This window comes from Pseudomonas sp. 02C 26 (assembly GCF_002843585.1).
GTDB classification, from domain to species: domain Bacteria; phylum Pseudomonadota; class Gammaproteobacteria; order Pseudomonadales; family Pseudomonadaceae; genus Aquipseudomonas; species Aquipseudomonas shirazensis.
Genome location: NZ_CP025262.1, coordinates 1,248,179 through 1,304,661 on the forward strand (window position 1 = coordinate 1,248,179; position 56,483 = coordinate 1,304,661).

Below are 56,483 nucleotides of genomic sequence, written 5' to 3' on the forward strand. Positions count from 1 at the left end.
GTGCTCGGGGCCGACGAAGAGCATGGCGACCTGACCATTGGCGACCCCGGCGAAGCCGAGAATGCGCTGACGCACGTCCTTGCAGCAGATCAGCATGACCGCATCGAGGTACTTGGCCAGGATGTGATCGCGCAGCAGCAGGATGTAGGCATCCGGGAGAAAGTCGTGGGTGGCGCGGACCGAAGCTTCCCAGACGCGGATCAGTTCCGGGTAGTCGCTGGCGCGAGGGGTTTGCAGGGTGAACAGGGCTGGCATCGCGGCAGTCTCTGGTGCTGATTGCAGAACCATAGATGCTTAGTGCAGGCTTTGCTGGTTGGGGCCGCAATACGGCCCCAAGCAATCGTCAGACCGGCTCGGCCCACATGTCGTATTCGTCGGCATCCACGATCCGGCAACGGACCTTGTCGCCCGGCTTGAAGCCATGGTCGCCATCGATGAACACGCTACCGTCGATCTCTGGGGCATCGAAGAAGCTGCGGCCAACCGAGCCTTGTTCTTCGACTTCGTCGATCAGCACTTCGATCTCACGACCGATGCGCAGTTGCAGACGGGCGGCGCTGATGGCTTGCTGATGGGCCATGAAACGGTCCCAGCGGTCCTGTTTGATGTCGTCCGGCACTTCATCCAGGCCCAGATCGTTGGCCGGCGCGCCTTCGACCGGCGAGTACTGGAAGCAGCCGACGCGGTCGAGCTGGGCTTCGGTCAGCCAGTCGAGCAGGTACTGGAAGTCTTCTTCGGTCTCGCCCGGGAAGCCGACAATGAACGTTGAGCGGATCACCAGCTCAGGGCACTGCTCGCGCCAGTTCTTGATCCGCGCCAGGGTGCGGTCTTCGAACGCCGGGCGCTTCATCGACTTGAGCACTTTAGGGCTGGCGTGCTGGAACGGGATGTCCAGGTACGGCAGGAGCTTGCCAGCGGCCATCAGCGGAATCACGTCGTCGACGTTCGGGTATGGATACACGTAGTGCAGACGCACCCAGACGCCCAGGCTGCTCAGCGCTTCGCACAGCTCGAGCATGCGGGTCTTGACCGGGCGGCCGTTCCAGAAATCGGTCTTGTACTTGACGTCGACGCCGTAGGCGCTGGTGTCCTGGGAGATCACCAGCAGCTCCTTGACCCCGGCCTTGACCAGGCGCTCGGCCTCGCTCAGCACGTCACCTACCGGGCGGCTGACCAGCTTGCCGCGCATCGACGGGATGATGCAGAAGCTGCAGCTGTGGTTACAGCCTTCGGAGATCTTCAGGTAAGCGTAATGACGCGGGGTCAGCTTGACGCCTTGCGGTGGCACCAGGTCGATCAGCGGATTGTGGTCCTGGCGCGGTGGCACCACTTCATGCACGGCGTTGACCACCTGCTCGTACTGCTGCGGACCGGTGACCGACAGCACGCTTGGGTGCACGTCACGAATGTTGCCCTCGGCGACGCCCATGCAGCCGGTGACGATGACCTTGCCATTGGCTTTGATCGCTTCGCCGATCACTTCCAGCGACTCGGCCTTGGCGCTGTCGATGAAGCCGCAGGTGTTGACCACCACGACGTCGGCGTCCTCGTAGGTCGGCACGACTTCATAGCCTTCCATGCGCAGCTGGGTGAGGATGCGTTCAGAGTCGACCAGAGCCTTGGGGCAGCCGAGCGAAACGAATCCTACCTTGGGCACGGTAGAAGCAGGGGTGGTGGACATAGCTAACCTCGGTATTGAATGCGGCTGCAGCGCCGGTGGCGCCGCAATCGTGACGGGCGCTAGCGGCGCCTCTGATCAAAAAGTGCGCAATTCTAGCGAGCACAAGGTCGCTTGACCAGCAGAAATACGACGAACGCTGCGCTATGCTTCGCGCCATTGCAGCGAGGTCCATGTTGGGCCTGGCTGCGGGTTCGAATTCTATTGGTCCGATGTGGCCGTCTGCGGGAGTGGTCGATGGTTCAGGCAAGCAGTCACGCCCAAGCGGGGCAAGGGGTCGCGCGCCCGATTGGCCTGCTGGTGGCAGCTGTTGGGGTGGTCTATGGCGATATCGGCACCAGCCCGCTTTATACGCTCAAGGAAGTGTTTTCCGGCGGCTACGGGGTGCCGGTCAACCATGATGGGGTGCTCGGCATCCTGTCGTTGATCCTCTGGTCGCTGATCTGGGTGGTGTCATTCAAGTATGTGACGTTCATTCTGCGTGCCGACAACCAGGGCGAGGGCGGCATCATGGCCCTCACCGCGTTGGCCACGCGGGCTTCAGCGCCTTATCCGAAACTGCGCATCGTCATGATCGGCTGCGGCCTGGTCGGTGCCTCGTTGTTCTATGGCGACAGCCTGATTACCCCGGCGGTATCGGTGTTGTCGGCGGTCGAGGGCATGGGGCTGGCGTTCGACGGGATTGACCACTGGGTGGTACCGATTGCCGTGGTGGTGCTGGTGGCGCTGTTTCTGGTGCAAAAGCACGGTACGGCCAAGATCGGCATCCTGTTCGGGCCGGTGATGGTGCTCTGGTTCGCGGTGCTGGCGCTGCTCGGCCTGCATGGCATCGTGCAGAGCCCGGAGGTGATCAAGGCGCTGAACCCGGCCTGGGCGGTCAACTTCTTCGTGGTGCATCCGGGCATGGGTGTGGCCATTCTCGGCGCGGTGGTGCTGGCGTTGACTGGCGCCGAGGCGCTGTATGCCGACATGGGCCACTTTGGCCGCAAACCGATTGCCCGCGCCTGGTTCATCCTGGTGCTGCCGGCCCTGGTGCTGAACTACTTCGGGCAGGGCGCATTGCTGCTGCAGGACCCGGAAGCGGCGCGCAATCCGTTCTACCTGCTGGCTCCGAGCTGGGCGCTGTTGCCGTTGGTCGGCTTGTCAACCCTGGCCACGGTGATCGCTTCCCAAGCCGTGATTTCTGGAGCCTTCTCGTTGACGCGCCAGGCGATTCAGCTCGGTTACATCCCGCGCATGCAGATCCAGCACACCTCCAGCGACGAGCAGGGGCAGATCTACATTGGTGCGGTGAACTGGGCGTTGATGATCGGCGTTGTGCTGCTGGTGATCGGCTTTGAATCATCCGGCGCGTTGGCTGCGGCCTACGGCGTAGCGGTGACCGGTACCATGCTGATGACCACACTGCTGGTGGCGACGGTGATGCTGCTGTTGTGGAAATGGCCGCCACTTCTGGCAGTGCCGATCCTGATCGGCTTCCTGTTGGTCGATGGGCTGTTCTTTGCCGCCAACCTGCCCAAGGTAGTGCAGGGCGGCGCCTTCCCGGTATTGGCAGCGATTGCCTTGCTGTTGTTGATGACGACCTGGAAGCGCGGCAAGCAGATCCTCGTGGAGCGCATTGACGAAGCCGCGCTGCCGCTGCCGATCTTCATCAGCAGCATCCGCGTGCAGCCGCCGCATCGGGTCGAGGGCACTGCGGTGTTTTTGACCGCGCGGCCAGACGCCGTGCCTCATGCGCTGTTGCACAACATGCTGCATAACCAGGTTCTGCATCGTCAGGTGGTGTTGTTGACGGTAGTCAGCGAAGACCGGCCGCGGGTGCCGGAGCAAGAGCGCTTCGAGGTCGAAGCCTATGGCGATGGGTTCTTCCGGGTGCTCCTGCACTTTGGCTTCATGGACGAGCCGGACGTGCCGCAGGCACTACGCTTGTGCCATCTGGACGAGCTCGACTTTAGCCCGATGCGCACGACTTACTTCCTGAGTCGCGAGACGGTTATCGCCTCACGTCTGGAAGGCATGGCGCGCTGGCGCGGGGCGTTGTTCGCATTCTTGCTGAAGAACGCCAACGGCAACCTGCGCTTCTTCAACCTGCCGTTGAACCGGGTGATCGAACTGGGCACTCAGGTCGAGATCTGAAGTAACCGGGGCCGCAATGCGGCCCCGATTACTACTCAGTTCTGTTCAGATACGTTGGTTTTGCCCTGGCGCGTCTCGATCTCGCCGATCAGGCGCTTGGCCAGTGCCGGGTAGTTCTCATCGAAGTGGTGGCCACCCGGCAGTTTCAGGCGCTCGCCAACTGCAGTGTGCTCGGTGCAGCCGCTCTCGTCGGCCTCTTCGACACCATAGATGCATACAACCTTGGCCGCAGGCATACGGGCCATTTCCGGGCCGGTCGGTGCTTCCTGGCCTTCCTTGCCAAGCCAGCCTTCGACTTCGATCTCGAAACTGCCGCTGCGGGCAAACGCCAGCAGGATCACCGCATCCACGCGCTGCTGATCTTCTTCTGGCAGGCGGTTGTAGATCGCCGGCAGTACGTCGGCGCCGAACGAATAGCCGGTCAGGACAAAGCGCTTGGTGCCCCACTTTTGCCGGTAGTGCTGCATCAGTTCGGACAAGTCGATGGCGCTCTGTTCCGGGGTCTTGTGCTGCCAGTAATAGCGCAGCGTATCGATGCCGACCACCGGATAGCCGAGTTTGGCCATTTCGCCTGCTACATCGCGGTCAAGGTCGCGCCAGCCACCATCTCCGGAAAGGAACAGGGTCACGGTATCGGTGGTTTGCCCGGCAGGCACTTCCACCACCGGGATGCTCAGAGCGTTGCCGTCGTGGCCGACCAGAACCTGGGTCAGCTGACCCTTGAGCACCTGCGGCAGATGGATGTCGTAGTCGCTGATGCTGGTTTCGGCGTTGTTTTGATCACGGACGAAGGCGGCGCTGGCGTCATCCGGGTTGTCGTTCCAGGCGACATTCCAGTGGCCATGGGCAGCGCTTTTCGGTAGTGCCGGGCAGCCGGGTTGCTCAAGCTTGAAGTCGACCGAGATGGCGCGGGCCTTGTCATCGGTCTGGCTGGACAGCCAGCGCCAGGCTTGCGCTGCGCCAGGGCCGATGCCGGCAACCACGGTCGGTGCACCGCCCAGATGGCTGATGGCCTGATCCAGCGCCTGTTGCTGCTTGGCGCAATCGACAGGTGGCAGGGTCACCTGCACCAGCTGCGCTTCGCCGGCCTGGCTCAGGTCGAGCAGTTGCTTGTCGCTGAGCGCCTGATCTTCAGGCACGCCAATCGCCACGCGGGTTTTGGCGGTGACTGCAGGTGTGGCTAGAACCAGGCTGCTGCCATCGGTCAGGGTCAGGTGCTCGACCTGAGCCTCCGGCGCCGGCCGGGTCCACAACCAGAACCACACGGCGGCACCCGCCAGGGCAAGCAACAAAGCGATCAATAGGTAGTGCCAATAGCGTCGAATCATCAGCGTTTCACCAATCCAGTCAGGCCGCCAGCGATCAGGGCGGCAGTGTCAGCCAATGCCACCAGCGGGTCCAGCCCGGCTGGCACGGCCATGTAACGAGGTTCCCAGTCTGGCTGGAACTTGTCCTTGAAGCGGCGCAGACCCTGGAAGTTGTACAGCTGCTCGCCGCGCTGGAACACCAGCGAACCCAGGCGCTGGGTCAGCGGTGCGCCACGTCGCGGCTGCAGGCCGGAGAGCGGGACCATGCCCAGGCTGAAGCGCCCGTAGCCATGGTTTTTGTAGTGCAGGATCAAGCCGATCATCATGAACTCCATGGTCAGCTTCGGCGCTTCAGGGTGCGCGCGCATCAAGTCGAGGCTGGCCAGCTCCAGGCTGTGTGTCTCGAGCAGGTTGGCGAACGCCACCGGGTGACCTTGGAAGCGGATCAGGGCGATGCGGAAGTGCTGTAGGTATTCCGGGCTGAAACGGCCCAGCGAAAAGCCTTTCTCGCGCACGTTCTTGCCGCTGAGCCAGGCGTCCGAGATTTCCTTGAGCTCGTCCAGGGGTGCTTGGCCAGGTTCGTGTACTTCCAGGCTCAGGCCGTCGCGGCCACCGCGGTTCCAGGTGTAGCGCAGGTCTTTCATCTCCTTGCCTTTGGCTTCCAGATCGAAGCGGCGCAGATCAACCCGCGCTTCTTCGCCAAGCTTGAGCGCGGTCAGGCCGATGTCCATGTAGAAAGGCAGGTTCTCGGCGCGTACCTGGTAGAACACCGGGCGGGCATGGTGCACGTCGCACAGGTCACGGAACTGCCAGATCATCTCGGCGCGCTCCTGAGCAGGGCCAATCGGGTCGTACAGTGCGACCAGGCTACGGCCACGACGGGCATACATGATGAAGGCGTTGTCGTTGGGGTGGAACAGCAGCGCCTTGTCGCCGGTCAGGGCCAGGCCGCCGTCTGGTTGATCGGACGCCAGCAGGATCTGCCGGGCCCGTTCCAGCTCATCGGCGGTCGGCAGATGGATCACCGGCCGCGCCGTGCGCAACAACCAGGTCAGGGCGACGAACACCAGCAGCACCGCGCTGCCCATGGCTGCGCGCAGGCCGCGTGGGGCGTCGGCATCGAGGGTGAACTGCCACCACAGCTGATGGCTATAGGGCACGTCCTGATAGGCGAACAGCAGCAGCCAGACCGATGCGCCGATAACGCAAGCACTGGCGACCAGATACACCGGCGAAAACGGCAGCTCGAGCAGGCGGCTCGGCCGGTAGAACGAGCGTCGGAACACCGCCAGCAGGACTGCGGTGAACGTCAGCACGCAGGCTTCTTCCCAGTCGAAGCCTTTCAGCAGCGACAGCAGCGCGCCCACCAACAGCAACACCGTGGTCAGCAACCAGGCAGCGGACAGACGTCGGCGCAGGCCCTGGGCCAGCAGCAGGCAAAGCACGCCGATCAGGCTGGCGCCGAAGTGCGAGGCGTCGATCAGCCGGTGCGGTACCAGAAAGCCCATGTGTTCGAGGCGCGTGTCGATCTCCGGTGTGGCGCCGGAAAACAGCAGCACCACGCCGGACAGAAACACCAGAATCGCCAGCACTGGTGCAGCCAGCCCGGAAGCGGCCTTCAGTGCCTGCTGGGCGAACAGCAAGCGGCGGGCTTCGTTGGCCAGCAGCAGAACGCAGGCCAGCAGCAGCGGCAACACCACGTAGATCAAACGGTACAGCAACAACGCTGCTGCCAGTGGCGCCGCGCCAAGCTGATCGGCAAAAGCGGCCAGCAGGATCGCTTCAAACACACCAACTCCACCCGGCACATGGCTGAGCACGCCCGCTGCCAGTGCCAGCAGGTACACCAGCACAAACGCGCCAAACGGCGGCGCCTCAGGCAGCAGCAGATACAAAACTGTGGCGGCAGCCGCAACATCAAGTGCGGTGATCAGCAGTTGCAGGCCGGTCAGGCGCGCGCCGGGCAGGCGCAGCGTGCGCCGACCGAGCTTGACCAGCAGGCTGTCAGCCAGCGGCTGCTCGGCCAACCGGCGCCGATAGAGGCCGGCGACCAGCAGTGCACTCAGCATCAGTACCGCAATGGCGATGGCCGCCAATACACCGGCCGGCATGCGTAAGGCGATTGCTGCCGCAGGCAAGTTGCTCAGCGTTGCCAGTGCTGCCAAAGGGGGCAGGGCGCAGCCCAGCGACAGGCTGGCGAATACCGTCATCCGCGCCACTTCACCGGCACCCAGACCATGGCGGGCATACAGCCGATAACGCACCGAGCCACCCGACAGTATCGACAGGCCAATTGCATTGCCAATGGCGAACGCACTGAAACCGCCCAGCACCAGGGTTGCGGCTGGCAGCTTAACGGCGGCGTAGCGGCTGGCAGACCATTCATAACCAAGCAGGATCACGAAGCCGACCACGGTCGCTAGCAGTGCACCGAGCATGGCCTGCTTCGGCACGCTGAGAATGGCGTCGTGCAGCGCATAGATATCCAGCTCACTGAGCAGGTGACGGCAGGCAATCAAGGCCATGCCGAACAACAGCAGGGTCAGTACCAGAACGATCGGTTGCCGATACCGGCTCAGTCGCTCGAGCCAGGGCAGGCGTTGGGCAGCCACCGGCAGCGCCGCGGTGAGTGGCGTCTGGGGATCAGGGGTATGGGCGGTCATGAGTTACCTCGGGCCGACAGCGCGAGGTGAGAGAAAGGTGCGGCCAAGTGGAAGTCCCTTAGGAAAACGTATCCAGATATTACTCCTGCCGGAGGCGCTTGCAGCGGTCCGACGGGGTTAAAGATAGTTCATCCATTAGGGCTGGCCAGGGTGTGGCAAAAGGCGAGGGCAGGCTGATCGGGGATTTTCAGAACCCCAGAAACAACAAACCCCGTACTGTTTAAAACAGTGCGGGGTTTGTTCTGACGATTTGGTTGCGGGAGCCGGATTTGAACCGACGACCTTCGGGTTATGAGCCCGACGAGCTACCAGACTGCTCCATCCCGCGTCAGTGGGGCGCATTCTACGCATTACTGGCACGAGGTCAAGCCTTCCACGCTGATGCAGCGTAAATAACTTCAAAGCACAACGTGCAGACGAAAAAAATGGCCGCTGTTTTCACAGTGGCCATTTTCTCTGTTTGGTTGCGGGAGCCGGATTTGAACCGACGACCTTCGGGTTATGAGCCCGACGAGCTACCAGACTGCTCCATCCCGCGTCTGTGGGGTGGACTATACCCTGATTCGCGCTGATGTCAAGCTTACCCTTTGATTTAGAACAAATTATTCTAGGACAGCTTTATTTGAAGCAAAGAAAAAGGCCACTGTTTGCACAGTGGCCTCTTCTATATTTGGTTGCGGGAGCCGGATTTGAACCGACGACCTTCGGGTTATGAGCCCGACGAGCTACCAGACTGCTCCATCCCGCGTCTGTGGAGTGGATTCTACGCCCTGGCGCTGCGCAGTCAAGCTATTTCTCAGGGAAATCCTTTTCTGTTCAATCTGTTAGCGTGTCAATTAAGCGCCGGGCTCAGCAACGGCGGGCATTCCAGGCCAATTGTCGAATAGCAGAGTGCGCACGGTGCCAGCGCGTGGCGGTTACGGTAGTATCTGTATGAATTTACAGTACTGACGGTCATCCATGTCTTTGCGCAAGATCATCCATGTCGACTGCGACTGCTTCTACGCTGCGATCGAAATGCGTGACGACCCGAGCCTGGCTGGCCGGCCGATGGCGGTGGGTGGCTCGGCGGAGCGGCGCGGGGTGATTGCCACCTGCAACTATGAAGCGCGCGCCTATGGGGTACGCTCGGCAATGTCCTCGCGCCACGCGCTTAAACTCTGCCCTGACCTGTTGATCGTCAAGCCGCGTTTTGAGGCCTACCGCGAAGCCTCACGCGAGATCCAGGCGATCTTTCGTGACTACACCGAGCTGATCGAGCCGCTGTCGCTGGATGAAGCCTATCTGGATGTCAGCGACAGCTCCTGGTACGGCGGCAGCGCCACGCGGATTGCTGAGGATATCCGCCAGCGCGTCGCCAAGTCCTTGCACATCACGGTTTCAGCAGGGGTTGCGCCAAACAAGTTCCTGGCCAAGATTGCCAGCGACTGGCGCAAGCCCAACGGACTGTTCGTGATTACCCCCGGCCAGGTGGAGGCGTTTGTTGCCGCGCTGCCGGTGGCTCGCCTGCATGGTGTGGGCAAGGTCACTGCCGACAAACTGACCCGGCTGGGTATCGAGACCTGCATGGACATGCGCGAATGGTCAAAGCTGGCGCTGGTGCGCGAGTTCGGCAGTTTTGGTGAGCGTTTGTGGGGCTTGGCCCGTGGTGTGGATGAGCGCGCTGTGCAGAATGACAGCCGGCGTCAGTCGGTCAGTGTCGAAAACACCTACGATACCGATCTGCCTGATCTGAACAGCTGCCTGGCCAAATTGCCTGAGTTGCTCGATAGCCTTAATGAGCGGGTCGCGCGGATGGACAGCAGCTATAAAGCCGACAAGCCATTCGTCAAGGTCAAGTTCCATGACTTCACGCAGACGACCATCGAGCAGGCGGGTGCCGGGCGCGATCTGGAGAGTTACCGACAGTTGCTGAGCCAGGCGTTTGCCCGAGGTGGCAAGCCGGTGCGGTTGCTTGGAGTTGGGGTGCGCTTGCGCGATCTGCGCGGGGCGCATGAGCAGCTGGAGTTGTTTGCGCAATCTTGAGGGTGCGTCAGCAAGGCCGCCAGGCGGCCCTGTGACGAAGGCGATTATTGTCCGCCTGGATCTGCTACCAGTCGCCCGGTCTGTTTGGTCAGTGCCTGCAAGAATTCCTGCTGCAATTCTGGATCATTGCGGGTCAGTTCAATCAGGCTCTGCTCAAGCTCACTGGCTTCTTCTTCCAGGCCAAGCTCGGACAGCCGCTTGACCCGGTGAACCCACTGGCTGACATCGTCGTCTTCAAGGTCATCGAAGATCAGGTGCCGTGCTTCGACCAGTTTGTTGCGCAGCGTGCCGCTGACCAGCAGGCTGGCGTCGCCGCGAATGCCGTTGTCCTCGTCGACCACCTGCAGGTGCAGGGTGCCTACGCGGCCGAGATTCTGCTCGGAAAACGGCGCATCCAGCAGGTTCAGCCGCAGCACACCGTTACGGTCGGTGGTCAGCTCATGGTTGAGCTTGCCAGCCTTGACCTCGACCAGGCGCTCGCTCCAGGGCAGGTTGGTGGATTCTTCGCGCTTGGCTTTCTCCACCTCGCTGATGCCCGCCAGATTCTGCTGGGCACGGCCGTTGGATTGCACGTTCATGAATGGATTGAGCCCGGCAACGCCATAGCTCAGCCAGTCATGAGTGACGCTCTGCGGCAGGTTGCCCAAGGCGAACACATTGACCACATTGGCACCGACTCCGGCCACCACTGCGACCGCGCCCAGCGGGATCTCGTAGATCTCCCGCCAGGGCTGGTAAGGGGTATAGCGGTCGTAGCGGCGGGTCACTTCGAACTCGGTGACTTCGAAGCGCTGCTGCTCGTGAACGCGCACGCGCCGTTGCGGAAGCTCCATTACCTTGGGCTCGCCAACGTCAATCTGCAGACTGTGCTCGAGCAACTTGCGCTCGACGCGTTCTTCATGCTCGCTGCGCTGGGACATCTGATTGGCGCAGCCGCTGACGAACAGGGCGCCGCAGAGTGCGGCGCCCCCCAGGGTAAAGGTACTTCGCTTGTACATGTTCACTCGCGCATTGAGCTATCAGCGACGGATGCGGGCTTGCAGGAAGGTCAGCACTTCATTGACCGGCAGCGCCTGTGCGTCCTGCTCGGTGCGGTGCTTGTATTCCAGATTGCCATCGGCCAGGCCGCGGTCACTGACCACGATCCGGTGCGGGATGCCGATCAGTTCCATATCGGCAAACTTGTTGCCTGGGCTGGTCTTCTTGTCACGGTCATCGAGCAGCACTTCGAAGCCTGCAGCGGTCAGTTCGGCGTACAGCTTGTCGGTCGCCTCACGCACCACCTCGGTTTCGTAGCGCAGCGGTACCAGAGCGATCTGGAACGGCGCCAGGGCATCGTTCCAGATGATCCCTTTGTCGTCGTAGCTCTGCTCGATGGCAGCAGCAACCACGCGCGAAACGCCGATGCCGTAGCAACCCATCGACAGTACTACTGGCTTGCCGTTCTCGCCGAGTACCTGGCACTTGAGCGCCTCGCTGTACTTGGTGCCGAGCTGGAAGATATGCCCGACTTCGATGCCGCGCTTGATCACCAGGGTGCCCTGGCCATCTGGGCTTGGGTCACCGGCAACCACGTTGCGCAGGTCGGCTACTTCAGGCACTGGCAGGTCACGCTCCCAGTTGACGCCGAAGTAGTGCTTGTCGTCGATGTTGGCGCCGATGCCGAAGTCGCTCATCAGGGCCACCGAGCGGTCGATGATGATTTCCAGCGGCAGGTTCAGCGGGCCCAGCGAGCCTGCACCGGCGCCAATGGCGTCACGCAGCTCGGCGTCGCTGGCCATGACCAGCGGTTCGGCAACCTGCGGGAGCTTGGCGGCCTTGATTTCGTTGAGTTCGTGATCGCCGCGCACGATCAGGGCAATCAGCTTGCCTTCTTCAGCGCCGCGCACGATCAGGGTCTTGACCGTCTTCTCGATTGGCAGGCCATGGTTTTCGACCAGTTGGGCGATGGTCTTGGCGTGCGGAGTATCGACCAGGCGCAGCTCTTCGGTTGGCGCCGGGCGCACGCTTTCGCGTGGGATGGCTTCGGCTTTTTCGATGTTGGCGGCGTAGTCGGAGCTGTCGCTGAAGATCACGTCGTCTTCACCGGTAGCGGCCAGGACGTGGAATTCGTGCGAGTAGTTGCCACCGATCGAGCCGGTATCAGCCTGCACTGGGCGGAAGTTCAAGCCCAGGCGGGTAAAGATGTTGCTGTACGCCTGATGCATGCGGTCGTAGGTTTCCTGCAGGGAAGCCTGGTCGGCATGGAACGAGTAGGCGTCCTTCATGATGAACTCGCGGCCGCGCATCAAACCGAAGCGTGGGCGGATCTCATCGCGGAATTTGGTCTGGATCTGGTACAGGTTGAGCGGCAGCTGTTTATAGCTGGACAGCTCGTTGCGGACCATGTCGGTGATCACTTCTTCGTGAGTCGGGCCAACACAGAAGTCGCGGTTGTGCCGGTCTTTCAGGCGCAGCAGCTCTGGGCCGTACTGTTCCCAGCGGCCAGATTCCTGCCACAGCTCGGCTGGCTGGATGCTCGGCATCAGCACTTCAAGCGCGCCGGCGGCGTTCATTTCTTCGCGGACCACGGCTTCGACCTTGCGCATTACCCGCAGGCCCATCGGCAGCCAGGTGTACAGGCCGGAGGCCAGCTTGCGGATCATGCCGGCGCGCAGCATGAGCTGATGGCTGATGACCACTGCATCGGCAGGGGTTTCTTTTTGGGTGGCGAGCAAATATTGACTGGTGCGCATGGGGGGCCGTGTCGATTGCCTAAGACGTTGAAATGACCCCGCATTCTACGGGGGCGAAACGAAAGCGTACAGGATGCCGCAGCGCAGGACAGTTGTCAGCCAAGAAAAAGCCCGGCGTGGTCGCCGGGCTTTTCAAGTGCGGGGCACTGCAAGCCAGGCTTACAGGATGCTCAGCGGGTACTCGACGATCAGACGCAGTTCGTCCAGAGAGTTGGAGTAAACGGCGTCGGACGAGCGATAAGTTGCCTGACGAACACGGAAGCTCAGGTCCTTGGCGGGGCCCTCCTGAAGCACGTATTTGACGTCGATGTCACGTTCCCACTCGGTTCCGTTGTTGGTGCCTTCCACTTTCGCATCCGTACCGCGTACGTAGCGAGTCATGAAGGTCAGGCCAGGAATACCGAACTCGGCAAAGTTCAGGTCATAACGTGCTTGCCAAGACTTCTCGCCTTCAGCATTGAAGTCGGAGCGGGCAATGGAGTTTGCCAGGAAAATGGTGCCATTACCGTCGACGCCATACTGATAGCCGCCGTCGCCGGTCATCTTCTGATACGCGACGGTGAAAGTGTGCGCGCCAATGCTATAGGCGCCGGACAAGCTGAAGGCGCGGCTGTCGATCTTGTCGCCATCATAGGCTCGAGCTTCGCCGCTGCCACTGCTCTTGGTGTCATACACGTTGAAGTCGAACACCAGGCCTTGAGTGTCAGAGATCGGCAGAGCCCAGTTGACGTTGGCGTAGTATTTGCGCCAGTAGTCTTCAACCTTGGAGTAGTAAAGGCTGGTGCTGAGGCTGTCGGTGAAGGCATACGTGCCGCCGGCAACGTCGGCTTTCTTCAGGCGGAAGTTGTCACGGTTGGTCTGTTCCTGACCGGTCAGGCTGGTGAAGCGACCCGCATTCAGGGTGAGACCTTTGATTTCGCTACTGGTGATCAATGTGCCTTGGGCCATCTCAGGCAGCAAGCGGCTGTCGTCGGTGGCGAATACAGGCAGCGATACGAATTGGTCGCCAGCCTTGAGTACGGTGTCGGAAATGCGGAACTTGACCGCCGCGCCACCCTTGGAGTAGTCGTCCTGGGAACGGCCATCTGAACCGGTAGGGAACAGGCCCGTGCCGGAGAAGCCACGACCGCTGTCCAGCTTGAGGCCGAGCATGCCGATGGCGTCGACACCTACACCGACGGTGCCTTGGGTGAAGCCCGATTCAAAGGTACCGATGAAGCCTTGGCCCCATTCACGCTGATCATGACGCAGGCCGGCTGCGCGGTTGGCGGCCGACTCCTGGTTACGATAGTCACGGCTGAAGTACAGGTTGCGCAACTTGACTGACAGCTGGCTGTCTTCAATAAAGCCTTTGGAATCATCCTGCGAAGAGGCGATGGCCATTTGCGAGGTGCCTGCCGCAACGGCCAGGGCGATCATGCTCCACTTCATCACGCGCATCGTGATTTGCTCCTTTGGTTTTTAGGAAGAGTACCGCTGCGCCCGGGGTTTTAATTATATGGGGCAGCTCTTTCTTGTTGTGTCGGCGCGAAGGTATATCACGCTGACTCTTTATTTGGCGATATGCATAAAGCAACTTTTCACAAACTTTATGGCGTGTCGCTTATAACTAATTCAATGTCGCAAATTACGCGCCGAACAGCGGACATATATCCCAGCGTTCTGCTCCCTCATCCGTTAACACAGGACGGTACCCCTTGATAGTGCTTCGGCGCCGTGGTCTGTCGGCAGCTCCTGCTCACTGCAGGTGTCGTGCCGACTTGGCGTTGAGGGAATGCAACAAGCGTGCTCATTTTCACATTGAGTTGATGAATTTTTCACATCTGCCTGATCGCTTGGTGGCAAACCTCCGAAAATAAAGGGTTCGGTCTGTCTGATGGTGTGCCAATATTCAACGGTCGATGCAACTGTAAGGTTGCTAACTAAACCAATGTGTTACCGCCGATTGTTCATCTTGAGTAGTTTTACTGGGAACCGCCGTCAGCACCGCGACGGACGGCTCTATTTTGGTGCGAAAAGTAGCGCTTTGTTACCGCGGCGGTGCAGGGCAGCTGTGCAAGCCAGCTAAAGTGTAGCTGGAGCGCCCGATTTCATGCCTGTTGCGGCCAGGCAGGGTATCCTCCGCGCACCATGCCTGCGTTGCGTAGGCGATCTGATTGAAGGAGATTTGCCGTGTTCGTCCTGGATCCGCGTTTGCAGCAGGATTGCCTGGTGCTGGGAGATTTCCCGCTGTGTCGGCTGCTGTTGAGCAAAGACGCCAATTATCCGTGGTTCATTCTGGTGCCGCGGCAAGCCGACGTCAGTGAGCTGTTTGACCTCACGGCAGCCGACCAGCAGCAGCTGTGGCAAGAAACCACCTGCCTGGCAAATTCGCTCAAACAGGAATTTGCTGCCGACAAGATGAACGTGGCGACCTTGGGCAACGTGGTCAGCCAACTGCACATGCACGTGATCGTGCGCCACCGCAACGATGCTGCCTGGCCTGCGCCAGTGTGGGGCAAGGTGGCGGCTGCCGAGTACAGCGAGGAGCAACTCGCACAGCTTCGCCAGCGCCTGCGCTCGGCGTTGAACAACAATGACTTCAAGGAGGCGTGAGCTGATGTCGCTGGAATCGCAAATCATTGACCTGGAAACCCGTCAGGCCTTTCAGGATGACGCGCTGCAGGAGCTCAATGATGTGGTGGTCGAGCAGGGGCGGGTGATCAATCGTCTGCAACTGCAGATGGCCGAGCTGATCAAGCGTTACGAGGAGATGGTCGGGCAGTACGGCAGCGAAGGTGAAGAAGCGCCGCCGCCTCATTACTGAGGATGGGTACCTTGCGGGTGCATAGCGCCCGCAAGGCCTTTGCTGTCAGCGGCGCGAGACCGCGATCACGTCTTCGGCCTGCAGGCCCTTGTCGCGGTGCATGACCGAGAACTCCACGCGTTGGCCTTCGACCAGTACGCGGTGGCCGTCGCCACGGATGGCGCGAAAGTGCACGAAGATATCGTCGCCGGAGTCGCGCGAGATAAAGCCGAAGCCTTTCGAGGTGTTGAACCACTTGACGGTGCCGGTATCGCGCTTGCTGCCTTCCTGGGCAGCGCCGCCAGCATTGCGCGAGCGGCCGCTGCTGCGGCTGAAGCCGGCAACCAGGTGTGCCAGAACTGCCAGAGCAGCGCACAGCAGTGCAGGCAGGTTGCCCAGCTCCGGCCGGACCAGCACGGTTACTGTTTGCAGGACAACCGCCAGCACCAGCAAAGCGCTGGCCAGGTATTGCAGTTGCAGGCGCGCGCCGCGGTAATAAAGCGGCACGACCGGCGCCAGCAGTAGGTTGAGCAGGCCGAGCAAGGCCAGGTACACGGCCTCCGGTTGCTGCAGGAAGGGAATTGCCTCGGTGCGAAGGCTTGGTATGAGCGACAGCAGCAAGGCTGCTACGCCCGTCACCAGATGGACGATCTTGAACATTTGGGTTGGCTCACGTTTATAAGGTCAATCACAGGAAGAGCGGGCAGCACGGTGCGCATGAGAGAGAAAGCGCGGTCACGCAGCTGGCCTGCCTATGCATCCGGCATTAACAATCCGCACGAATGGCACCCTGCCTATTTAACAGCAAAGGCCCGGTGAGCTCAAACCGGGCGGATGATGGGAGTGATCGATTGCCCTGCGTCACATGCAGGCGCAGGCAAGTCTTGTTACAGTGCCCCTTCATCCGCTTGACTACCCAAGCCATATGAAAAAGGGGAGCTTCATGGCAATCGATATCGGTATCAGTGAAGAAGATCGCAAGTCCATCGTCGATGGGCTGTCCCGTTTGTTGTCGGATACCTATGTGTTGTATCTGAAAACCCATAACTTTCATTGGAACGTTACCGGTCCGGCGTTCCGTACCCTGCACCTGATGTTCGAAGAGCAGTACAACGAGCTGGCCCTGGCGGTTGACTCGATCGCCGAGCGGATCCGCGCGCTGGGCTTCCCGGCGCCTGGTTCCTACGCGTTCTATGCCCGCCACTCATCGATCCAGGAAGAGGAGGGTGTGCCGCCTGCTGATGAGATGATCCGCCAGTTGGTCGATGGGCAGGAGGCGGTCACGCGTACCGCACGCAGTATTTTTCCGGTGGTCGACAAGGTCAGTGACGAGCCAACGGCGGATCTGCTGACCCAGCGTATGCAGGTGCACGAGAAGACCGCGTGGATGCTGCGCTCGTTGCTCGAAGGCAAATAAACTGTCCAAGCCGCCCTGCGCCGTGAAGCGCAGGGGGGTGGTGAACTGCACGCGCAGGCGGAAAATTTTGCCGCTGCTCATGCCCCGCCTCGCGGCGCTTCATTACACGCCATGATTCATGTCTCCAGCACATGAATGGATCCCCTTGGCAATGGAGTGGCAGCAGTGGACATCAGGGTGCGGAGCAGCAAACGCAATGTGTGTCAGGGACATTGGCCAGGCAAGGCCTGTGTCGATCCCTTCGCAGCGGACTTCGATATGCTGCAGGTGCAGCCAGTGTCGCGGTCGGTCAGGCTTAATGGCTTTGCCACCTGCCTGCGCCTGGAGGATGTGTATTGGCAGATATTGCAGCGTATTGCCGAGGTCAATCAGTGCTCGGTCAGTGCGGTATTGTCCTACATTGACCGCGAAGTTCACCTGCGCCACGGCGGGGTGCGCAACTTCAGCGGGCTGGTCCGGGTGATCTGCGTTGCCTGGCTACGCGATCCGCCAAGCGCGCGTTGAGTGCCGGGCGGGCTGCACTGACCTCTCTAACCATATATAATGCCGGTTTTTGCTGCCCCGGCAGCCAGCGTTATGGTTTGCGAGAGATCCCCGTGCCCCTTTACGACTATCAATGTGCAGCCTGCAACCATCAGCTTGAGGCGTTGCAGAAGATCAGCGCCGCGCCGTTGACTGATTGTCCGGCCTGCCAGGCGCCGGAATTGAAGAAGCAATTGTCCGTTCCAGGTTTTCGCCTCAGTGGCACTGGCTGGTACGAAACCGACTTCAAGACCGGGGCAAAAAAGAATCTGGCAGGCGGCGACAAGGCCGACTGAGTTGAATTGCAATGTCCGGGTCTTGCAGTATTAGCCCTCTGGGCGGCCAAGGCCTCCATCGAATACACGAATCACGAGAAGCGAACCACCATCATGATGCGCAGCCAATATTGCGGCCAACTGAACGAGAGCCTGGACGGCCAGGAAGTCACCCTTTGCGGCTGGGTCCATCGTCGCCGCGACCACGGCGGGGTGATTTTCCTCGATATCCGTGACCGCGAAGGCATGGCCCAGGTCGTGTTCGACCCGGATCGCGCCGAAACCTTCGCCGCCGCCGACCGCGTGCGCAGTGAATACGTCGTGCAGGTCACCGGTAAAGTGCGCAAGCGTCCCGAAGGTGCAGTCAACGCCAACATGGCGTCGGGCGGCATCGAAGTGCTGGGTTACGAGCTGACCGTACTCAACGAAGCCGAAACCCCGCCGTTCCCGTTGAACGAATACTCCGACGTCGGCGAAGAAACCCGCCTGCGTTATCGCTTCATCGACCTGCGTCGTCCGGAAATGGCCGAGAAGCTGCGTCTGCGTTCGCGCATCACCACCAGCATCCGCCGCTTCCTCGACGAAAACGGCTTCCTCGACGTCGAAACACCGATCCTGACCCGTGCCACCCCAGAAGGTGCACGTGACTATCTGGTGCCAAGCCGTACCCACGCCGGCAGCTTCTTCGCCCTGCCGCAATCGCCGCAGCTGTTCAAGCAGTTGCTGATGGTGGCCGGCTTCGACCGTTACTACCAGATCGCCAAGTGCTTCCGCGACGAAGACCTGCGTGCCGACCGCCAGCCGGAATTCACCCAGATCGACATCGAGACCAGCTTCCTCGACGAGTCCGAGATCATGGGCCTCACCGAGAGCATGATCCGCAAGCTGTTCAAGGAAGTGCTGGATCTGGAATTCGGTGAATTCCCGCACATGACCTTCGAAGAGGCCATGCGCCGCTACGGTTCCGACAAGCCAGACCTGCGTAACCCGCTGGAACTGGTTGACGTTGCCGACCAGCTGAAAGATGTCGACTTCAAGGTCTTCGCCGGCCCGGCCAACGATCCGAAGTGCCGCGTCACCGCCCTGCGCCTGCCAGGCGGCGCAAGCATGCCGCGTAGCAAGATCGACGAGTACACCAAGTTCGTTGGCATCTATGGTGCCAAGGGCCTGGCTTACATCAAGGTCAACGAGCGCGCCAAGGGCGTCGAAGGCCTGCAGTCGCCGATCGTCAAGAACATCCCTGAGGCCAACCTCAACGTGATCCTCGATCGCGTCGGTGCGGTTGATGGCGACATCGTGTTCTTCGGTGCCGACAAGTTCAAGGTGGTCAGCGAAGCCCTGGGTGCGCTGCGGATCAAGGTCGGCAACGACTTCAATCTGCTCACCTGCGAATGGGCACCGATGTGGGTTGTCGACTTCCCGATGTTCGACGAGAACGAAGACGGCAGTTTCAGCGCCTTGCACCACCCGTTCACTGCACCCAAGTGCACCCCGGAAGAGCTCGAGGCCAATCCGGCCACGGCACTGTCGCGTGCCTATGACATGGTGCTCAACGGCACCGAGCTGGGTGGCGGTTCGATCCGTATTCACCGCAAAGAGATGCAACAGGCGGTGTTCCGCCTGCTCGGTATCGAAGCGGCGGAACAGGAAGAGAAGTTTGGCTTCCTGCTCGACGCGCTGAAGTTCGGTGCACCGCCGCACGGCGGCCTGGCCTTTGGTCTGGACCGTTTGGTAATGCTGATGACCGGCGCCCAGTCGATTCGTGAAGTGATCGCCTTCCCGAAAACCCAGAGCGCTGCCTGCGTCATGACCCAGGCACCGGGCCTGGTCGATGCCAAGGCACTGCGTGAGCTGCACATCCGTCTGCGTGAGCAGACCAAGGTCGAGTAACGCCGACCCGGGCGCGCCCGTGAGGTCGCGTCCTCGAATTTATCGCGTTCCGCCCTTCGGGGCGGAACCTGTTTGTGGATCAAGGATTCGGAGTCGATATGGCTGGTCATTCCAAGTGGGCGAACATCAAGCACCGCAAAGAGCGCCAGGATGCCAAGAGAGGCAAGGTCTTCACCAAGTGGATCCGCGAGCTGACGGTCGCGGCCAAGCAGGGCGGCGCCGATCCAGCGTCGAACCCGCGCTTGCGACTGGCGCTGGACAAGGCACTTGGTGCCAACATGAGCCGCGACATCATTGATCGGGCAGTTGCCCGCGGCGCCGGTACCAACGAAAGCGACAACGTCGAAGAGCTCAGCTATGAGGGTTACGGCCCCGGCGGCGTGGCGATCATGGTCGAAACCATGACCGACAACCGCAACCGTACCGCAGCGGCTGTGCGCCATGCCTTCACCAAATGCGGCGGCAACCTTGGCACCGACGGTTCAGTTGCTTATCTGTTCGAGCGCAAGGGCCAGATCAGCTTTGCCCCTGGCGTTGACGAAGACGCCTTGATGGAGGCGGCCATGGAGGCCGACGCCGATGACGTGGTCAGCAATGACGACGGCTCGTTCGAAGTGTTCACCTCATTCAACAGCTTTTATGCCGTGCGCAACGCGCTGGAAGAAGCTGGGTTCAAGGCCGCCGACGCCGAAATCGTGATGCAGCCGACCACCAGTGCCGAGCTTGATCGCGATGGCGCTGAAAAAGTCCTCAAGCTGATCGACATGCTCGAAGACCTGGACGACGTGCAGAACGTCTATTCCAATGCGCAGATCTCCGATGAGGTCCTTGAGCAGCTAGGCTGATGCCGGCGCTTCAAGCCATCAGGGCCTGACTGCTCCAAGCGTGTTTTCATTTTCAACTTGCAGGCCCTATGACTCTGATTCTTGGTATCGACCCCGGTTCGCGCATCACCGGTTTTGGCGTGGTCCGCCAGACCGCCCGGGGCTGCGAATATGTGGCGTCGGGATGTATTCGTACGGGCGCCGGCGAGTTGTCCGAGCGCCTGCAGATCATCTTTCGTGGCGTCAGCGAGATCATTCGCCAGCACGGCCCGGTTACCATGGGCATCGAACGGGTGTTCATGGCGCGCAATCCGGATTCGGCGCTCAAGCTCGGCCAGGCCCGTGGTGCAGCCATCGTGGCCGGTGCCGAAGCTGGCCTGGAGATCGCCGAATACAGCGCCACCCAGGTCAAACAGGCGGTGGCTGGCACCGGCGCGGCCAACAAAGACCAGGTGATGCTGATGGTCATGCACCTGCTCAAGCTGACGCAAAAGCCGCAGATCGACGCCTCTGACGCCTTGGCTATCGCCCTCTGTCATGCGCATACCCGCTCCAGCCTGATCCCCCACGGCTTGACCACTGCGCGCAAGCGCGGCGGACGCTTGCGTCTGTAACCGCTTCATGCGCTGATACACATTTTGGCCGGGTGAAACGTTCACTCGACGCATTTGCTGATAGGGTTGACCGGTCTGTGGCCGGCGCTCGAAAGGAAGGATCGAAACGTGATTGGACGTTTGCGCGGCACCCTGGCGGAAAAACAACCGCCGCACCTGATTATCGACGTCAACGGCCTGGGCTATGAGCTCGAAGTGCCGATGACCACCCTGTATCGCCTGCCCAAGGTTGGCGAGCCGGTTACCCTGCATACCCACCTGGTGGTGCGTGAAGACGCCCACCTGCTCTACGGCTTTGGCGAAAAGCGCGAGCGCGAGCTGTTCCGTGAGCTGATCCGTCTCAACGGCGTCGGCCCCAAGCTGGCGCTGGCGCTGATGTCCGGGCTCGAAATCGACGAGTTGGTGCGCTGCGTGCAGGCGCAGGATGCCTCGGTGCTGGTGCGCGTACCCGGGGTTGGCAAGAAGACTGCCGAGCGCCTGCTGGTCGAGCTCAAGGATCGTTTCAAAGCTTGGGAGACGTCCTCGTCGATGTTCACCCTGGTATCCGACGGCCCGGCGCCGGTCGGTGGTGCGTCCACCGCCGAAGCCGACGCGGTCAGTGCGCTGGTGTCGCTGGGCTACAAGCCTCAGGAAGCCAGCAAGGCTATCTCGCTGATCAAGGACAAGGCTGGCCTGAGCAGCGAAGACCTGATCCGCCGCAGCCTGCAAGGGATGATTAGCAAGTGATCGAAGCCGACCGCCTGATCGCCGCTTCCGGACGCGACCGCGAAGAAGTCCAGGACCGCGCGATTCGCCCGCTGAGCCTTGATGAGTACATCGGCCAGCCGGTGGTGCGCGACCAGATGGGCCTGTTCATCCAGGCTGCCCGTGGCCGCAACGAGTCGCTCGACCATACCCTGATCTTTGGCCCGCCGGGCCTGGGCAAGACCACCTTGGCCAACATCATCGCCCATGAGATGGGCGTTTCGGTGAAGAGCACGTCAGGGCCAATTCTGGAGCGGCCCGGTGATCTGGCGGCAATGCTGACCAATCTCGAGCCGCACGATGTGCTGTTCATCGACGAAATTCATCGGCTCTCGCCGATTGTCGAAGAAGTGCTGTACCCGGCAATGGAAGACTTCCAGCTCGACATCATGATCGGTGAGGGCCCAGCCGCGCGTTCGATCAAGCTCGATCTGCCGCCGTTCACCCTGGTCGGCGCGACCACCCGAGCGGGCATGCTGACCAACCCCTTGCGTGACCGCTTCGGCATCGTCCAGCGCCTGGAGTTCTACAGCGACAAGGACCTGGCCACCATCGTTACCCGCTCGGCGGGCATTCTGGGCCTGGTCATCGATGATTTGGGCGCTTTCGAGATTGCCCGGCGTGCACGCGGTACGCCGCGGATCGCCAACCGCCTGCTGCGCCGGGTGCGCGACTACGCCCAGGTACGCGGCAAGGGCGAGATCACCAAGGCGGTGGCGGACCTGGCGCTGAATCTGCTGGATGTCGACGAGCGCGGCTTCGATCACTCCGACCGGCGTTTGCTGCTGACCATGATCGAGAAGTTCGATGGCGGTCCGGTCGGGGTGGACAACCTTGCCGCTGCCATCAGCGAGGAGCGCCATACCATCGAGGACGTGCTCGAGCCGTACCTGATCCAGCAGGGCTACATCATGCGTACGCCGCGTGGCCGCGTGGTGACGCGGCACGCCTACCTGCACTTTGGCTTGAACCTGCCTGGGCGTTTGGCCGACCCGGCGGATTTTTCCGATGTTGTCGATGAATGACAGATCAAAAGGCGGTTTCCGTGGTCCTACCGCTGGCATGCCCATGGCGCGCTGGCACTAAGGCATTACCGAATGCAAAAACACTTGCCGGGCGGATTGGCAAGCCGAGGAGTAAGCACTAGAGTATGCGCGCGCAAAATGGGCTTGAATCGTTCGCACACCGCTGTCGCGTCTATTACGAAGATACCGACGCAGGCGGCGTGGTGTATTACGTCAACTACCTGAAATTCATGGAGCGTGCGCGCACCGAGCGGTTGCGTCACCTGGGTTTCTCCCAGCATCAACTGGCCGGGGAGAATCTGCTGTTCGTGGTTCACTCCACCGAGGCGCGCTACCACGCGCCGGCGCGCCTGGATGACGAGTTGCGGGTAACCGCAGAAGTCGTCGAGGTGAACCGCGCCAGCCTGCGCTTCGTGCAGCAGGTGTGGCGAGAACAAGATGCAAAGCTGCTCTGTGAGGGGCAGTTTCTGGTGGCCGCTGTGCGCGCCGACACTTTCAAACCCCGAGCCATCCCCCCAGCGCTGCGCGACGCCTTCCTGGCGGGCGGCCCGGGTACTCAATCGAATGCAGGAGAATAAGCGTGGAAGCTAACGTCGTCGACCATACCTCCATGTGGAGTCTGGTCAGCAATGCCAGCATCGTGGTGCAGCTGGTAATGCTGATTCTGGTGGCCGCCTCGGTCACTTCATGGATCATGATCTTTCAGCGCAGCAGCATGCTGCGCGCCGGTCGTCGTGCGCTGGATGCCTTCGAGGAGCGCTTCTGGTCGGGCATTGATTTGTCCAAGCTGTACCGTCAGGCAGGCAGCAACCCGGACCCGGATTCGGGTGTCGAGCAGGTGTTCCGTGCCGGCTTCAAGGAATTCTCGCGTCTGCGTCAGCAGGCGGGTGTAGACCCTGACGCGGTCATGGAAGGCGTTGGTCGGGCCATGCGCGTAGCCATCTCGCGTGAAGAAGAAAAGCTCGAGCAGAGCCTGCCGTTCCTCGCCACCGTCGGTTCGACCAGCCCATACATCGGCCTGTTCGGTACCGTATGGGGCATCATGAACTCGTTCCGTGGTTTGGCTTCTGCCCAGCAGGCAACCCTGGCTACCGTTGCGCCGGGCATCGCCGAGGCATTGATTGCCACTGCGATCGGCCTGTTTGCTGCGATCCCAGCGGTTATCGCCTACAACCGTTTTGCCGCACGCAGCGAAACGTTGATCAGCCGTTACTACACCTTCGCCGACGAGTTCCAGGCGATCCTGCACCGTAAAGTGCACACCAGCGAAGAGTAATCAGGTAGAAACCCATGGCCCGAGTTCGCCACAAACGCAAGCCCGTCGCCGAGATGAACGTGGTGCCCTACATCGACGTGATGCTGGTGCTGCTGGTCATCTTCATGGTGACGGCCCCGATGCTCAACCAAGGGGTCAAGGTCGACCTGCCCAAGGTTTCCAGCGAAGCCTTGCCGCAGGACAACAACGTCCAGATCCTTACCATCTCGATCAAGGCCGACAAGACCTACTACTGGAACCTTGGCAGCGAGGTCGATACCGACAAACAGATGGACAAGGCCATGACCTTGCCGGACATGACCAATGCCGTGACCAAGATCATTGCCGCCGGTCGCGACCAGGGCAAACAGACCCAGGTCTTCATCCGTGGCGACAAGTCCGTCGATTACGGCTCGGTCATGGGCGCCATGGGCGGGTTGCAGAAGGCCGGTGTCGGTAACGTTGGCCTGATTACCGAGGCGCCCTGATGCAACAGCGAGAGCCATCTGCCTCGGAAAGCTACTTCTGGCCCAGTGTCTGGGCCATTGGCTTGCATGTCGTGGTGTTTGCGATGCTGTTCGTCAGCTTCGCCATGACCCCTGAACTGCCGCCGTCCAAGCCGATCGTTCAGGCTACGCTGTACCAGCTCAAGTCCAAGAGTCAGGCCACTACCCAGACCAATCAGAAGATTGCCGGGGAGGCGAAGAAAACCGCTTCGCGCCAGACTGAAGTCGAACAGCTGGAGCAGAAGAAGGTCGAACAGGAGGCCGTGAAGGCTGCGGAACAAAAGAAAGCCGACGCGGATCAAAAGGCCGAAGCTGCTCGCGAAGCGGCAGAAGCCAAAAAAGCCGAAGAAGCTGCCAAGACTGCTGAAGCCAAGAAGGCCGCCGAGGCCAAGAAAGCCGAAGAGGCGAAGAAAGCCAGCGAAAAACAGCAGGCTGATATCGCCAAGAAGAAGGCGGAAGAAGAGGCCAAGAAAAAGGCCGACGAAGAAGCCAAGAAAGACGCAGCTGAAGAGGCGAAGAAGAAAGCCGCCGAAGAAGCCAAGAAAAAAGCCGCCGAGGATGCCAAGAAGAAAGCGGCAGCCGAGGAAGCGAAGAAGAAAGCAGCTGAAGAGGCCAAGAAGAAGGCCGCTGCAGATGCCCAGAAGAAAAAAGCCCAGGATGCAGCCCGCAAGGCGGCAGAAGACAAGAAAGCCCAGGCCCTGGCCGAGCTGTTGTCTGATACCACCGAGCGCCAGCAGGCTCTGGCTGACGAGCAGGGCGACCAGGTAGCCGGTGATTTCGACGACCTGATCCGCATGCGCGCTGCAGAAGGTTGGGCCCGTCCGCCTTCGGCACGCAAAGGCATGACGGTAGTGCTGCAGATCAACATGCTGCCCGATGGCACCATCACCAGCGTCAGTGTGGCCCGCGCCAGTGGCGACGGTCCGTTTGATGCTTCGGCGGTGGCAGCGGTGAAGAACATTGGTCGACTGACCGAAATGCAGGGCTTGAAGCCGAGTGATTTCAATGCGTATCGCTCGTTCAAGATGACATTTACACCTGAGGATCTAGCGCTGTGATTAAACTCTTTCGAGGGCTGCTGGTCATGCTCTGCTGCGTGGCAGGTATGGCCGTAGCAGAGGAAAAGAACATCCTGGTCACCAGCGGTAGCGATCGGGCCACGCCCATCGCGGTAGTACCGTTCGGCCTGCAGGGTGGCAGCGTGCTGCCAGAAGACATGGCCGACATCATCGGCAATGACCTGCGCAACTCTGGCTACTACTCGCCGATTCCAAAGCAGAACATGATCAGCCAGCCAAGCCAGGCCAGCGAAGTCATCTTCCGCGACTGGAAAGCCCTGGGCGCCCAGTACGTCATGGTCGGTAGCATCGTGCCGTCCGGTGGCCGTCTGCAGGTGCAGTACGCGCTGTTCAACGTGGCCACCGAGCAGCAAGTGCTGACTGGCAGCGTTGCCGGTACTGTCGACCAGTTGCGCGACATGTCGCACTACATTGCCGACCAGTCGTTCGAGAAGCTCACCGGCATCAAGGGTGCGTTTTCCACCCGCATGCTGTACGTGACTGCCGAGCGCTTCTCTGCCAACAACACCCGCTACACCCTGCAGCGTTCGGATTACGACGGTGCCCGGGCAGTGACCCTGTTGCAGTCGCGTGAGCCGATTCTGTCGCCACGCTTCGCACCGGATGGCAAGCGCATCGCCTATGTGTCGTTCGAGCAGCGTCGCCCACGTATCTTTGTCCAGCACATCGACACCGGTCGCCGTGAGCAGATCACCAACTTCGAAGGCCTCAACGGCGCGCCAGCCTGGTCGCCGGATGGTTCGCGCCTGGCGTTCGTACTGTCCAAGGACGGCAACCCGGACATCTATGTGATGAACATGGGTTCGCGCGCGATCAGTCGCGTAACTGCCGGCCCTGGTATCAACACCGAACCGTTCTGGGGTAAAGACGGCAACACGCTTTACTTCACCTCCGACCGTGGCGGCAAGCCGCAGATCTACAAAACTTCGGTCAGTGGCGGTTCCGCCGAGCGTGTAACGTTCGTGGGTAACTACAATGCCAACCCGAAACTTTCGGCGGACGAGAAGACCCTGGTGATGATTCATCGCCAACAGGGCTTCACCAACTTCAAAGTGGCGGCCCAGGACTTGCAACGTGGAAGTGTAAAGATTCTCTCAGAGACCAGTCTTGACGAGTCCCCCACTGTTGCGCCCAACGGCACCATGCTAATCTACGCCACCCGCCAGCAGGGCCGGGGAGTCTTGATGCTCGTCTCTCTCAACGGACGCGTGAGGCTCCCGCTTCCTACCGCGCAAGGCGAAGTCAGAGAACCGTCCTGGTCCCCTTACCTGAACTGATGCGGCGTTACACCGTTTTGCTTAACACACTGGGGTTTCATTAGGAGTTTCACGATGGAAATGCTGAAGTTTGGTAAATTCGCTGCGCTGGCTCTGGCCATGGCTGTAGCTGTAGGTTGCTCTTCCAAAGGTGGCGACAACGCCGGCGAAGGCGCTGCTGTAGATCCTAACGCTGGTTACGGTGCCAACACTGGCGCTGTTGACGGCAGCCTGAGCGAAGAAGCCGCCCTGCGCGCAATCACCACCTTCTACTTCGAATACGACAGCTCGGACCTGAAGCCAGAAGCCATGCGCGCTCTGGATGTTCACGCCAAGGACCTGAAGTCCAACGGCAGCCGTGTTGTTCTGGAAGGCAACACCGACGAGCGTGGTACTCGCGAGTACAACATGGCTCTGGGTGAGCGTCGCGCCAAAGCCGTACAGCGTTACCTGGTTCTGCAGGGCGTTTCCCCTGCACAGCTGGAACTGGTTTCCTACGGTGAAGAGCGTCCAGTTGCCACCGGCAACGACGAGCAATCCTGGGCTCAGAACCGTCGCGTAGAACTGCGTAAGTAAGTCCTATGCGTACGTGCCGCCGTGCTTTGACCGTCCTCGCACTCAGCCTGCCCTTCACGGCGTGGGCTGCAGTCCCTGTAGTAGATGACAACGCGAGCAGTTATCCGCCCGCGGGTTATGGCACGAGCGGCGCCTATGCCGGAGCAGGGGCTTCAACCCCTGCTTCTGCACAGGGTCAGTTGTTCATGCAGCTGCAACAGATGCAGGATCAGATTTCCCGCCAGCAAGGCATCATCGAAGAGTTGCAGAACGATGTGTCGCGCATGAAGCAGGAAAACCTGGAACGATACCAGGATCTGGACCGTCGCATTTCAAGTGGTGCCGCGCCTGCCGCGACTCCCGATAATTCTTCAACCGGTGGCGCATCCGATGCCGCTGCCGGTGCAGCAGCCGGCGCCGCTGGCGCTGCTGCGCAACAACCGGCCGCGGGTAGCGAGCCGGCTGATCCGGCGAAAGAAAAGCTCTACTATGATGCTGCTTTCGACCTGATCAAGCAGAAGGACTTCGACAAGGCCAGCCAGGCGTTTACCGCCTTCCTGCGCAAATACCCTAACAGCCAGTATGCCGGCAACGCGCAATACTGGCTGGGTGAGGTGAACCTGGCCAAGGGCGACCTGCAAGGTGCAGCTCAGGCGTTTGCCAAGGTCAGCCAGTCGTATCCCAAGCACAGCAAAGTGCCTGATTCCTTGTACAAGCTGGCCGACGTCGAACGTCGCCTGGGCCGTACCGACAAGGTCAAAGGCATTCTGCAGCAAGTAGTTACTCAGTACCCCGGCACTTCCGCCGCGCAACTGGCGCAACGCGACCTGCAAAAGCTCTAAGCAGCCTGTTTGTGAGAAAACCCGCGCCTGGCGCGGGTTTTTTCGTTAGACTCTTGGCCCTTTTACGTAAACACGCTGCTGCGGATAACGCTTTGTCGAGTCCGCGGCAGTGCCTGACGGAGGCGGACAGCCTGTTTAGCTGTCACGCCCGTGGCGATCATGCAAGATACCTTACGCATCACCGAAGTCTTTTACTCGTTGCAGGGTGAAACGCGCACGGCTGGCCTGCCCACCGTGTTCGTCCGCCTGACTGGCTGCCCGTTGCGCTGCCAGTACTGCGACAGCGCCTATGCCTTCACCGGCGGTACGATTCGCAGCCTGGATTCGATCATGGAGCAGGTGGCGGGCTTTCGTCCGCGGTATATCTGCGTTACCGGTGGCGAGCCATTGGCTCAGCCCAACGCGTTGCCGTTGCTTGAGCGTTTGTGCGATGCAGGCTACGAAGTGTCGCTGGAAACCAGCGGCGCGCTGGATATTTCCAAAGTCGACAGCCGCGTCAGCCGTGTGGTCGATCTGAAGACCCCGGCCTCGGAAGAATCGCACCGCAACCGCTACGAGAACATCGAGCTGCTGACCCGTAATGACCAGGTAAAGTTCGTCATCTGTTCGCGCGAAGACTACGACTGGGCTGTCTCCAAGCTGATCCAGTACAACCTCGATCAGCGCGCAGGCGAAGTGCTGTTCTCGCCTAGCCATCATCAGGTCAGTGCCAGTGATCTGGCTGACTGGATCGTTGCCGACAACCTGCCCGTGCGCTTCCAGTTGCAGCTGCACAAGCTGCTGTGGAACGACGAACCCGGCCGCTGAAACCCAAGGACCAAGACATGACTGACAAACGCGCGGTAATCCTGCTTTCCGGTGGCCTCGACTCGGCCACCGTGGTCGCCATGGCCCAGGCCGATGGCTACAGCTGCTACACCATGAGTTTTGACTACGGCCAGCGTCATCGCGCCGAGCTCGACGCAGCCGCCCGGGTGGCCCGCGACATGGGAGTAGTCGAGCACAAGGTGATCGGTCTCAACCTGGATGGCATCGGCGGCTCGGCGTTGACCGACAGCAGCATCGACGTGCCTGAGGCACCTGGCGAAGGCATCCCGGTCACCTACGTGCCGGCGCGCAACACCGTGTTCCTGTCGCTCGCCCTGGGTTGGGCCGAAGTACTGCAGGCACGCGATATCTTCATCGGCGTCAACGCGGTGGATTACTCCGGCTACCCGGATTGCCGTCCTGAGTTCGTCGAAGCATTCGAGCGCATGGCCAACCTGGCCACCAAGGCCGGTGTTGAAGGGCAGGGCTTCCGCATTCAGGCGCCGCTGCAGAACATGAGCAAGGCACAGATCGTCCAGGCCGGTGTTGCCCGCGGCGTCGATTACAGCCTGACAGTGTCCTGCTACCAGGCCGATGATCAGGGCCGCGCCTGCCGCAAGTGCGACAGCTGCCGCTTGCGCGCTGACGGCTTCAAGGCCGCAGGTGTGGAAGATCCGACCCGCTACTTTTAAGCCTTTTTACTGATGGGGTGTTGATTTTTCGTTAGAAATCAGTATTATACGCGCCATCAAAAGGGTCGTTAGCTCAGTTGGTAGAGCAGTTGGCTTTTAACCAATTGGTCGTAGGTTCGAATCCTACACGACCCACCATTTTTACAGCTGTGCGGAGCAAGCCTCTGGCTTGGTTCGGTATCAAATCAAGATGAAAAAGCCCGCCTTTCATGGCGGGCTTTTTCGTTTCTAGAGTTCCATGCGCGCAGCGTGGCATGGCCTTGAGGGCGTTGTCTTCACCAGAGCTGAGGCAGTAGTGCCGGGCCTTGCAGCGAAGGGAACAGCGGCAGTACATCGCTGGCCAGTTCATCAATGATGCCGAAGTACAGGCATTCGTCGGATGGATCAAAGATGAAACTGCAGCCGATAGCGGCCTGGCCTGCTCACAGGCACCTACTCAGCCCACTCCGGATCCCCGGTAAACACCACCGTGATCCAACGATCCGGCCCTTCGCTACCCACCGCATCACCGATCTCGTTGCGCAGTGCGTCCCATTCGGCGATGGTCCGCGCAGCCATGTCGGCAGGCACGATGAAGTACAGTTCGATCTCGCGCGAGCGCCCGACCTTGGCCACATACGCCCGAAACGACTGCAGGCCATGCTTGTGCACGAAGGCCTGGGCGACGTTGTCGACGTGTTGCTTGAGGTCGCTCGGCGTCACCAGGAAGATATCGGCCAGGGCCTGGCGTACCACCGACAACGGCAGCGGAATGATCACCAGGCACACCAGCCCGAGCACCGCCGGGTCGATGTACGGTGAAATCCACTGCCACTGCGTGCCCTGAATCGCCAGGCCAACGCAGAAGGCAATCAACAGCGCGGCGGTAATGCTCGCCGACATGACCCAGCCCTTGACGTCCATGCGCACGAAGTCGGAGTTGAGCGTGCGGTTCGCGCGGGCCTCGACCACGGCGATAGTGACGCAGGCAATCACGGTCAGTACGGCGTAGATCAGGGCGAGGCCGAACTCGAGGTCGCGGCCGCCTTCAAGCAGGCTGCTGACCGCGTTGATCAGGGCGTAGATGGCCACGCCGCTGAGCAGAATACCGTTGAGTGCCAGGACCATCGGTTCAAGGTGCCAGAAGCCCATGCTGAACCGCTCGCGCAACTTGCGCGACATCTGCGCGCTGCTGACGTGGGCGGTGATCAGCTTGACCACCACCAGCGACAAGCCGCTCATGCTGGCGTCGACCAGCGAATAGACGCCGTCGAACACAATCGAGAACGAGCCCGAAGCCAGGCCGAAGGCGATACCGATGGTGGCGATGAACAGAGTGACTGCGATCGAGGTGCGCAGTAGGCCCTGCTCGCAGGTCAGGTCGAAAAAAGCCGGTTTGGGTGAGATCTGCATAACTGAAACTCTTGTACGGCGGTAATGCCGGGGGATAACGGCCTCGGCATTGCCGAGGCCAGTACAGACTAGACGCGAAACTGCGCCATCAATGCTTGTTGCTGATTGGCCAAGTGATTCAGCGCCTGGCTGATGCGCGCCGATTCGTCTGCCTGGCCGGCGAGCGAGTCGGTTACATCGCGAATGCCGGCCACGTTGCGGTTAACTTCTTCGGCGACGGCGCTTTGCTCTTCGGCAGCTGAGGCGATCTGCAGGTTCATGTCGGTGATCACTGCGACAGCCTCGCCAATGCGCTGCAGCGCGGGCATCGCCTGCTCCATCTGCTGCGCACTGTCCTGCGCCTGGCGCTGGCCGGCCTGCATGGTGCCGACCACGGCTTCGCTGCCTTGCTGCAGGCCTTCGATCACCTGGCGGATCTCCTCGACTGATACCTGGGTACGCTGGGCCAGGCTGCGCACCTCATCGGCCACCACCGCGAAACCGCGCCCAGCCTCGCCGGCGCGGGCCGCTTCGATAGCGGCGTTGAGTGCAAGCAGGTTGGTCTGCTCGGCAATGGCGCGAATCACCTCCAGCACCGAGCCGATCTGCTCGCTGCGGCTCTCGAGCGCTTTCGCCTGGCCCATCGCCGCATCCATGTCGCTGGCCAGTTGGGAAATTGCCCGACGGGTGTCGGCTACCCGCTGCAGGCCTTCGCGGCTGGCCTGATCGGCGCCGCGTGCCGCCTGCGCTGCCTGCGCGGCGTTATGCGCAACGTCCTGCGCGGTGGCGCTCATTTCATTGGCGGCGGTCGCCACCTGCTCGATCTCGCGTTGCTGTTGCTGCATGCCATTGCTGGTCTGGCTGGCGATGGCGGCGGACTGATCCGCCGTGGTGCGCGCGTCCTGTAGCGAGGCTTTGACCTGGGCAATCACCGGTTGCAGCTTGTCGAGGAAACGGTTGAACCAGCCGGTCAACTGGCCCAGTTCATCATCGCGGGCGTAGTCCAGCCGGCGGGTCAGGTCGCCTTCGCCGCTGGCGATATCCTGCAGACGCCGGGATACCATCAGGATTGGCCGGGTAACGCCACGCGCGGTCAGCCAGACCAGCAGCAAACCCAGCACCGCTGCAAACAGGCCGATGGCCAGGCTAATCAGGTTGGCATCCTGGTTATGCCCGGCCAGGCGTTGGTTCAGCGCTACTGCCGGCGCCTGCAACACGGCCTCGGGCAGCTCCAACAGAACTTGCCACGGGGCTGCGTCAGGGATAGGCGCAAATGGCTGCGAGACGCGCATCTGGCCGTGATCCAGGCGGCGCACTGGCTGCCCGGCAAGCAAGCTTGGTAGCAGTTCGCGGGCCGGGCCGCTGAGGACGTGCTCGAGCGGCTTGCTCAGTTGCGTGGCATCAGCGCTGTAGCCGGCGAGCAAGCCCGCCGGGCTGACGATGCTGACCTGGCCCTGGCCGTCGAACAGTTCCTGGCGGCCACTGAGGCTCAGTTGCTGGAGGTTGTCCAGGCTGATGTCCAGGCCAACTACGGCGATGACCTTGCCGTTATCCATGATCGGCAGGGCGATGCTGGTCATCAGGATCTGCTGGCCGTTGATTTCGTCGAAGTAGGGATCGACCACGCAAGCCTTGGCAGTTTGCTCCGGGCAGGTCAGCCAGCGGTTGTAGGGCGAGCCGTTGGCGCCAATGCTGCTGTCGGCAAGCATCGCCTCGGGCATGGCTTCGGCGGTCAGCGTGCCGGACTGTGCTTGCGACCAGTACAGCGAGAAGCGTCCGCTGTCATTGCTACCGTGCTCGGGCTGGTTGATGAAGCGCGCATCCTGTCGGTCGAGGGCGTTCGGTTGGAACACCAGATACAAGCCGATCAGGCCAGGGTTGCCTGCCAGTGCTGCGCGTGCCTGCTCGCTCAGTGCCGCGCGCAGATCGGCATCGCCGCGCTGCCTGAGCACCTGTACCAGGCGGCTGAAACCGCTGCCATATTGGTAGGCATCCATGAAGTAGCGCTGAATGCGCAGTGCCTGGGTTTCGGCCTGAGCCTGCAGGCGCAGTCGGGCGCTGTGGTCGAGCAGTTCGCTGTTGGCGCTGAACACCTGTGCTGCGCTGCGGCGCGCCTGAGTCAGCGAGGTGGCCACCAGCAGGGCGACGATGACCAGCAGGCACAGGCCGGCGAGCAGGGTGATCTTCCACTGGATGGAAAGGCGGCGCAGGAGCATGGGTTTTCCTTCTCGAGCAGAGCGACGCCCGCATCAAGCGGGCGTCGGTGGGGGAGGCTCAGTCAGCGATACAGTTGGGCGGTGCGATGCGAAACGCCTTGGTCAGCCAGCCGAGGTAGATCAGCCCGGCCAGCGCCCAGGCGCCGCCAAACAGCAGCGAGTGCTGGTTGAGGTCCAGCCACAGCGAGACGATGATGCAAAAGCCAATGGTCGGCAGCACCAGGTACTTGAAGGTCTGGGCCAGGCTCTTGCGACCCTTCTCGCGCAGGTAGCAGTGGTTGATCACCGCCAGATTGACGAAGCTGAAGGCAACCAATGCGCCAAAGTTGATTACCGAGGTAGCTGTGACCAGATCAAAGAAGATCGCCGACAACGCCACCAGTCCCACCACGGCAATGTTCAGCACCGGCGTCTTGTACCGTGGATGCAGGCGGGCGAACACCCGAGTCGGGATCACCCCGTCGCGGCCCATCACATACAGCAGCCGTGACACACTGGTCTGCGAGGCCAGGCCAGAGGCGATGGTGTTGATCACCGTGCAGGCGATGAACACCGACTGGAACAACTTGCCACCGACATACAAGGCGATCTCCGGCAACGCCGCTTCCTGGTCATGGAAGCGCTGCATGGTCGGGAAATAGGCCTGGATAAAGTAGGACACAAGAATAAACACCACACCGCCGATCAAGGCGGTGAGGAAGATCGCCCGCGGAATGGTCTTGCCCGGATCGCGAGTTTCCTCCGACAGGCAGGTCACCGCATCGAAACCCAAGAACGAGAAGCACAGAATGGTCGCACCGGCGGCCAGCGCGCTGAACTGCACCTGTGGGTCGACAAACGGGATCAGGCTCCAGGCCGTGCCCAGGCCCTCGCCATGCTCAAGGCCACGTGCGCAGAGATAGATGAACACACTGATGATCGCCACCTGCACGGCCACGAACAGAGCATTGAAGTGGGCCACCAGGTTGACGCTACGCATGTTGACCAGGCTGATCAGGGTGACGAAGCCGGCCACCCAGATCCACTGTGGCACCTCCGGGAACATCGCCGACAGGTACAGCTTGGCCAGCAGGGCGTTGACCATCGGCAGCAGCAGGTAATCCAGCAGCGAAGACCAGCCGACCAGAAAGCCCACGTGCGGATTGATCGCCCGCTGGGTGTAGGTGTAGGCCGAGCCCGACTGCGGAAAACGCCTTACCAGCGTGCCGTAGCTCACCGCGGTGAACAGCACGCCCAGCAGCGCCAGGATGTAGGCACTGGGCACATGCCCGGCAGTAATCCCGGAAACGATGCCAAAGGTGTCGAAGACGGTCATCGGCGTCAGGTAAGCCAGACCGATGATCACGACATGCCACAGGCGCAGGGATTTGCGGAACTGGCCGCCGGTGCTTGGTTCAGGCTGCATGCGCGCGATGCTCCTGAGCCTGAACGGTGGGCGAGTGGGCGGGCGGGCACAGCCAGGTCGTGCGGATGAGCTCCATGTTGTTCACCTTTTATGTCGGAGCGAGGGCGGGCGCATGCGAGGCGCCGGTGGCATGGCTGACAGTGCCGCAGCGAAGTCCAAGGCGCGCAGAGTCCCTTGTGGGGCGAGTAAGCGCGCTGCGGTTGTTCTTCGTTGTTAGGCGCTGAAGCAAGGTGGTTAAAATAAAAAACGATGCGGGGTAGGGTGTCAAGTTAAACATGACAGGGTGTAACGGAGATCGAGCTTTTATCGGGTTTTTTCCGCTTATGCTCCAAGGTAAGTGCGAATTTTCATGCAAAGACAGATTTTAATGTCCGTAAAAATTTACGATCGCTGATTGCCAAACACATCCTCAGCAAATTTTTGCCCACTGAGCCCGGCGCATCCGACAGGCGTCAGTGGTACCCTTCGTGCCCAGCGCGACGGTGTCGCATCCAGTCCCCCCTTATGGAAAGCAATCGGTTCAATTCATGAAGAAATCAGTAGGCATCCTCTCCGGCCTGGCCGTCGCCATCGCCATCGCAGCCACCGCTGGCGCCTGGTACACCGGCAAGCAACTGCCCGCCGAGTTGCAGGCTTCGGTCACCCGTGCCAACGAAGAACTGCTCAAGGCCACTGCTGGTACCGGCGGCAGCATGAGCCTGGAACTGACCTCGCTGGAGCAGCACCTGTTCAGCAGCACCGCGCACTACCGGCTCAAGGCCAAGGATGTGTGGTTGGGCGAAGGCCAGGCGCTGAACTTCGATGTCGGCATCACTGATCAGCTTGAGCACGGGCCATTCCCGTGGTCGCGGGTCAAGGCGCTGAAACTGATGCCGGTGATGGTTTCGAGCAACAGCGTGCTCGACAAGGACGAAGCCACAGCCAAGTGGTACAGCGCTGCGGGCGAGCAATCGCCGATCACCGCCAATGTCGATGTCGGTTATGGCGGTTACATCGACAGCGATGTTCGCCTGGCGCCGATCAAGCTCAATGAGGTAGACGGCAACAGCGTCGACTTCTCCGGCATGCAGGTGCTGCTCAGCGGCGACCGTGAAGGCAAGGCTGTGAAGATTCACGCCAACGCTGATCGTCTGCAGATGAAACTGGTGGGTGCAGACCATCCGCCAGCGACCTTCACCCTGGACAAGTTCAAGGTAGGCGGCAACCTGGCCAGCACCGACCACGACATGGTCTATGTCGGCAACGTCGATGTCCTGCTTGGCCAACTGGAGGCTGTGCTTGGGCCAAAGCAGGAAGTGATGTTGCTCAAGGACCTGGAGCAAACCAACCTGTACACCGCCGAAGGTACTGACAAGATCGGTGCGCGAATCGCGTACAAGGTTGGCGACATCAACTACGCCAACCGTGCCGTCGGCAGCGGCAAGATGGTCGTGACCATGAACTCGGTCGACGTGCCGGCCCTGCAGTCACTGGCCGAGTGGTACCAGACCAAGCTGCCTGAAGTGCAGGCCATGCAAGCGGCCACTGCCGCTGGCGAGCCAATGCCGTCGTTCAACATGAGCGAGGAAGAGAAGGTCAAGGTTCAGGCAGACCTGCGGAAGATGCTTGCCGCCAAACCAAAGCTGGCCCTGGAGGAGTTGTCGTTCAAGACTGCCAACGGCCAGAGTCACTTCAAGCTGGCGCTGGACTTCGCCGCGCCGAGCTCGTTCGACCTGCCGCCTGATCAACTGGCCAAGCAACTGATCAGCCAGCTCAAGGGCGAGCTGCTGGTGTCCAAGCCGATGGTCGGCGACCTGACCGCATTGCAGGCGCTGCTCGAAGGCCAGACCGACCCTCAGGCGATCGCTCAGCAGTCCAGTCAGGCCGGTGAAATGCTCGGCATGATGGCGCTGCAGAGCGGCATGGCCACGGTCAAGGGCGACGACGTCGTGTCCAACCTGCACTACGCCAATGGCATGGTCGACTTCAACGGCAAGAAAATGACCGTTGAAGAGTTCGTCATGAGCCTGGCTGCACTCATGGCGGCGCCGTGGCCGCAGGGCTGACCGTGTGAAGGCGGGGCCAGGCAACGGCGGGGCAAGCCCACCGTTACCTGGCCTCGCAACTGCAAGCACTTGCGCGAAATCAGGTCAGCTACGCCGGCCTGATTGGCACGCGCAGAAATCGCTTTTGCAATGACCTGATTGTCTGTAGCCTTCGGCGCGATAATAATCCGCGCCCGCAGAAGGCCGTGATGGCCTGTCTGGCCGTCCGGCGTCATTAGCCTGACTGCCAGGGCTCGGTGATACTCTTGACTGACGCGCACGCGCGCCCGCAGGTCCAGCGATCATGACCCAGATTTCCGAACGGCTATTGGTTCAAGCTCACCTTGACGCCAAGCAACCCCATCCCCTGACGCCCGCGCAGGAGGCCGAATACCGTGCGGCCATCGCTGCCGAGCTCAAGGCCCAGAATGCTGTGCTGGTTGCGCACTTCTACTGTGACCCGGTAATCCAGGCCTTGGCCGAAGAAACCGGCGGCTGTGTTTCCGACTCGCTGGAAATGGCCCGCTTCGGCAAGAACCACTCGGCCGACACCGTGATTGTCGCCGGCGTGCGCTTCATGGGCGAAACGGCAAAAATCCTCACCCCGGAAAAACGCATCCTGATGCCAACCCTGGAAGCGACCTGCTCGCTCGACCTGGGTTGTCCGGTAGAAGAGTTTTCGGCGTTTTGTGACAAGCATCCCGAACGAACCGTGGTGGTGTATGCCAACACTTCGGCTGCGGTCAAGGCGCGTGCCGACTGGGTGGTGACCTCCAGTTGCGCGCTGGAAATCGTCGAAACCCTGATGGATAACGGCGAAAAAATCATCTGGGGGCCGGACCAGCACCTGGGTCGCTATATCCAGAAGAAGACCGGCGCCGACATGCTGCTGTGGGACGGTGCCTGCATCGTCCATGAGGAGTTCAAGTCGCGCCAGCTCGCCGACATGAAAGCGCTGTATCCGGATGCGGCGATTCTGGTCCACCCGGAGTCGCCTGAGTCGGTGATCGACCTGGCCGATGCGGTAGGCTCGACCAGCCAGCTGATCAAGGCGGCGCAGACACTGCCGAACAAGACCTTCATTGTCGCCACCGACAGCGGCATCTTCTACAAGATGCAGCAGCTGTGCCCGGACAAGGTCTTCGTGGCCGCGCCTACCGCGGGCAATGGCGCTGCCTGCCGCAGCTGTGCGCATTGCCCGTGGATGGCGATGAATACCCTCGAGCGCACCCTCGACTGCCTGCGCACCGGCAGCAACGAGATCCTGGTCGACCCGGCCTTGATCCCGCGCGCGATCAAACCGCTCAACCGCATGCTCGACTTCACTCAGGCGGCCCGCCTGAAGTTGTCTGGCAACGCCTGATCCGCAGCTTGGGCGACGCCGGGCAAACCGGCGCCGCCTGAGCGCTGCTTAGCGCATCATGTCCTTGACCATCCGCTGCTGCTCGAGAATCTGCCGCTGACGGGCGTCGATCTGCGACGCCAGCGGGAAGTTGCTGCCCGCGCGGCGTTTGGCGAAGTCGAGCTGCTGCACTGCCTGGTCAAAATCACCGACCAGCGTGAAGTACTCGGCGCGTGCCCGATGCAGGCCAATGGTATTGCCCGACAGCCCGCGCACTTCAGCCACTTCGTACCAGACGTCCGGGTCGTCCGGGCGCTTCTTGACCAGGTCATCCAGCACTTTCTCTGCCTCAGCCGGCTTGCCCTGCTTGATCAACAAGTCGGCGCGCGCCTGCTGCAGCGGATAATTGTTCGGATACAGGCTGCGTAGCCGCTCGACCCGCTGCTGCGCGTCGGCCAAGCGATTGTTGGTGATCTCCAGGTCGATCTGCGCCAGGTTGTAGGTGATGTCGTTGGGCGCCTTGGCCAGCAGTTGCTTGAGGTTGTCCCGCGCTTCGTTGAGGCTGCCGCCCTTGATCTGCGCCAAGGCAAGGCCGTAGCGGGCAGCATCCAGCTTGGGATCATCTGCGAGTTGATCGCGGAAGCGCTTGGCCGCAAGCCCCGGCGTGCCTTCGTAGGTCAAGGCGACGCGGGCGCGAATCAGCTGATAGCGCAGGCTGTCCTCGACGCCGCCCTTGGGCATCTGTTCGGCGCGGTTGCGGGTGTCGGCGATACGCGATTCGGTCACCGGGTGAGTCAGGAGAAACTCCGGCGGCTTGGCGCCGTAGCGGTACTGCCGGGCGAGGCGCTCGAACATGCTCGGCATGGTGCGTGGGTCGAAGCCGGCTTTTTCCAGGTTCTGGATGCCGATGCGGTCGGCTTCCTGCTCGTTCTGCCGCGAAAAGCGCCGCTGCTCCTGAATCGCCGCTGCCTGGGTGCCGGCAATCAGGCCAATACCGGCATCGCCGCCACCACCGGCTGCCAGTACGATGCCGGCCAGCAGTGCGGCCATCATCGGCACCTGCATGCGCTGCTGAGCTTCTATCCCTCGGGCAAAGTGGCGTTGCGACAAGTGGGCCAGTTCGTGGGCCAGTACCGAGGCGTATTCACCTTCAGTCTGGGCATTGAGGAACAGCCCGCCGTTGACCCCGACAATCCCCCCGGGAGCCGCGAAGGCGTTCAGCTCGCGGCTGTCGATAAGCACGAATTCCAACCGGCGGTCCTGCAGCTGGCTGGTCTCGGCCAGGCGATAGACGCTGGTTTCGACGTAGTCCTTGAGCTGCGGATCATTCAGCTGGCGCACTTGCCCGCGCAGCAGGCTGAGCCAGGCGCGGCCGAGTTCATGTTCTTGCTGCGGGGAAACGATTGCAGAACTGGCATCGCCCAGCGACGGCAGGTCATCGGCATGCCCGGGCAGGGCCATCAGGCAGGCCAGCGTCAGCAGGGTAGGGCGCAGTAGATTCATGCACGAAGCTCGCGTCGGATCAAAGACCCGTACTGTAGCCCGCTCACACCTTGACGACCAGTGGCGGTATCCTACCAGGCTTGTCTGCCATGCACCGTTGCCACCGCCAGGAGCCCCTTGGATGATCGATACCCTGACCTGCGACGCCGAACTCGACGCCAGCGGGCTTAACTGCCCATTGCCGCTGCTCAAGGCAAAAATGCAGCTTAACCAGATGGCAGCGGGCGCAGTGCTCAAGGTGATTTCCACCGACGCCGGCTCGCAGCGCGACTTCAGCACTTTCGCCCGTTTGTCCGGTCATAGCCTGCTGCGACAAAGCGCCGAAGCCGGCGTGTATATCTACTGGCTGCGCAAGGCCTGAGTTTTCCGCCCAAGGATCGTCAATGTTCAAAGTGCTTCGTGACTGGATGCAGCGCTACTTCTCCGATGAAGAAGCCGTAGTCCTGACAGTCCTGCTGGTTCTGGCCTTCACTGCCGTGCTCACCCTCGGCGGCATGCTCGCGCCGGTGCTGGCGGGGATGGTCCTGGCGTATCTGATGCAGGGCCTGGTCAACGCCCTGGAGCGGATGCGGGTGCCCAGTGGTGTTGCCGTGGGCGTGGTATTCGCCTTGTTCATCGGCGCGCTGGGGGTATTTCTGCTGGTGCTGGTGCCGCTGCTCTGGCACCAGTTGATCACCCTGTTGAACGAGCTGCCGGGAATGCTCGGTAAATGGCAGTCGCTACTGTTGCTGCTGCCTGAGCGCTATCCGCACCTGGTCTCTGACGAGCAGGTGCTGCGCGCGATCGAATCGGTGCGCGGTGAGATCGGCAAGTTTGGCCAATGGGCGCTGACCTTCTCGCTGTCGAGCCTGCCGCTGCTGGTCAGCGCCATGATCTACCTGGTGCTGGTGCCGATTCTGGTGTTCTTCTTCCTCAAGGACCGCGAGTTGATCGGGCGCTGGGTCAGCGGCTACTTGCCGCGTGAACGCAGGCTACTGACCCGAGTCGGTGACGAGATGAACCGGCAGATCGCCAATTACATTCGCGGCAAGGGCATCGAGATTCTGATCTGCGGGATCGCCACCTACATCGCCTTCATCAGCCTGGGGCTCAACTACGCCGCACTGCTGGCGCTGTTGGTCGGGCTGTCGGTGGTGGTGCCGTACGTGGGGGCGGTGGTGGTCACCGTGCCGGTCACCTTGATCGCGCTGTTCCAGTGGGGCTGGGGCGATCAGTTCATCTACCTGATGGCGGTTTACGCGATCATTCAGGCGCTGGACGGCAACGTGCTAGTGCCGCTGCTGTTCTCTGAGGCGGTCAGCCTGCATCCAGTCGCGATCATCTGCGCGGTGCTGCTGTTTGGCGGGCTGTGGGGCTTCTGGGGGATCTTCTTCGCCATCCCGCTGGCGACCCTGTTCAAGGCCGTGCTGGATGCCTGGCCCAGGCAAGAGCCGGCTGTAGCACCGTTGCTGTAAGAACTGGGCCGCTTTGCGACCCTTCGCGGGTAAACCCGCTCCCACAGGTTTAGTCGGCGCTGCAGACCCTTGTGGGAGCGGGTTTACCCGCGAAGGGGCGCAGAGCGGCCCCATACAGTTTCAGGCCTGATTCAATGCCTGCGCCGCTGCAAGCACGGCATCGACATGGCCTGGCACTTTCACGCCGCGCCATTCCTGACGCAGAACACCGTCCTTGTCGATCAGGAAGGTGCTGCGGTCCACGCCCATGTATTCCTTGCCGTAGAGCTTCTTCAGCTTGATCACGTCGAACAGTTGGCAGAGCGCCTCGTCCTTGTCGCTGATCAGCTCGAAGGTGAAGCCTTGCTTGGCCTTGAAGTTCTCGTGCGACTTCAAACCGTCACGCGAGACGCCGAACACCACGGTGTTGGCCGCGGCAAACGCGTCGAGTTGATCGCGAAAGCCCTGGCCCTGAGTGGTGCAGCCGGGGGTGCTGTCCTTGGGGTAGAAATACAGCACCACCTGCTTGCCCTTGAGCTCAGCCAGGCTGACGCTCTGGCCGCTGGTGGCCTGGGCCTGGAAGTCGGCGACAGGTTGATCGAGGGTTACCGCCATGTGAGGCTCCTTACACCGGGTTTTGAGGGCGCCATGGTTCGATCAGGGCATCCAGGTTCAGCGCATCGGCAAAGTCCAGGAACTGATCGCGCAGCCAGCTGATCTGGGTGCCGGCCGGCAACACCACGGTGAACTGGGCGTTGAGCATGCTGCTGCCGGTCTGCGGCGCCAGATAGGTATCGCAGGTCATGGCTTCGAGCTCGACGTTGTGGTCGAGGAAGAACTGGCACAGCTCGTTGATGATGTCCGGGCGATAGGCGGCGCTGACGTAGGCCACATAAGGCAGGGCCTGCGGGCGCACTTCCTGATCGGCGCTGCGCACCACATCAAGGGTCAGGCCGTGCTTCTTGCCCAGGCCTGGCAGGGTGGCTTCAAGGCGGGCAAGGGCATCCCAGCTGCCACCGACTTGCAACACCAGGGCGCTGGTTTCGCCGTGGCGCGACAGGCGCGAGGTGACTACCGCGCAACGATTGTCGACGGCGGCGCGGCTGAGAACGTTGGCCAGCTCCATGGGATTGGGGCCCAGGGCACTGATGACAAGGAATTGTTCGCGGACTGTGGGGGTGGACATGCAGCATTCCTAAAACGATGAGCGGTCGGTGCAGGACCTGGGACAGCCTCCGTTACAGCAAGGTTCTGAGCCGATTGCAGCGGCTGTAGACACCCGCGGGAGGCACTGTCGACGGCCCGGCGGGCCGCTCTGCACTGATCAAAGGATCAAGGGTAGCGAAAAGCAGCGCCGAGGGGAATGCTCCGCCCGCCAGCTTTGCTTGTGCAAGGCCGATGGCGCCAGTACCATTACCGCTCTCTTTTTCCGGCAGGAGCAGTTACATGATTGCGGGCAGTATGGTGGCACTGGTCACTCCCATGGATGCACAAGGGCGTCTGGACTGGGACAGCCTCGGCAAGCTTGTAGACTTCCACCTGGAAAAAGGCACTCATGCGATCGTCGCCGTCGGTACCACCGGCGAGTCGGCCACCCTCGATGTCGAAGAGCACATCCAGGTCATCGAATTTGTAGTCAAGCGTGTCAACGGCCGTATTCCGGTCATCGCCGGCACCGGTGCCAACTCCACCTCCGAAGCCGTGCACCTGACCCAGAACGCCAAGAACGCCGGTGCCGACGCCTGCCTGCTGGTGGTGCCGTACTACAACAAGCCGACCCAGGAAGGCCTGTATCAGCACTTCAAGCTGATCGCCGAGTCGGTCGACATCCCGCAGATTCTGTACAACGTGCCCGGCCGCACCTCCTGCGACATGCAGGCCGAGACCGTGATCCGCCTGTCCACCGTGCCGAACATCATCGGTATCAAGGAAGCCACCGGCGACCTGGTCCGGGCCAAGGCCATCCTCGATGGCGTCAGCAGCGACTTCATCGTGCTGTCGGGTGATGATCCGACTGCGGTCGAGCTGATCCTGCTCGGCGGCAAGGGCAATATCTCCGTTACCGCCAACGTCGCCCCGCGCGAAATGGCCGATCTGTGCGAGGCCGCACTGGCCGGCGATGCCGACAAGGCCCGCGCAATCAACGAACAACTGATGCCGCTGCACAAAGACCTGTTCTGCGAAGCCAACCCGATTCCGGTGAAGTGGGCGCTCGTGGAAATGGGCCTGATGCACAAAGGCATTCGCCTGCCACTGACCTGGCTGAGCGAGAACTGTCACGAAAAAGTCCGTACTGCCTTGAGCAAGTCCGGCGTACTGGTTTAATCGAGGAAGTACACCGCATGAAGCGATTGGCTGGTCTATCCGCCCTTGCCCTGATCATTTCCAGCACCAGCGGCTGCGGCTGGCTGTGGGGCGACGAGGGTTATTTCCGCGACCGCGGTAGCGATTACCTGCAGGCGCAACCGACCGCGCCGATGCAGCTGCCGGCAGACGTGGCCAACGTCAAACGCCTCGATCCGCTGTTGCCGATCCCGCGTAACGTTGCCGACGACACCGCCACTGGCGAATACGAAGTGCCGCGTCCGCAGCCGCTGTCGGCTGCTGCCGACATCAGCGACTTTACCCTGCAGCGCAGCGGTAACAGCCGTTGGGTGCTGGCCCAGCGTTCGCCTGCCGAAGTCTGGCCGGTGGCGCATCAGTTCTTTGAAGACAACGGCTTCCGCATCGCTGAAGAGCGTCCGCAGACCGGCGAATTCACCACCACCTGGCAGCGCTTCGACGAACTGTCGGCTTCGCTTGGCCAGCGCCTGGCCAGCTCGGCCAGCAGCGCCGAGAGTGAAGTACGTGTTCGCGTACGCATGGAACCCGGCGTGCAGCGCAACACCTCCGAGGTGTTCGTGGTCAGCGTCGAGCGTCCGGCTGGCAGCACTGCCCAGACCGATTTCCCGAGCAACTCGACCAACACCGGCGTCGATGCGCTGCTGGTCGACGAGATGCTCGCCAGCATGAACCGCAGCGCCGAGAAGGGCGGTTCGGTTTCGCTGCTGGCTGAGCGCGACTTCGATGCCCCAAGCCGGGTCAGCCTGAGCGAAGACGGCAGCGGCAACCCGGTGCTCAACGTCGGTTCCGACCTCGACCGCGCCTGGTCTGGTGTCGGCCGTGCGCTGGAGCAGGGCGAATGGCGCGTTGAAGACATCAACCGCAGCCTGGGCCTGTACTACATCAACTTGTCCGAGAAACCCGAAGACAAGAACAACCAGCCCGGCTTCTTCAGCCGCCTGTTCGGCAGCGAGCCGACCCAGGAAGAGCGTGAAGAGCGCGCCGAGCGTTATCAGGTACGCCTGAGCAAGGTTGGCGAGAGCGTGCAGGTAACGGTCGAGAAAAACATCAACACCGTGGCCCCGGCCGATGTCGCCCGCCGCGTGCTGAGCGCCATTCAGGACCGTTTGGGTTAAGTGCGCTTCGCAGTACTTGGAAGCGGCAGCCAGGGCAACGGCACGTTGATCGCCAGTGGTGATACGTACATCCTGGTCGATTGCGGGTTTTCCCTGCGGGAAACCGAGCGGCGCCTGGCGCTGCTCGGGGTCTCGCCAGCACAGCTGAGCGCGGTGCTGGTCACCCACGAACATGCCGACCACGTGCATGGCGTGGGTTTGCTGTCGCGGCGCTACAATGTACCGGTCTACCTCAGCCAGGGCACCTTGCGCGGCTTGCGCAAGCCGGTCGAGGTCGCCGGTTTTCTCGGTTGTGGTGACAGCATCAGCATCGGCGCGCTGCAGGTCAGCGCGGCGCGGGTCGAGCACGACGCCCATGAGCCGCTGCAGTACGTGCTCAGCGATGGTCGCCGGCGCTTCGGCATGCTCACCGACCTGGGCTGCTACGACGCTCGGCTGCTGGAGCGCTATCAGGGTCTGGATGCCCTGCTGATCGAAGCCAACCATTGCCGCGACTTGCTTGCCCGCGGTCATTACCCGCACTTTTTGAAGTTGCGCGTAGGCGGCAGCCAAGGACATTTGAACAACCACCAGGCCGCCAACCTGGTGGCCGAGCTGGGCTGGCAGCACCTGCAACACCTGGTGCTGGCGCATCTCAGCAGCAAGAACAACCTGCCACAGCTGGCCCGTCAGTGCTTTGTCGACGCCCTTGGGTGCGACCCGGACTGGCTGCAAGTGGCGAATCAGGAACATGGGCTCGACTGGCGCGAAATCGCCTAGCCCACCAACTCAAGCAAGCGGAGCCCATCATGGAAAAACGCGACGAACTCTACCGCGGCAAGGCCAAATCGGTTTACAAGACCGATGACGCCGACCGCTTGATCCTGCTGTTTCGCAACGATACCTCGGCGTTCGACGGCAAGCGCATCGAGCAGCTCGACCGCAAAGGCACGGTGAACAACAAGTTCAACGCCTTCATCATGCAAAAGCTTGAAGAAGCCGGCATCCCGACTCAGTTCGACAAGCTGCTGGGCGACAACGAGTGCCTGGTGAAGAAGCTCGACATGATCCCGGTCGAATGCGTCGTGCGTAACTACGCCGCCGGCAGCCTGGTCAAGCGTCTGGGTGTGGAAGAGGGCATCAAGCTCGAACCATCGACCTTCGAACTGTTCCTCAAGAACGACGAAAAGGGCGACCCGTTCATCAACGAATCCCACGTTGTGGCTTTCGGCTGGGGCACCGCCGAGCAGCTGGTCGAGATGAAGAAGCTGTCGCTCAAGGTCAACGAAGTGCTGAGCAAGCTGTTCGATGACGCCGGCCTGCTGCTGGTCGACTTCAAGCTCGAGTTCGGCGTATTCCACGGCCAGATCGTCCTCGGCGACGAGTTCAGCCCGGACGGCTGCCGCCTGTGGGACAAAGAAACCCGCAAGAAGATGGACAAGGACCGCTTCCGCCAGGGTCTGGGCGACGTGATCGAAGCCTACGAAGAAGTTGCCAAGCGTCTGGGCGTGCCGCTGTAAGGGCCGCTGTGACGCAAGCGTTTGATACCACGCGAATTTTTTTCAGATAAAGGTTTGCCTTTTACGAAATCGCTGGTATGATGCGCGCCATTGGAGAGATGCCGGAGTGGTCGAACGGGACGGATTCGAAATCCGTTGTACTGGCAACAGTACCTAGGGTTCAAATCCCTATCTCTCCGCCATACATCGAAAAGCCCCGCAGATGAAAGTCTGCGGGGCTTTTTGTTTTTGCGTTATCTGAAATGTGCGCAGGCATGGTGTTACCGTACTTCCTGATTTCATTTTCATAAGTGGTATGAGAAGACCTTCGCTAATGAGCTCTACTTGCTCTCATGCACCAAACTAATATGCTGCGTATGCGTGACTTGAATCAGTAAATTTAGTTGATTTTTTCTTGCATGAAAATCGCCGTTTGAACCACTGGCTTCCCCTCGTTGCATAAAAGACCGCGGTCATCTCTGCTGATGCTGGCCGGCAGCGGCTGCTGCGCCGTCAACGGCTGGGCAGGTTCAAGATTACGGTTCGGTGAGGGATTACAAGAATGCAAACTGTGTGAATTCGATATGTTGAGATAGGTTTTGTTGGTGTGAAGGGTAGCGTCAGAAGCCTTACATTTTTTCATTTGCTCGACAGATCTATCGCTCAAGCATTACTAAGTTCACTAACACGGTATTTGACTTGGATCCAATGCCCAGAAACTGTATGATCCCGCCGCCGTCAGTACGATGGCGCATGATCATTTAAAGGACTTAGTATGAAAAAGCTGTTCAAAGCTACCGTCGCTGTAGCCGTCGTATCGGGTGTTGCCCTGCTGTCGGGTTGCACCGGCCAGGTCTACAACCAGCAAAAGAATTGCTCTTACGACTACCTGTTCCACCCTTCGGTTTCGGTCTCCAAGATCATTGGCGGTTGCGGCCCGATCGACAAGCTGCCACAGCAGCAGTAATTCCAGATCGTTGATGGGGCCGTTCGCGGCCCCGTCCAAGACCCTCGGCCATCCACGTGGCCGGGGGTTTTTGTTGTCTGGCGTATACTCGGGCCACGGCCACCCCGCGACATTCGGCCACTGAGACATCCCGTCACCTTGCCTGCCAGTTGCGAATTTGTTTGTGCTGGCATTTCGGTTACAATCGGAAAAACGTTTCAGCCCTGGCCGGTCAATTCGACCTTAGGCTGGCGTCCCTGTTTCTCAAGCTGCTGACTCCAATGATCAATAAAAAGCGCGCGCTGAAGGACATGGATAAACGAGGCCCTGCCTAGGCCTTCCTTACGTGCTATCGATTGGAATTGATCAATGTTCAAGAAAGCTGGCAAGACCCTGCTGGGTCTGGCTGTCGCGGCGAGCCTGATGCAGGCGCACGCCGATGAAGCGAAGAAAGTAGACGTGCTGCTGGTTGGCGGCGGCATCATGAGTTCGACCCTGGCGGTCTGGCTCAATGAGCTGGAGCCGAGCTGGTCGATGGAGATGGTCGAGCGCCTGGATGGCGTCGCTGAAGAAAGCTCCAACGGCTGGAACAACGCCGGTACCGGTCACTCTGCGCTGGCCGAGCTGAACTACACGCCAATGGATAAAGACGGCACCGTCAATATCTCCAAGGCCATCGAGATCAACGAATCGTTCCAGATCTCCCGCCAGTTCTGGTCGTGGCAGGTCCGTCAGGGCGTGTTGAACAACCCGCGTTCGTTCATCAACACCACGCCGCACATGAGCTTCGTGTGGGGCGACGACAACATCAAGTTCCTCAAGAAGCGTTACGACGCGCTGCAGGCCAGCCCGCTGTTCCGTCCGATGCAGTACTCGGAAGACAACGCGCAGATCGCCAAGTGGGTCCCGCTGATGATGGAAGGGCGTGATCCTTCGCAGAAGCTGGCCGTGACCTGGACGCCGATCGGCACCGACGTCAACTTCGGCGAGATCACCCGTCAGTTCGTCAAGCACCTGCAAACCCGGGAAAACTTCGACCTGAAGCTGTCCACCGAAGTGCAGGACATCACGCGTAACGAAGATGGCTCGTGGCACGTTGAGTACAAGAACCTCAAGGACGGCAGCAAGTCGGCCACCGACGCCAAGTTCCTGTTCATCGGTGCTGGCGGCGGCGCGCTGAAGCTGCTGCAGAAGTCGGGCATCCCGGAAGCCAAGGAATACGCAGGCTTCCCGGTCGGCGGCTCGTTCCTGGTGACCGAGAACCCTACCGTGGCCATGCAGCATATGGCCAAGGCCTACGGCATTGCTTCCACCGGCGCGCCACCCATGTCGGTGCCGCACCTGGATACCCGCGTGCTTGATGGCAAGCGCGTGATTCTGTTTGGCCCATTCGCCACCTTCTCGACCAAGTTCCTCAAGAACGGTTCGTACCTCGACCTGCTGAGCAGCACCACGCTGCATAACGTCTGGCCGATGACCAAGGTAGGTGTTGATCAGTATCCGCTGGTCGAGTACCTCGCTGGCCAGCTGATGCTGTCTGACGATGATCGCTTCGCGGCGCTGCAGACCTACTTCCCGAACGCCAAGAAGGAAGACTGGCGCCTGTGGCAGGCCGGTCAGCGCGTGCAGATCATCAAGCGTGACGAAGAAAAAGGCGGCGTACTCAAGCTGGGTACCGAAGTCGTAACCTCGCAGGACCGCAGCATTGCCGGTCTGCTGGGCGCTTCGCCAGGCGCTTCGACCGCGGCACCGATCATGCTCACCGTGCTCGAAACCGTGTTCAAGGAAAAGGTCGCAACGCCTGAGTGGCAAGCCAAGCTGCACGAAATCGTGCCAAGCTACGGCACCAAGCTGAACGATTCGGCTGCTGCTGTGCAGAAAGAGTGGAACTACACCGCTGAAGTGCTGCAACTGGAAAAACCACCGGTTATCGATCAGAGCGTTGGCACTGATACAACCGTGAGCAAGCCAGTTGAAAGCAACCCTGCGAGCGACATGGCGCTGTAATCAGGCTTTAGCTGCGCGGTAACCATTTGCCGCTACGGCAACCAGCCCATAAAAAACCACGAGGTGCTGCCTCGTGGTTTTTTTATGCCTGCGGTTTGCGGTTCAGGCTTGAACTGAATTTGAGTCATGCGGATTACCTTGTCTGGTGTCTGAATTCAAACCTGTGCGGTCGGCAGATCTGCGGCTTGCCACCAAGGCCCCGCTGGACGGCGCATGCTGTGCCTTGTGATCAGTAGAGAAGGGCGCTTCGAACGGCGTTCACTACGCCTGCTGCGCGAGCCGATGGGCTGCGCAGGGGGAGAGGATGCGGCGGCTACTCAGCGCTGGCGCAGGATGCACTCGAGCAGGCCGGGGAAGCGGCTGTCGAGCATTTCGCTGCGCAGCGAATTCATGTGCGTGGTGCCGACATTGCGCGTCTGCACCAGGCCCGCATCACGCAGCACGCGAAAATGATGAGACATGCTCGACTTGGGCCGGCCGCCATCCAGCTCGCCGCAAGTGGCTTCGGTGACACCCGCCAGATGGCGCACGATGGCCATGCGCACGGGGTCGCTCAAGGCGTACAGCACGCGTTCGAGGATGAGGTCTTCACAGCTTGGATGTTTGTAGGCTCGCATGGTCGACATGATAACGGGGCTTTCATTAATTGCCATAGTTCGATTATGATCGAACTATCGTATACCCAACCTGCTGGAGCTGGCTCATGTCTGCATTGTTCGAACCCTACACCCTCAAAGACGTCACCTTGCGCAACCGCATTGCCATTCCACCGATGTGCCAGTACATGGCCGAAGACGGCATGATCAACAACTGGCACCACGTGCATCTGGCAGGAATGGCCCGCGGCGGCGCCGGCTTGCTGGTGGTCGAAGCCACTGCAGTATCGCCAGAAGGGCGCATCACCCCAGGCTGCGCCGGGATCTGGAGCGACGCCCACGCCGAAGCGTTCGTACCGGTGGTGAAGGCGATCAAGGCGGCCGGTTCCGTACCCGGCATCCAGATCGCCCACGCCGGGCGCAAGGCCAGCGCCAATCGCCCATGGGAAGGTGACGACCATATCGCCGCTGACGACGCCCGCGGCTGGGACACCCTGGCACCGTCGGCAATTGCCTTTGGCGCCAACCTGCCGAAAGTGCCAAAGGCCATGACCCTGAACGACATCGCTCGGGTGAAACAAGACTTTGTCGATGCTGCGCGCCGCGCCCGTGACGCCGGTTTCGAGTGGATCGAGCTGCACTTCGCCCACGGCTACCTCGGCCAGAGCTTCTTCTCCGAGCACTCCAACCAGCGTACCGATGCTTACGGCGGCAGCTTCGAAAACCGCAGCCGCTTCCTCCTCGAAACGCTGGCGGCCGTGCGTGAAGTCTGGCCTGAGCATCTGCCGCTGACCGCCCGCTTCGGTGTGCTGGAATATGATGGCCGCGACGAGCAGACCCTGGTCGAGTCGATCGAACTGGCCCGTCAGTTCAAGGCCGGTGGCCTCGACCTGTTGAGCGTCAGCGTTGGTTTCACCATCCCCGACACCAACATCCCGTGGGGTCCGGCCTTCATGGGCCCGATTGCCGAGCGCGTGCGCCGCGAAGCAGGCCTGCCGGTGACTTCGGCATGGGGCTTCGGCACGCCGCAGCTGGCTGAAGGCGCGCTGCAAGCGGGTCAGCTGGATCTGGTTTCGGTAGGCCGTGCGCACCTGGCTGACCCACACTGGGCCTACTTCGCCGCCAAAGAGTTGGGCGTGGACAAAGCCTCGTGGACCCTGCCAGCGCCGTATGCGCATTGGCTGGAGCGCTATCGCTGAGTCGCTGATCGTCGGGTAGTCGATGCATAAATAAATGCGTTAATGGATTATTTTAATGCATTGACATTGACGCAAGATGCATCAATGCATATATTGGATTTGCACTCGCCAAATCAGGCGCGTGCATCACCCTTATTTGCACAGGATTGCATCATGACGACTACCTACACCTCCACCAACGCATTGCCATTCGCAGAATCGCCGAACGCAAATGGCTTGCTGCAGTACTTCCGCGCTGCAGTCACCAATTCCGCGCAAGCATCGTATGCGCCCGATGGCCTGCCCGCCGCTCCGATCTATGGCTTGGGCGGGCAACCCCTCCAGGGTGACGAAATCGTTGAAGGCGGCAACGTGACACTCGCCTCCTTCCTCGGCCCGCTGCTCAATGCAGGCGAGCTGTGCTGGATCCTGCTCAGCTGCGAAGGCGGTGCGCAACAGGTTGCTCCTGCGACCAAAAGCCAGCATGCCGTCACGCTTGGCCAACTGATCGGCTTTTCCGGATTTGCCCCGGGCGATGTCAAATACAGCGCTGCCAATGCCGTGCCAGAAGGCTGGCTGAAAGCTGACGGATCATTGGTTTTGCGGGCCACTTATGGCGCGCTGTTCGCGGCAATCGGCACCACCTACGGCGCGGGGGATGGCGAGAGCACCTTCGCGCTGCCGGACCTGCGCGGTGAGTTCCTGCGCGGCTTCGATGATGGCCGTGGAATCGACCAAGGGCGCACTTTCGGCTCCTGGCAGAAAGGCACGCTGTATCCATATGACACCACACTGAGCAAAGCCAATGGGGTGTGGAGTCCATCGACCAATCAGAACACCGGGGTGGCTTCGCAGGTGGCTATCGGCGCTGATGCTTACGCGACCACTGATTACACCTCCGTAACCATTGGCGGCGTTGGCACATCCGTTGATTACCCACTGCCAGGTATGGGCGGTGACCGTGGTTACTCGGGCGTCTCGCGCCCCCGTAACCTCGCCTTGCTGGCGCTGATCAAGTACTGAGCAGTGGCTATCAGGTGGCGGGGTTGAATAATGCCCGTGCCTGGTTAAAGCACTGCTCGGCAATCGCCGACCTCGGCTCGCTGCGGCGCAGCAGCAGGCCGACCGGGCTGAGCACGCTGGCCTCGGTGATGGGGGTGATGCGCATGTGTTCGCTCAAATCCTCCAGCCCGCAGTTGAGCGGCATCACTGCGCAGCACATGCCGCTGGTGATGGCCTGGATCAGCTGGAAGGTCGAGTCGCTTTCCAGCACTGCCAGTGGCGCAAGGCCGCGGCTGCGAAAGCTCAGGTCCAGCGACTGGCGGTAGTGCATGCCCTTGCTGAGCAGCCCCAACGGCAGATCCCCCAGCTCATCCCAGGCCAGCTCGCTTTGCTCGAACTGATAATGGCGGGTGTCGTGCAGCAGGCCCATGGTGGTGGTGCCCAGTTCGATCACGTCGAAAAAGCTTGAGTTGACCTGATCCAGATAGCAGATCCCCAGGTCGAGCTGATTGCGGCTGAGGCCATCGACAATCTGCTCGGAGGTACTCGAGCTGAGCTGAAACTGCAGCTCGGGAAACTTCTCCCGCAGCGGCACCAGCAGCGCCATTGGATTGAAACTGGCCAACGGCACGCTGCCCAGGCGCAGGCTACCGACCACTTGGCCGCGGCAGCTGGCCGCTTCGGCCTGGAGGCCGTCATGTGCGGCCAGCAGTGTCCGCGCCCAAGCCAGAATGCGTTCGCCGGCCTCGGTGAAGCCCTCGAAGCGCTGGCCACGTTCGACCAGCACCAGGTCAAGTTCTTCTTCCAGATTACGCAGGCGCATCGACAAGGTCGGCTGGGTGATATGGCACAGCGCAGCGGCTTGACCGAAGTGCCGGGTCTGGTCCAGAGCGATAAGGAACTTGAGCTGCTTGATGTCCATGGGGCGGCCTGCGCAATCGGAATGCGTTGACCTTAACCAAGTTGAGCGGGGCTAGCCATTGTTTAGTCGCCGCCGCCCGGTTCAGCTGAGCACGTGATCGACCGGCATCAGCGCCGGCGGCAACGGCTCGTGGCCAAGCGCCGCAAGCACGTCGCGCTCCAGGGTGCGCACCAGTGAGTCGGTGGGCAGGTCGTTTTCGTCGCGGCCGAACGGATCTTCCAGCTCGTTGCCGATCGCATCCAGGCCAAAGAACGTGTAGCTGACGATGGTGGTGAACAGCGGCGCCAGCCAGCCCAAAGGTTCTGCCAGGGCGAACGGTAGCAGCAGGCAGAAGATATAGATGGTCCGGTGCAACAGCAGGGTGTAAGGGAAGGGTAGCGGCGTGCCCTTGATCCGTTCACAGGTCGCCTGCACTTCGGCCAGGCCAACCAGACGCTGTTCGAGCAGGGTGTATCGCCATTCGCTGATCTGTTGCGTCTGCGCCAGCTCCGAGCAGCGCTGGCCGATGTTACGCAGGATGCCGTCGCAGACGTTGTGCGGGCTGAGTGAATGCGCCGGGTTCAGCCACGGCTGCGCCGCGCCGAGGGCATCCTCACCGCGCAATCCAGCGTTCAAAGCATGGGCAAAGCCGCACAGGCTGCGCAGCACCTCGCGGCGCAGCTCGGGGTTGGCAATCGCCACGCTCTCGCGCACGAACGAGCGCACCTCGATGAGCATCCGCCCCCAGGCCTTGCGGCCCTCCCACCAGCGGTCATAACAGGCCGTGTTGCGAAAACTCATGAAGATCGACAGCGACAGGCCGAGCAAGGTGAAGGGCGTGGCGCTGACCGGCGAGAACATCTCTGGATAATGCCGCTCGACCAGCACGATCAACGCCGCCAGCAAGGTAACCAGCAGGCAGCGCCAGGCAATGCGCTTGACGATCGAGCCTTTCAGGGTGAACAGCACACGCAGCACATCGGGCCGGGAATGGACGATCATGGGGATCCAGAGGCGGTTGGGTCAGCCGCCAGTCATGTTCATGAAGCGCAGGATCTGCACCTCGCCGCCTACTTCGAAGTGGTGGCGGTAAGGCTTGAGCTGCACCGCTTCGCGGATGGCATGCTCGAGGCGCTCGGCGTCGCCTGGGTGCGCACGCAGCACCTGTTTCAGGTCCAGCGAATGCTCGTTGCCCAGACACAGCAGCAAGCGGCCCTCGACGGTCAGGCGGACACGGTTGCAGGTGGCGCAGAAGTTGTGGCTGTGCGGCGAGATGAAGCCGACCCGCGTCTGCGCTGCCTCGGCCAAGCGCCAGTAGCGCGCCGGGCCCTGCGATGATTCGGCAGATTCGATCAGGCTGAAGTGCGCCGCGAGGCGGTCGCGCACGTCATCGCTGGAATAGAACGACTCGCCGCGCTGATGCTCGCTGATCACGCCCAGCGGCATCTCTTCGATGAAGGTGATGTCCAGCTCACGGTCGATGGCAAAGCGCACCAGATCGACCAGTTCGTCATCGTTGCGACCCTTGAGCACCACGCAGTTGAGCTTGATCCGCTTGAAGCCGGCGCGGCGCGCGGCGTCGATGCCGGCGATGACCTGGGCCAGATCGCCGGTGCGGGTCAGCTGGCGAAAGCGCTTCGGGTCGAGGCTGTCGAGGCTGATATTGAGGCGGCTGAGGCCGGCGTCGAACAGCGGCTGCGCCAGCCGGTCGAGCTGCGAGCCGTTACTGGTCATGCACAGTTCACGCAGGCCGGGCAGGGCGGCAATGCGCCGACATAGGTCGACGATGCCCTGGCGCACCAGCGGCTCACCGCCGGTCAGGCGGATCTTGCGCGTGCCGAGGGCGACGAAGCGTTCGGCTACCTGATACAGCTCTTCAAGGCTGAGAATCTGCTGGCGCGGCAAGAACTGCATGTCTTCGGCCATGCAATAGACACAACGAAAATCACAGCGGTCGGTGACCGACATCCGCAGGTAGTCGATTTTTCGGTTGTAGCCGTCGATCAGGGCCTGGCCGTTGGGTTCCACAATCGCGCTCGCGTCTAAGGAGGGTCGGCCGGTTGGCCGCAGGGCAGTGAGTCCAAGCTATAACCTGTACCCGACGCCGTCAAATTGCTTTGTCCACTCGGTTGATCGGCGCGCTCTATCAGCCGTTCAAACCAATTGATCGACGCATCAGCGATGCACCGGATAGGCCGTGGTGTACTTCATCTGTTCCATGGCAAAGCTGGAGGTGATGTTCGACAGGCCATCGGTGCGGGTGATCAACTTCTTGTAGAAGCGGTCGTAGGCGGCAATATCGCTGACCACCACCCGCAGCATGTAATCCCAATCGCCAGACATGCGGTAGAACTCCATGACCTCCTCGAAGCCGCTGACAGTGGCGGCAAATTGCTCGAGCCAGGCATTGTCGTGGCGCTGGGTCTTGAGCTGGACGAACACGGTCAGACCCAGGCCCAGGCGTTGCGGATCAAGCAGTGCGACGCGGCCGAGAATATAGCCATCATCCTGCAGGCGCTTGACCCGCTTCCAGCATGGGGTGGTGGTGAGGTTGACCGCTTCGGCCAGCTCCTTGAGCGAGGTGGAGGCGTCGCGTTGGAGCAGGGTGAGGATGTGCTGGTCGAAACTGTCCATGCCGGTGCGTCGCCTTGCCGAGAAAAATATGCTCCAGACTAGCCGTTAACGAGCACGAATAGAATGCTTGTGCCGGGGTATCGCGCGCATCCGCCTGCGCTCGGCCAATCGCGGCGGATATGCGATAGTGACGGCCATCAACCCCGCCTTTTACCAGTCACTGGGCCCGATCATGTCCGACAAACCGCGCAACTTCGCCACGCGTACCATTCACGCTGGCGAGCAATTCAGCGTTGCCGACAACGCCATCTTCCCGCCGATCTACACCGCCAGCTCGTACATCAAGCGCGGCCTCGACGATAACCCCGAGTACGCCTACAGCCGCGTTGCCAATCCGACCCGGCATGCCTACGAGAGCTGCGTTGCGGCGTTGGAAGAAGGGCTTGGTGCGGTCGCCTGTGCTTCCGGCGTCAGCGCCACTTCGACAGTGCTCGAGTTGCTCGACAAGGACGCTCACGTGGTGGTGATGAACGGCGTCTACGGCGGCACCTTCCGCCTGCTCGAAGACTACCGCAGCCGCACCTCCGGGCTGACCACCACGTATGTCGACCTGAATGACCTGGACGCCCTGGCAGCGGCGATTCGCCCGGACACGCAGCTGATCTGGATCGAGTCGCCGACCAATCCGCTGCTGCACCTGGTCGATATCGAAGCGGTGTGCAGCCTGGCCCGTGCCCGCAATATCCTCACCTGCATCGACAACACCTTCTGCTCGCCGTGGAATCAGCAGCCGATCACCCTCGGCGTGGACCTGGTGATGCACTCGGCGAGCAAGTACATCGGTGGCCACTCCGACCTCACCGGCGGAGTCGTGGTGGCGGCCAACGCCGAGTTGCTGGCGCGCCTGCGCAAGATCAGCATGGCCGTCGGTGCCGTGCAGGGGCCGTTCGATTGCTACCTGGCCCTGCGCGGACTGAAGACGCTGGACGTGCGCATGGAGCGCCAAAGTGCCAATGCCCTGCGGGTGGCGCAGTTCCTAGAGAGCCATCCGCTGGTCGATAAGGTGTTCTATCCAGGTCTGCCCAGCCACCCGCAGCATGAGCTGTGCAAGCGCCAGATGCGCACGGGCGGCGCGGTGGTGACCTTGCAGGTGAAGGGTGATCGCGAGGCGCTCAAGCGCTTTGTCGACGCGCTGTCGATATTTGTCCTGGCCGATTCGCTGGGCGGCGTCGAGAGCATGATCAACCATTCCTGGAGCATGTCGCACAACTCGTTGAGCCCAGAGCAGAAAGGCGTGATGGGGATTACCGAGGGCCTGTTGCGGCTGTCGCTGGGGATCGAGGACTGCCGCGATCTGATCGATGATCTGCAAGGCGCCTTGCAGGCCAGCGCCGCAGTCTGAGGCTTTGTTGATCGC

Annotated in this window: 53 protein-coding genes, 5 tRNA genes and 1 pseudogene (1 of these 59 cut by a window edge); 36 read left to right on the forward strand and 23 right to left on the reverse strand. The window is 61.2% G+C overall.

Translation table 11 applies throughout. The features are described 5' to 3' along the window. On the reverse strand, positions 1-255 hold the 5' portion of the coding sequence (locus tag CXQ80_RS05710; RefSeq protein WP_101317373.1) for a GNAT family N-acetyltransferase. It extends 228 nt beyond the left edge of the window; the window shows 255 of its 483 coding nt (coding positions 1-255); it begins with the start codon at positions 253-255; its stop codon lies off the left edge, out of view. An 88-nt stretch (positions 256-343) separates the two neighbouring features. Then, positions 344-1,681 carry a 30S ribosomal protein S12 methylthiotransferase RimO gene (gene rimO / locus CXQ80_RS05715; RefSeq protein ID WP_101317375.1) on the reverse strand — a complete coding sequence of 446 codons (1,338 nt, stop codon included), beginning with the start codon at positions 1,679-1,681 and terminating at the stop codon, positions 344-346. Positions 1,682-1,915: 234 nt separating this feature from the next. On the opposite strand from rimO, the gene CXQ80_RS05720 reads away from it, so the two are divergent. Next, the gene (locus tag CXQ80_RS05720; RefSeq protein WP_101317377.1) at positions 1,916-3,814 is read left to right on the forward strand and encodes a potassium transporter Kup; all 1,899 of its coding nucleotides are present in this window, start codon (positions 1,916-1,918) and stop codon (positions 3,812-3,814) included. 35 nt (positions 3,815-3,849) lie between these two features. Here CXQ80_RS05720 and CXQ80_RS05725 read toward each other — a convergent pair whose 3' ends face one another. The 5 genes from CXQ80_RS05725 to CXQ80_RS05745 all read right to left on the reverse strand — a co-directional run bounded on the left by CXQ80_RS05725 (position 3,850) and on the right by CXQ80_RS05745 (position 8,532). Then, positions 3,850-5,142 (reverse strand): virulence factor family protein, encoded by a 1,293-nt coding sequence (locus CXQ80_RS05725; RefSeq protein ID WP_101317379.1) that lies wholly within the window; start codon positions 5,140-5,142, stop codon positions 3,850-3,852. Beyond that, positions 5,142-7,784, reverse strand: a complete 2,643-nt coding sequence (gene mprF / locus CXQ80_RS05730) for a bifunctional lysylphosphatidylglycerol flippase/synthetase MprF (RefSeq protein WP_101317381.1) — start codon at positions 7,782-7,784, stop codon at positions 5,142-5,144. Before mprF ends, CXQ80_RS05725 begins: the two co-directional genes overlap by 1 nt. A 251-nt stretch (positions 7,785-8,035) precedes the next feature. Next, a tRNA-Met gene (locus tag CXQ80_RS05735) sits at positions 8,036-8,112 on the reverse strand. Positions 8,113-8,245: 133 nt separating this feature from the next. Further along, positions 8,246-8,322 (reverse strand) — tRNA-Met (locus tag CXQ80_RS05740). Positions 8,323-8,455: 133 nt separating this feature from the next. Continuing rightward, positions 8,456-8,532: transfer RNA gene (locus CXQ80_RS05745), tRNA-Met, on the reverse strand. A 218-nt stretch (positions 8,533-8,750) separates the two neighbouring features. Here CXQ80_RS05745 and dinB point away from each other — a divergent pair. After that, on the forward strand, positions 8,751-9,809 hold the full coding sequence (dinB, locus tag CXQ80_RS05750) for a DNA polymerase IV (protein WP_178080820.1): 1,059 nt from the start codon (positions 8,751-8,753) through the stop codon (positions 9,807-9,809). Between the two features lie 44 nt (positions 9,810-9,853). Here dinB and CXQ80_RS05755 read toward each other — a convergent pair whose 3' ends face one another. The 3 genes from CXQ80_RS05755 to CXQ80_RS05765 form a co-directional block, all read right to left on the reverse strand. After that, positions 9,854-10,807, reverse strand: a complete 954-nt coding sequence (locus CXQ80_RS05755; RefSeq protein ID WP_101317385.1) for a hypothetical protein — start codon at positions 10,805-10,807, stop codon at positions 9,854-9,856. Between the two features lie 21 nt (positions 10,808-10,828). Further along, on the reverse strand, positions 10,829-12,544 hold the full coding sequence (locus CXQ80_RS05760) for a proline--tRNA ligase (RefSeq protein WP_101317387.1): 1,716 nt from the start codon (positions 12,542-12,544) through the stop codon (positions 10,829-10,831). 159 nt (positions 12,545-12,703) lie between these two features. Continuing rightward, positions 12,704-13,984, reverse strand: coding sequence for an OprD family porin (locus CXQ80_RS05765; protein WP_101317389.1), 1,281 nt, complete (start codon positions 13,982-13,984; stop codon positions 12,704-12,706). A gap of 732 nt (positions 13,985-14,716) precedes the next feature. Between CXQ80_RS05765 and CXQ80_RS05770 the strand changes: the two genes are divergently transcribed. Both CXQ80_RS05770 and CXQ80_RS05775 read left to right on the forward strand, forming a co-directional pair. Then, a complete protein-coding gene (locus tag CXQ80_RS05770; protein WP_101317391.1) occupies positions 14,717-15,139 on the forward strand; it encodes an HIT domain-containing protein in 423 nt (140 codons plus the stop codon). A 4-nt stretch (positions 15,140-15,143) separates the two neighbouring features. Then, on the forward strand, positions 15,144-15,350 hold the full coding sequence (locus CXQ80_RS05775; RefSeq protein ID WP_101317393.1) for a SlyX family protein: 207 nt from the start codon (positions 15,144-15,146) through the stop codon (positions 15,348-15,350). 45 nt (positions 15,351-15,395) lie between these two features. Here CXQ80_RS05775 and CXQ80_RS25125 read toward each other — a convergent pair whose 3' ends face one another. Further along, positions 15,396-15,989 (reverse strand): cold shock domain-containing protein, encoded by a 594-nt coding sequence (locus CXQ80_RS25125; RefSeq protein ID WP_101317395.1) that lies wholly within the window; start codon positions 15,987-15,989, stop codon positions 15,396-15,398. Positions 15,990-16,272: 283 nt separating this feature from the next. Between CXQ80_RS25125 and CXQ80_RS05785 the strand changes: the two genes are divergently transcribed. From CXQ80_RS05785 to CXQ80_RS05870, 18 genes are all read left to right on the forward strand, one after another. Further along, positions 16,273-16,746 (forward strand): Dps family protein, encoded by a 474-nt coding sequence (locus CXQ80_RS05785; protein ID WP_101317397.1) that lies wholly within the window; start codon positions 16,273-16,275, stop codon positions 16,744-16,746. A 135-nt stretch (positions 16,747-16,881) separates the two neighbouring features. Next, complete coding sequence (locus CXQ80_RS05790; protein WP_101317399.1) at positions 16,882-17,250, forward strand: ribbon-helix-helix domain-containing protein; 369 nt, start codon at positions 16,882-16,884, stop codon at positions 17,248-17,250. Positions 17,251-17,342: 92 nt separating this feature from the next. After that, entirely contained in the window at positions 17,343-17,564 is a 222-nt protein-coding gene (locus tag CXQ80_RS05795; RefSeq protein WP_101317401.1) for an FmdB family zinc ribbon protein, read from the forward strand. A 93-nt stretch (positions 17,565-17,657) separates the two neighbouring features. Next, positions 17,658-19,433 (forward strand): aspartate--tRNA ligase, encoded by a 1,776-nt coding sequence (aspS, locus tag CXQ80_RS05800; RefSeq protein ID WP_101317403.1) that lies wholly within the window; start codon positions 17,658-17,660, stop codon positions 19,431-19,433. 98 nt (positions 19,434-19,531) lie between these two features. Beyond that, on the forward strand, positions 19,532-20,278 hold the full coding sequence (locus CXQ80_RS05805; protein ID WP_101317405.1) for a YebC/PmpR family DNA-binding transcriptional regulator: 747 nt from the start codon (positions 19,532-19,534) through the stop codon (positions 20,276-20,278). Positions 20,279-20,346: 68 nt separating this feature from the next. Continuing rightward, positions 20,347-20,871, forward strand: coding sequence for a crossover junction endodeoxyribonuclease RuvC (gene ruvC, locus CXQ80_RS05810; RefSeq protein ID WP_101317407.1), 525 nt, complete (start codon positions 20,347-20,349; stop codon positions 20,869-20,871). 108 nt (positions 20,872-20,979) lie between these two features. Then, a complete protein-coding gene (ruvA, locus tag CXQ80_RS05815) occupies positions 20,980-21,597 on the forward strand; it encodes a Holliday junction branch migration protein RuvA (RefSeq protein ID WP_101317410.1) in 618 nt (205 codons plus the stop codon). Continuing rightward, positions 21,594-22,640, forward strand: coding sequence for a Holliday junction branch migration DNA helicase RuvB (gene ruvB, locus CXQ80_RS05820; RefSeq protein ID WP_101317412.1), 1,047 nt, complete (start codon positions 21,594-21,596; stop codon positions 22,638-22,640). The genes ruvA and ruvB overlap by 4 nt, the downstream gene beginning before the upstream one ends. Positions 22,641-22,765: 125 nt before the next feature. After that, positions 22,766-23,218: a tol-pal system-associated acyl-CoA thioesterase gene (gene ybgC, locus CXQ80_RS05825; RefSeq protein WP_101317414.1), complete on the forward strand. Its 453-nt coding sequence runs from the start codon at positions 22,766-22,768 to the stop codon at positions 23,216-23,218. Between the two features lie 2 nt (positions 23,219-23,220). After that, a complete protein-coding gene (gene tolQ, locus CXQ80_RS05830) occupies positions 23,221-23,916 on the forward strand; it encodes a protein TolQ (protein WP_101317416.1) in 696 nt (231 codons plus the stop codon). 14 nt (positions 23,917-23,930) lie between these two features. Further along, positions 23,931-24,383 carry a protein TolR gene (gene tolR / locus CXQ80_RS05835; protein ID WP_101317418.1) on the forward strand — a complete coding sequence of 151 codons (453 nt, stop codon included), beginning with the start codon at positions 23,931-23,933 and terminating at the stop codon, positions 24,381-24,383. Then, positions 24,383-25,459 carry a cell envelope integrity protein TolA gene (gene tolA / locus CXQ80_RS05840; RefSeq protein WP_101317421.1) on the forward strand — a complete coding sequence of 359 codons (1,077 nt, stop codon included), beginning with the start codon at positions 24,383-24,385 and terminating at the stop codon, positions 25,457-25,459. Before tolR ends, tolA begins: the two co-directional genes overlap by 1 nt. Before the next feature lie 26 nt (positions 25,460-25,485). Then, on the forward strand, positions 25,486-26,757 hold the full coding sequence (tolB, locus tag CXQ80_RS05845; protein WP_189691595.1) for a Tol-Pal system beta propeller repeat protein TolB: 1,272 nt from the start codon (positions 25,486-25,488) through the stop codon (positions 26,755-26,757). Between the two features lie 54 nt (positions 26,758-26,811). Beyond that, positions 26,812-27,312, forward strand: coding sequence for a peptidoglycan-associated lipoprotein Pal (pal, locus tag CXQ80_RS05850; RefSeq protein ID WP_043201913.1), 501 nt, complete (start codon positions 26,812-26,814; stop codon positions 27,310-27,312). A 5-nt stretch (positions 27,313-27,317) separates the two neighbouring features. Continuing rightward, a complete protein-coding gene (gene ybgF / locus CXQ80_RS05855; RefSeq protein ID WP_101317426.1) occupies positions 27,318-28,133 on the forward strand; it encodes a tol-pal system protein YbgF in 816 nt (271 codons plus the stop codon). Positions 28,134-28,292: 159 nt separating this feature from the next. Next, complete coding sequence (gene queE, locus CXQ80_RS05860) at positions 28,293-28,940, forward strand: 7-carboxy-7-deazaguanine synthase QueE (RefSeq protein ID WP_101322958.1); 648 nt, start codon at positions 28,293-28,295, stop codon at positions 28,938-28,940. 17 nt (positions 28,941-28,957) lie between these two features. Then, complete coding sequence (gene queC / locus CXQ80_RS05865) at positions 28,958-29,632, forward strand: 7-cyano-7-deazaguanine synthase QueC (RefSeq protein ID WP_101317428.1); 675 nt, start codon at positions 28,958-28,960, stop codon at positions 29,630-29,632. A gap of 62 nt (positions 29,633-29,694) precedes the next feature. After that, positions 29,695-29,770: transfer RNA gene (locus CXQ80_RS05870), tRNA-Lys, on the forward strand. 294 nt (positions 29,771-30,064) lie between these two features. On the opposite strand, the gene CXQ80_RS05875 is transcribed toward CXQ80_RS05870, so the two are convergent. From CXQ80_RS05875 to CXQ80_RS05885, 4 genes and pseudogenes are all read right to left on the reverse strand, one after another. After that, on the reverse strand, positions 30,065-31,024 hold the full coding sequence (locus tag CXQ80_RS05875) for a cation diffusion facilitator family transporter (protein WP_101317430.1): 960 nt from the start codon (positions 31,022-31,024) through the stop codon (positions 30,065-30,067). Positions 31,025-31,092: 68 nt separating this feature from the next. Then, positions 31,093-31,848: a methyl-accepting chemotaxis protein gene (locus tag CXQ80_RS25245; RefSeq protein WP_371918919.1), complete on the reverse strand. Its 756-nt coding sequence runs from the start codon at positions 31,846-31,848 to the stop codon at positions 31,093-31,095. Between the two features lie 102 nt (positions 31,849-31,950). Then, a pseudogene (locus CXQ80_RS25250) lies at positions 31,951-33,219 on the reverse strand (HAMP domain-containing protein); the annotation flags it as partial. A gap of 58 nt (positions 33,220-33,277) precedes the next feature. Next, positions 33,278-34,624, reverse strand: a complete 1,347-nt coding sequence (locus CXQ80_RS05885; RefSeq protein ID WP_101317434.1) for an APC family permease — start codon at positions 34,622-34,624, stop codon at positions 33,278-33,280. A 527-nt stretch (positions 34,625-35,151) separates the two neighbouring features. Here CXQ80_RS05885 and CXQ80_RS05890 point away from each other — a divergent pair. Both CXQ80_RS05890 and nadA read left to right on the forward strand, forming a co-directional pair. After that, positions 35,152-36,669: a YdgA family protein gene (locus tag CXQ80_RS05890; RefSeq protein WP_101317436.1), complete on the forward strand. Its 1,518-nt coding sequence runs from the start codon at positions 35,152-35,154 to the stop codon at positions 36,667-36,669. 283 nt (positions 36,670-36,952) lie between these two features. Then, entirely contained in the window at positions 36,953-38,011 is a 1,059-nt protein-coding gene (gene nadA, locus CXQ80_RS05895; RefSeq protein WP_101317438.1) for a quinolinate synthase NadA, read from the forward strand. Positions 38,012-38,059: 48 nt separating this feature from the next. Here nadA and CXQ80_RS05900 read toward each other — a convergent pair whose 3' ends face one another. Next, the gene (locus CXQ80_RS05900; protein WP_101317440.1) at positions 38,060-39,493 is read right to left on the reverse strand and encodes a M48 family metalloprotease; all 1,434 of its coding nucleotides are present in this window, start codon (positions 39,491-39,493) and stop codon (positions 38,060-38,062) included. Between the two features lie 121 nt (positions 39,494-39,614). Here CXQ80_RS05900 and CXQ80_RS05905 point away from each other — a divergent pair, with 121 nt between their 5' ends. Beyond that, the gene (locus CXQ80_RS05905) at positions 39,615-39,854 is read left to right on the forward strand and encodes a sulfurtransferase TusA family protein (protein ID WP_101317442.1); all 240 of its coding nucleotides are present in this window, start codon (positions 39,615-39,617) and stop codon (positions 39,852-39,854) included. Positions 39,855-39,876: 22 nt separating this feature from the next. Further along, on the forward strand, positions 39,877-40,947 hold the full coding sequence (locus tag CXQ80_RS05910; protein WP_101317444.1) for an AI-2E family transporter: 1,071 nt from the start codon (positions 39,877-39,879) through the stop codon (positions 40,945-40,947). A 120-nt stretch (positions 40,948-41,067) separates the two neighbouring features. On the opposite strand, the gene CXQ80_RS05915 is transcribed toward CXQ80_RS05910, so the two are convergent. Continuing rightward, a complete protein-coding gene (locus CXQ80_RS05915) occupies positions 41,068-41,541 on the reverse strand; it encodes a peroxiredoxin (protein ID WP_101317446.1) in 474 nt (157 codons plus the stop codon). A gap of 10 nt (positions 41,542-41,551) precedes the next feature. After that, entirely contained in the window at positions 41,552-42,112 is a 561-nt protein-coding gene (locus CXQ80_RS05920; RefSeq protein WP_101317448.1) for a glycine cleavage system protein R, read from the reverse strand. Between the two features lie 260 nt (positions 42,113-42,372). Between CXQ80_RS05920 and dapA the strand changes: the two genes are divergently transcribed. The 7 genes from dapA (at position 42,373) to mqo (ending at position 48,815) form a co-directional block, all read left to right on the forward strand. Beyond that, positions 42,373-43,251: a 4-hydroxy-tetrahydrodipicolinate synthase gene (dapA, locus tag CXQ80_RS05925; protein ID WP_101317450.1), complete on the forward strand. Its 879-nt coding sequence runs from the start codon at positions 42,373-42,375 to the stop codon at positions 43,249-43,251. Positions 43,252-43,268: 17 nt separating this feature from the next. Next, the gene (gene bamC, locus CXQ80_RS05930; RefSeq protein ID WP_101317452.1) at positions 43,269-44,384 is read left to right on the forward strand and encodes an outer membrane protein assembly factor BamC; all 1,116 of its coding nucleotides are present in this window, start codon (positions 43,269-43,271) and stop codon (positions 44,382-44,384) included. Next, the gene (locus CXQ80_RS05935) at positions 44,385-45,143 is read left to right on the forward strand and encodes an MBL fold metallo-hydrolase (RefSeq protein ID WP_101317454.1); all 759 of its coding nucleotides are present in this window, start codon (positions 44,385-44,387) and stop codon (positions 45,141-45,143) included. Positions 45,144-45,172: 29 nt separating this feature from the next. After that, positions 45,173-45,883: a phosphoribosylaminoimidazolesuccinocarboxamide synthase gene (gene purC, locus CXQ80_RS05940; RefSeq protein ID WP_101317456.1), complete on the forward strand. Its 711-nt coding sequence runs from the start codon at positions 45,173-45,175 to the stop codon at positions 45,881-45,883. A gap of 92 nt (positions 45,884-45,975) precedes the next feature. Continuing rightward, positions 45,976-46,065, forward strand: a tRNA-Ser gene (locus tag CXQ80_RS05945). Between the two features lie 572 nt (positions 46,066-46,637). Continuing rightward, the gene (locus CXQ80_RS05950; RefSeq protein WP_101317458.1) at positions 46,638-46,829 is read left to right on the forward strand and encodes a DUF4223 family protein; all 192 of its coding nucleotides are present in this window, start codon (positions 46,638-46,640) and stop codon (positions 46,827-46,829) included. 348 nt (positions 46,830-47,177) lie between these two features. Next, on the forward strand, positions 47,178-48,815 hold the full coding sequence (gene mqo / locus CXQ80_RS05955; RefSeq protein ID WP_101317460.1) for a malate dehydrogenase (quinone): 1,638 nt from the start codon (positions 47,178-47,180) through the stop codon (positions 48,813-48,815). Between the two features lie 317 nt (positions 48,816-49,132). Here the strand turns inward: mqo and CXQ80_RS05960 are convergent, their stop codons facing one another. Then, complete coding sequence (locus CXQ80_RS05960) at positions 49,133-49,468, reverse strand: helix-turn-helix transcriptional regulator (protein WP_101317462.1); 336 nt, start codon at positions 49,466-49,468, stop codon at positions 49,133-49,135. 50 nt (positions 49,469-49,518) lie between these two features. Here CXQ80_RS05960 and xenA point away from each other — a divergent pair, with 50 nt between their 5' ends. Both xenA and CXQ80_RS05970 read left to right on the forward strand, forming a co-directional pair. After that, complete coding sequence (xenA, locus tag CXQ80_RS05965; protein WP_101317464.1) at positions 49,519-50,610, forward strand: xenobiotic reductase XenA; 1,092 nt, start codon at positions 49,519-49,521, stop codon at positions 50,608-50,610. 42 nt (positions 50,611-50,652) lie between these two features. Next, entirely contained in the window at positions 50,653-51,612 is a 960-nt protein-coding gene (locus tag CXQ80_RS05970) for a tail fiber protein (RefSeq protein WP_101317466.1), read from the forward strand. Between the two features lie 10 nt (positions 51,613-51,622). Here CXQ80_RS05970 and CXQ80_RS05975 read toward each other — a convergent pair whose 3' ends face one another. The 4 genes from CXQ80_RS05975 to CXQ80_RS05990 form a co-directional block, all read right to left on the reverse strand. Beyond that, on the reverse strand, positions 51,623-52,513 hold the full coding sequence (locus CXQ80_RS05975) for a LysR family transcriptional regulator (RefSeq protein ID WP_101317468.1): 891 nt from the start codon (positions 52,511-52,513) through the stop codon (positions 51,623-51,625). An 81-nt stretch (positions 52,514-52,594) separates the two neighbouring features. Next, a complete protein-coding gene (locus CXQ80_RS05980) occupies positions 52,595-53,494 on the reverse strand; it encodes a bestrophin family protein (protein ID WP_101317470.1) in 900 nt (299 codons plus the stop codon). A gap of 21 nt (positions 53,495-53,515) precedes the next feature. Next, on the reverse strand, positions 53,516-54,520 hold the full coding sequence (gene moaA / locus CXQ80_RS05985) for a GTP 3',8-cyclase MoaA (protein WP_101317472.1): 1,005 nt from the start codon (positions 54,518-54,520) through the stop codon (positions 53,516-53,518). A 147-nt stretch (positions 54,521-54,667) separates the two neighbouring features. Next, the gene (locus CXQ80_RS05990) at positions 54,668-55,126 is read right to left on the reverse strand and encodes an Lrp/AsnC family transcriptional regulator (protein ID WP_101317474.1); all 459 of its coding nucleotides are present in this window, start codon (positions 55,124-55,126) and stop codon (positions 54,668-54,670) included. Between the two features lie 160 nt (positions 55,127-55,286). Between CXQ80_RS05990 and CXQ80_RS05995 the strand changes: the two genes are divergently transcribed. Continuing rightward, positions 55,287-56,468: a PLP-dependent aspartate aminotransferase family protein gene (locus tag CXQ80_RS05995; protein WP_101322959.1), complete on the forward strand. Its 1,182-nt coding sequence runs from the start codon at positions 55,287-55,289 to the stop codon at positions 56,466-56,468. Positions 56,469-56,483 lie beyond the last annotated feature (15 nt).

Excerpts from the sequence above, each read along its gene's own strand:
- rimO (WP_101317375.1), bottom strand. The coding sequence starts at position 1,681 with ATGTCCACCACCCCTGCTTCTACCGTGCCCAAGGTAGGATTCGTTTCG.
- CXQ80_RS05720 (WP_101317377.1), top strand. The coding sequence starts at position 1,916 with ATGGTTCAGGCAAGCAGTCACGCCCAAGCGGGGCAAGGGGTCGCGCGC.
- CXQ80_RS05725 (WP_101317379.1), bottom strand. The coding sequence starts at position 5,142 with ATGATTCGACGCTATTGGCACTACCTATTGATCGCTTTGTTGCTTGCC.
- mprF (WP_101317381.1), bottom strand. The coding sequence starts at position 7,784 with ATGACCGCCCATACCCCTGATCCCCAGACGCCACTCACCGCGGCGCTG.
- CXQ80_RS05755 (WP_101317385.1), bottom strand. The coding sequence starts at position 10,807 with ATGTACAAGCGAAGTACCTTTACCCTGGGGGGCGCCGCACTCTGCGGC.
- CXQ80_RS05760 (WP_101317387.1), bottom strand. The coding sequence starts at position 12,544 with ATGCGCACCAGTCAATATTTGCTCGCCACCCAAAAAGAAACCCCTGCC.
- CXQ80_RS05765 (WP_101317389.1), bottom strand. The coding sequence starts at position 13,984 with ATGCGCGTGATGAAGTGGAGCATGATCGCCCTGGCCGTTGCGGCAGGC.
- CXQ80_RS05775 (WP_101317393.1), top strand. The coding sequence starts at position 15,144 with ATGTCGCTGGAATCGCAAATCATTGACCTGGAAACCCGTCAGGCCTTT.
- CXQ80_RS25125 (WP_101317395.1), bottom strand. The coding sequence starts at position 15,989 with ATGTTCAAGATCGTCCATCTGGTGACGGGCGTAGCAGCCTTGCTGCTG.
- CXQ80_RS05785 (WP_101317397.1), top strand. The coding sequence starts at position 16,273 with ATGGCAATCGATATCGGTATCAGTGAAGAAGATCGCAAGTCCATCGTC.
- CXQ80_RS05790 (WP_101317399.1), top strand. The coding sequence starts at position 16,882 with ATGGATCCCCTTGGCAATGGAGTGGCAGCAGTGGACATCAGGGTGCGG.
- aspS (WP_101317403.1), top strand. The coding sequence starts at position 17,658 with ATGATGCGCAGCCAATATTGCGGCCAACTGAACGAGAGCCTGGACGGC.
- CXQ80_RS05805 (WP_101317405.1), top strand. The coding sequence starts at position 19,532 with ATGGCTGGTCATTCCAAGTGGGCGAACATCAAGCACCGCAAAGAGCGC.
- ruvC (WP_101317407.1), top strand. The coding sequence starts at position 20,347 with ATGACTCTGATTCTTGGTATCGACCCCGGTTCGCGCATCACCGGTTTT.
- ybgC (WP_101317414.1), top strand. The coding sequence starts at position 22,766 with ATGCGCGCGCAAAATGGGCTTGAATCGTTCGCACACCGCTGTCGCGTC.
- tolR (WP_101317418.1), top strand. The coding sequence starts at position 23,931 with ATGGCCCGAGTTCGCCACAAACGCAAGCCCGTCGCCGAGATGAACGTG.
- tolA (WP_101317421.1), top strand. The coding sequence starts at position 24,383 with ATGCAACAGCGAGAGCCATCTGCCTCGGAAAGCTACTTCTGGCCCAGT.
- tolB (WP_189691595.1), top strand. The coding sequence starts at position 25,486 with ATGCTCTGCTGCGTGGCAGGTATGGCCGTAGCAGAGGAAAAGAACATC.
- pal (WP_043201913.1), top strand. The coding sequence starts at position 26,812 with ATGGAAATGCTGAAGTTTGGTAAATTCGCTGCGCTGGCTCTGGCCATG.
- ybgF (WP_101317426.1), top strand. The coding sequence starts at position 27,318 with ATGCGTACGTGCCGCCGTGCTTTGACCGTCCTCGCACTCAGCCTGCCC.
- queE (WP_101322958.1), top strand. The coding sequence starts at position 28,293 with ATGCAAGATACCTTACGCATCACCGAAGTCTTTTACTCGTTGCAGGGT.
- queC (WP_101317428.1), top strand. The coding sequence starts at position 28,958 with ATGACTGACAAACGCGCGGTAATCCTGCTTTCCGGTGGCCTCGACTCG.
- CXQ80_RS05875 (WP_101317430.1), bottom strand. The coding sequence starts at position 31,024 with ATGCAGATCTCACCCAAACCGGCTTTTTTCGACCTGACCTGCGAGCAG.
- CXQ80_RS25245 (WP_371918919.1), bottom strand. The coding sequence starts at position 31,848 with ATGCAGCAACAGCAACGCGAGATCGAGCAGGTGGCGACCGCCGCCAAT.
- CXQ80_RS05885 (WP_101317434.1), bottom strand. The coding sequence starts at position 34,624 with ATGCAGCCTGAACCAAGCACCGGCGGCCAGTTCCGCAAATCCCTGCGC.
- CXQ80_RS05890 (WP_101317436.1), top strand. The coding sequence starts at position 35,152 with ATGAAGAAATCAGTAGGCATCCTCTCCGGCCTGGCCGTCGCCATCGCC.
- nadA (WP_101317438.1), top strand. The coding sequence starts at position 36,953 with ATGACCCAGATTTCCGAACGGCTATTGGTTCAAGCTCACCTTGACGCC.
- CXQ80_RS05900 (WP_101317440.1), bottom strand. The coding sequence starts at position 39,493 with ATGAATCTACTGCGCCCTACCCTGCTGACGCTGGCCTGCCTGATGGCC.
- CXQ80_RS05905 (WP_101317442.1), top strand. The coding sequence starts at position 39,615 with ATGATCGATACCCTGACCTGCGACGCCGAACTCGACGCCAGCGGGCTT.
- CXQ80_RS05910 (WP_101317444.1), top strand. The coding sequence starts at position 39,877 with ATGTTCAAAGTGCTTCGTGACTGGATGCAGCGCTACTTCTCCGATGAA.
- CXQ80_RS05915 (WP_101317446.1), bottom strand. The coding sequence starts at position 41,541 with ATGGCGGTAACCCTCGATCAACCTGTCGCCGACTTCCAGGCCCAGGCC.
- CXQ80_RS05920 (WP_101317448.1), bottom strand. The coding sequence starts at position 42,112 with ATGTCCACCCCCACAGTCCGCGAACAATTCCTTGTCATCAGTGCCCTG.
- dapA (WP_101317450.1), top strand. The coding sequence starts at position 42,373 with ATGATTGCGGGCAGTATGGTGGCACTGGTCACTCCCATGGATGCACAA.
- bamC (WP_101317452.1), top strand. The coding sequence starts at position 43,269 with ATGAAGCGATTGGCTGGTCTATCCGCCCTTGCCCTGATCATTTCCAGC.
- purC (WP_101317456.1), top strand. The coding sequence starts at position 45,173 with ATGGAAAAACGCGACGAACTCTACCGCGGCAAGGCCAAATCGGTTTAC.
- CXQ80_RS05950 (WP_101317458.1), top strand. The coding sequence starts at position 46,638 with ATGAAAAAGCTGTTCAAAGCTACCGTCGCTGTAGCCGTCGTATCGGGT.
- mqo (WP_101317460.1), top strand. The coding sequence starts at position 47,178 with ATGTTCAAGAAAGCTGGCAAGACCCTGCTGGGTCTGGCTGTCGCGGCG.
- CXQ80_RS05960 (WP_101317462.1), bottom strand. The coding sequence starts at position 49,468 with ATGGCAATTAATGAAAGCCCCGTTATCATGTCGACCATGCGAGCCTAC.
- xenA (WP_101317464.1), top strand. The coding sequence starts at position 49,519 with ATGTCTGCATTGTTCGAACCCTACACCCTCAAAGACGTCACCTTGCGC.
- CXQ80_RS05970 (WP_101317466.1), top strand. The coding sequence starts at position 50,653 with ATGGATTATTTTAATGCATTGACATTGACGCAAGATGCATCAATGCAT.
- CXQ80_RS05975 (WP_101317468.1), bottom strand. The coding sequence starts at position 52,513 with ATGGACATCAAGCAGCTCAAGTTCCTTATCGCTCTGGACCAGACCCGG.
- CXQ80_RS05980 (WP_101317470.1), bottom strand. The coding sequence starts at position 53,494 with ATGATCGTCCATTCCCGGCCCGATGTGCTGCGTGTGCTGTTCACCCTG.
- CXQ80_RS05990 (WP_101317474.1), bottom strand. The coding sequence starts at position 55,126 with ATGGACAGTTTCGACCAGCACATCCTCACCCTGCTCCAACGCGACGCC.